53 protein-coding genes (1 of these 53 running past the window's edge) are annotated in these 57,671 nt (G+C 69.1%); 28 read left to right on the top strand and 25 right to left on the bottom strand.

The annotated features are described in order from the left end of the window. Positions 1-809 carry the 3' portion of an acyl-CoA synthetase gene (locus tag IJ15_RS0119160; protein WP_031939958.1) on the top strand. The gene continues 598 nt to the left of window position 1, outside the view, so 809 of the gene's 1,407 nt are visible here — the last part of the coding sequence; its start codon lies beyond the left edge, outside the window; it ends in the stop codon at positions 807-809. A 4-nt stretch (positions 810-813) separates the two neighbouring features. On the opposite strand, the gene IJ15_RS0119155 is transcribed toward IJ15_RS0119160, so the two are convergent. After that, positions 814-1,473, bottom strand: a complete 660-nt coding sequence (locus IJ15_RS0119155) for a TetR/AcrR family transcriptional regulator (RefSeq protein ID WP_156112159.1) — start codon at positions 1,471-1,473, stop codon at positions 814-816. A 169-nt stretch (positions 1,474-1,642) separates the two neighbouring features. Here IJ15_RS0119155 and IJ15_RS0119150 point away from each other — a divergent pair, with 169 nt between their 5' ends. Next, the gene (locus tag IJ15_RS0119150) at positions 1,643-3,751 is read left to right on the top strand and encodes an ABC transporter permease (RefSeq protein ID WP_031939956.1); all 2,109 of its coding nucleotides are present in this window, start codon (positions 1,643-1,645) and stop codon (positions 3,749-3,751) included. A 65-nt stretch (positions 3,752-3,816) separates the two neighbouring features. Here IJ15_RS0119150 and IJ15_RS0119145 read toward each other — a convergent pair whose 3' ends face one another. After that, complete coding sequence (locus IJ15_RS0119145; RefSeq protein ID WP_031939955.1) at positions 3,817-4,674, bottom strand: 3-hydroxyacyl-CoA dehydrogenase; 858 nt, start codon at positions 4,672-4,674, stop codon at positions 3,817-3,819. Positions 4,675-4,767: 93 nt separating this feature from the next. Between IJ15_RS0119145 and IJ15_RS0119140 the strand changes: the two genes are divergently transcribed. Continuing rightward, positions 4,768-5,802: an NADP-dependent oxidoreductase gene (locus IJ15_RS0119140; protein WP_031939954.1), complete on the top strand. Its 1,035-nt coding sequence runs from the start codon at positions 4,768-4,770 to the stop codon at positions 5,800-5,802. Positions 5,803-5,805: 3 nt separating this feature from the next. Here the strand turns inward: IJ15_RS0119140 and IJ15_RS0119135 are convergent, their stop codons facing one another. Continuing rightward, entirely contained in the window at positions 5,806-6,768 is a 963-nt protein-coding gene (locus tag IJ15_RS0119135; RefSeq protein ID WP_031939953.1) for a TauD/TfdA dioxygenase family protein, read from the bottom strand. Then, positions 6,765-7,397, bottom strand: coding sequence for a helix-turn-helix domain-containing protein (locus IJ15_RS0119130; protein ID WP_031939952.1), 633 nt, complete (start codon positions 7,395-7,397; stop codon positions 6,765-6,767). Before IJ15_RS0119130 ends, IJ15_RS0119135 begins: the two co-directional genes overlap by 4 nt. A 99-nt stretch (positions 7,398-7,496) precedes the next feature. Between IJ15_RS0119130 and IJ15_RS0119125 the strand changes: the two genes are divergently transcribed. Next, a complete protein-coding gene (locus IJ15_RS0119125; protein WP_231569594.1) occupies positions 7,497-8,102 on the top strand; it encodes a DUF4304 domain-containing protein in 606 nt (201 codons plus the stop codon). Here IJ15_RS0119125 and IJ15_RS0119120 read toward each other — a convergent pair. The 3 genes from IJ15_RS0119120 to dapD all read right to left on the bottom strand — a co-directional run bounded on the left by IJ15_RS0119120 (position 8,099) and on the right by dapD (position 11,351). After that, a complete protein-coding gene (locus tag IJ15_RS0119120; RefSeq protein WP_031939950.1) occupies positions 8,099-8,908 on the bottom strand; it encodes an enoyl-CoA hydratase in 810 nt (269 codons plus the stop codon). The genes IJ15_RS0119125 and IJ15_RS0119120 overlap by 4 nt on opposite strands. 77 nt (positions 8,909-8,985) lie before the next feature. Continuing rightward, positions 8,986-10,314 carry an amino acid permease gene (locus IJ15_RS0119115; RefSeq protein ID WP_231569596.1) on the bottom strand — a complete coding sequence of 443 codons (1,329 nt, stop codon included), beginning with the start codon at positions 10,312-10,314 and terminating at the stop codon, positions 8,986-8,988. Between the two features lie 74 nt (positions 10,315-10,388). After that, positions 10,389-11,351, bottom strand: coding sequence for a 2,3,4,5-tetrahydropyridine-2,6-dicarboxylate N-succinyltransferase (gene dapD, locus IJ15_RS0119110; RefSeq protein ID WP_031939948.1), 963 nt, complete (start codon positions 11,349-11,351; stop codon positions 10,389-10,391). A 120-nt stretch (positions 11,352-11,471) separates the two neighbouring features. Here dapD and dapE point away from each other — a divergent pair, with 120 nt between their 5' ends. The 10 genes from dapE (at position 11,472) to IJ15_RS0119060 (ending at position 19,989) form a co-directional block, all read left to right on the top strand. Beyond that, complete coding sequence (gene dapE / locus IJ15_RS0119105) at positions 11,472-12,569, top strand: succinyl-diaminopimelate desuccinylase (RefSeq protein ID WP_031939947.1); 1,098 nt, start codon at positions 11,472-11,474, stop codon at positions 12,567-12,569. Positions 12,570-12,604: 35 nt separating this feature from the next. Beyond that, the gene (locus tag IJ15_RS0119100) at positions 12,605-13,411 is read left to right on the top strand and encodes an LOG family protein (protein ID WP_031939946.1); all 807 of its coding nucleotides are present in this window, start codon (positions 12,605-12,607) and stop codon (positions 13,409-13,411) included. Continuing rightward, entirely contained in the window at positions 13,405-13,959 is a 555-nt protein-coding gene (locus IJ15_RS0119095) for an LOG family protein (RefSeq protein ID WP_031939945.1), read from the top strand. Before IJ15_RS0119100 ends, IJ15_RS0119095 begins: the two co-directional genes overlap by 7 nt. Positions 13,960-14,053: 94 nt before the next feature. After that, a complete protein-coding gene (locus tag IJ15_RS0119090) occupies positions 14,054-15,835 on the top strand; it encodes a long-chain-acyl-CoA synthetase (protein WP_031939944.1) in 1,782 nt (593 codons plus the stop codon). Between the two features lie 29 nt (positions 15,836-15,864). Then, a complete protein-coding gene (folP, locus tag IJ15_RS0119085; RefSeq protein ID WP_031939943.1) occupies positions 15,865-16,773 on the top strand; it encodes a dihydropteroate synthase in 909 nt (302 codons plus the stop codon). After that, positions 16,770-17,693, top strand: a complete 924-nt coding sequence (locus tag IJ15_RS0119080) for a glucosyl-3-phosphoglycerate synthase (RefSeq protein ID WP_031939942.1) — start codon at positions 16,770-16,772, stop codon at positions 17,691-17,693. Before folP ends, IJ15_RS0119080 begins: the two co-directional genes overlap by 4 nt. Before the next feature lie 50 nt (positions 17,694-17,743). Next, on the top strand, positions 17,744-18,106 hold the full coding sequence (locus IJ15_RS0119075; protein WP_051919221.1) for a DivIVA domain-containing protein: 363 nt from the start codon (positions 17,744-17,746) through the stop codon (positions 18,104-18,106). After that, positions 18,103-18,702, top strand: a complete 600-nt coding sequence (locus tag IJ15_RS0119070; protein ID WP_269321487.1) for a DNA-3-methyladenine glycosylase I — start codon at positions 18,103-18,105, stop codon at positions 18,700-18,702. The genes IJ15_RS0119075 and IJ15_RS0119070 overlap by 4 nt, the downstream gene beginning before the upstream one ends. A 151-nt stretch (positions 18,703-18,853) precedes the next feature. Further along, positions 18,854-19,021 carry a DUF3117 domain-containing protein gene (locus IJ15_RS25665; protein ID WP_003931055.1) on the top strand — a complete coding sequence of 56 codons (168 nt, stop codon included), beginning with the start codon at positions 18,854-18,856 and terminating at the stop codon, positions 19,019-19,021. 113 nt (positions 19,022-19,134) lie between these two features. After that, positions 19,135-19,989, top strand: coding sequence for a putative RNA methyltransferase (locus IJ15_RS0119060; RefSeq protein ID WP_031939939.1), 855 nt, complete (start codon positions 19,135-19,137; stop codon positions 19,987-19,989). Here the strand turns inward: IJ15_RS0119060 and glgA are convergent. Further along, a complete protein-coding gene (gene glgA, locus IJ15_RS0119055; protein ID WP_031939938.1) occupies positions 19,962-21,134 on the bottom strand; it encodes a glycogen synthase in 1,173 nt (390 codons plus the stop codon). The genes IJ15_RS0119060 and glgA overlap by 28 nt on opposite strands. A gap of 98 nt (positions 21,135-21,232) precedes the next feature. Here glgA and glgC point away from each other — a divergent pair, with 98 nt between their 5' ends. Next, positions 21,233-22,447 (top strand): glucose-1-phosphate adenylyltransferase, encoded by a 1,215-nt coding sequence (gene glgC / locus IJ15_RS0119050; protein ID WP_031939937.1) that lies wholly within the window; start codon positions 21,233-21,235, stop codon positions 22,445-22,447. 24 nt (positions 22,448-22,471) lie between these two features. On the opposite strand, the gene IJ15_RS0119045 is transcribed toward glgC, so the two are convergent. After that, a complete protein-coding gene (locus tag IJ15_RS0119045; RefSeq protein WP_031939936.1) occupies positions 22,472-23,104 on the bottom strand; it encodes an O-methyltransferase in 633 nt (210 codons plus the stop codon). Positions 23,105-23,399: 295 nt separating this feature from the next. Between IJ15_RS0119045 and sigE the strand changes: the two genes are divergently transcribed. The 4 genes from sigE to tatB all read left to right on the top strand — a co-directional run bounded on the left by sigE (position 23,400) and on the right by tatB (position 26,538). Further along, complete coding sequence (gene sigE / locus IJ15_RS0119040) at positions 23,400-24,071, top strand: RNA polymerase sigma factor SigE (RefSeq protein WP_031939935.1); 672 nt, start codon at positions 23,400-23,402, stop codon at positions 24,069-24,071. Between the two features lie 17 nt (positions 24,072-24,088). Then, positions 24,089-24,448 carry a cupin domain-containing protein gene (locus tag IJ15_RS0119035; protein WP_031939934.1) on the top strand — a complete coding sequence of 120 codons (360 nt, stop codon included), beginning with the start codon at positions 24,089-24,091 and terminating at the stop codon, positions 24,446-24,448. Between the two features lie 79 nt (positions 24,449-24,527). Beyond that, positions 24,528-26,048, top strand: coding sequence for a S1C family serine protease (locus IJ15_RS0119030; RefSeq protein WP_031939933.1), 1,521 nt, complete (start codon positions 24,528-24,530; stop codon positions 26,046-26,048). An 82-nt stretch (positions 26,049-26,130) separates the two neighbouring features. Further along, positions 26,131-26,538 (top strand): Sec-independent protein translocase protein TatB, encoded by a 408-nt coding sequence (gene tatB, locus IJ15_RS0119025; protein WP_031939932.1) that lies wholly within the window; start codon positions 26,131-26,133, stop codon positions 26,536-26,538. Positions 26,539-26,606: 68 nt separating this feature from the next. On the opposite strand, the gene IJ15_RS0119020 is transcribed toward tatB, so the two are convergent. The 4 genes from IJ15_RS0119020 to IJ15_RS0119005 all read right to left on the bottom strand — a co-directional run bounded on the left by IJ15_RS0119020 (position 26,607) and on the right by IJ15_RS0119005 (position 30,837). Next, positions 26,607-27,743, bottom strand: a complete 1,137-nt coding sequence (locus IJ15_RS0119020; RefSeq protein ID WP_031939931.1) for an Mrp/NBP35 family ATP-binding protein — start codon at positions 27,741-27,743, stop codon at positions 26,607-26,609. A gap of 22 nt (positions 27,744-27,765) precedes the next feature. Next, positions 27,766-28,851, bottom strand: a complete 1,086-nt coding sequence (locus IJ15_RS0119015; protein ID WP_231569593.1) for a lytic transglycosylase domain-containing protein — start codon at positions 28,849-28,851, stop codon at positions 27,766-27,768. A gap of 185 nt (positions 28,852-29,036) precedes the next feature. Next, positions 29,037-29,570 carry a DUF1003 domain-containing protein gene (locus IJ15_RS0119010; RefSeq protein ID WP_031939929.1) on the bottom strand — a complete coding sequence of 178 codons (534 nt, stop codon included), beginning with the start codon at positions 29,568-29,570 and terminating at the stop codon, positions 29,037-29,039. Then, a complete protein-coding gene (locus IJ15_RS0119005) occupies positions 29,563-30,837 on the bottom strand; it encodes a magnesium transporter MgtE N-terminal domain-containing protein (protein WP_031939928.1) in 1,275 nt (424 codons plus the stop codon). The genes IJ15_RS0119010 and IJ15_RS0119005 overlap by 8 nt, the downstream gene beginning before the upstream one ends. A 57-nt stretch (positions 30,838-30,894) precedes the next feature. Here IJ15_RS0119005 and IJ15_RS0119000 point away from each other — a divergent pair, with 57 nt between their 5' ends. Beyond that, on the top strand, positions 30,895-31,857 hold the full coding sequence (locus IJ15_RS0119000) for an HpcH/HpaI aldolase/citrate lyase family protein (protein ID WP_031939927.1): 963 nt from the start codon (positions 30,895-30,897) through the stop codon (positions 31,855-31,857). 96 nt (positions 31,858-31,953) lie between these two features. Beyond that, positions 31,954-32,442, top strand: a complete 489-nt coding sequence (locus IJ15_RS0118995) for a general stress protein (RefSeq protein ID WP_031939926.1) — start codon at positions 31,954-31,956, stop codon at positions 32,440-32,442. Here IJ15_RS0118995 and IJ15_RS0118990 read toward each other — a convergent pair. Next, positions 32,439-33,893, bottom strand: a complete 1,455-nt coding sequence (locus IJ15_RS0118990) for an MFS transporter (RefSeq protein ID WP_051919216.1) — start codon at positions 33,891-33,893, stop codon at positions 32,439-32,441. The genes IJ15_RS0118995 and IJ15_RS0118990 overlap by 4 nt on opposite strands. Positions 33,894-34,085: 192 nt before the next feature. Here IJ15_RS0118990 and IJ15_RS0118985 point away from each other — a divergent pair, with 192 nt between their 5' ends. The 4 genes from IJ15_RS0118985 to IJ15_RS0118970 all read left to right on the top strand — a co-directional run bounded on the left by IJ15_RS0118985 (position 34,086) and on the right by IJ15_RS0118970 (position 37,464). Beyond that, positions 34,086-34,673: a suppressor of fused domain protein gene (locus IJ15_RS0118985; RefSeq protein ID WP_031939924.1), complete on the top strand. Its 588-nt coding sequence runs from the start codon at positions 34,086-34,088 to the stop codon at positions 34,671-34,673. A gap of 54 nt (positions 34,674-34,727) precedes the next feature. Then, positions 34,728-35,612, top strand: a complete 885-nt coding sequence (locus IJ15_RS0118980; RefSeq protein WP_031939923.1) for a PHP domain-containing protein — start codon at positions 34,728-34,730, stop codon at positions 35,610-35,612. Continuing rightward, complete coding sequence (locus tag IJ15_RS0118975) at positions 35,609-35,926, top strand: hypothetical protein (protein ID WP_231569592.1); 318 nt, start codon at positions 35,609-35,611, stop codon at positions 35,924-35,926. The genes IJ15_RS0118980 and IJ15_RS0118975 overlap by 4 nt, the downstream gene beginning before the upstream one ends. A 347-nt stretch (positions 35,927-36,273) precedes the next feature. Then, positions 36,274-37,464, top strand: coding sequence for an NAD(P)-dependent malic enzyme (locus IJ15_RS0118970; protein ID WP_031939921.1), 1,191 nt, complete (start codon positions 36,274-36,276; stop codon positions 37,462-37,464). Positions 37,465-37,552: 88 nt separating this feature from the next. Here the strand turns inward: IJ15_RS0118970 and IJ15_RS25310 are convergent, their stop codons facing one another. After that, the gene (locus IJ15_RS25310; protein ID WP_051919213.1) at positions 37,553-38,017 is read right to left on the bottom strand and encodes a MarR family winged helix-turn-helix transcriptional regulator; all 465 of its coding nucleotides are present in this window, start codon (positions 38,015-38,017) and stop codon (positions 37,553-37,555) included. 125 nt (positions 38,018-38,142) lie between these two features. On the opposite strand from IJ15_RS25310, the gene IJ15_RS0118960 reads away from it, so the two are divergent. Further along, a complete protein-coding gene (locus IJ15_RS0118960) occupies positions 38,143-39,606 on the top strand; it encodes an MFS transporter (protein WP_051919210.1) in 1,464 nt (487 codons plus the stop codon). Here the strand turns inward: IJ15_RS0118960 and IJ15_RS0118955 are convergent. Genes IJ15_RS0118955 through IJ15_RS0118940 form a run of 4 tightly spaced genes read right to left on the bottom strand, consistent with a single transcriptional unit; the run spans position 39,533 to position 43,097 of the window. Continuing rightward, positions 39,533-40,321, bottom strand: coding sequence for an ABC transporter permease (locus IJ15_RS0118955; protein ID WP_231569591.1), 789 nt, complete (start codon positions 40,319-40,321; stop codon positions 39,533-39,535). The genes IJ15_RS0118960 and IJ15_RS0118955 overlap by 74 nt on opposite strands. A gap of 1 nt (position 40,322) precedes the next feature. Next, positions 40,323-41,009 carry an ABC transporter permease gene (locus IJ15_RS0118950; protein ID WP_031939917.1) on the bottom strand — a complete coding sequence of 229 codons (687 nt, stop codon included), beginning with the start codon at positions 41,007-41,009 and terminating at the stop codon, positions 40,323-40,325. 4 nt (positions 41,010-41,013) lie between these two features. Then, the gene (locus IJ15_RS0118945; RefSeq protein WP_031939916.1) at positions 41,014-42,135 is read right to left on the bottom strand and encodes an ABC transporter ATP-binding protein; all 1,122 of its coding nucleotides are present in this window, start codon (positions 42,133-42,135) and stop codon (positions 41,014-41,016) included. After that, positions 42,132-43,097 (bottom strand): ABC transporter substrate-binding protein, encoded by a 966-nt coding sequence (locus tag IJ15_RS0118940; protein ID WP_031939915.1) that lies wholly within the window; start codon positions 43,095-43,097, stop codon positions 42,132-42,134. The genes IJ15_RS0118945 and IJ15_RS0118940 overlap by 4 nt, the downstream gene beginning before the upstream one ends. A 172-nt stretch (positions 43,098-43,269) precedes the next feature. Here IJ15_RS0118940 and IJ15_RS0118935 point away from each other — a divergent pair, with 172 nt between their 5' ends. Beyond that, entirely contained in the window at positions 43,270-44,142 is an 873-nt protein-coding gene (locus IJ15_RS0118935; RefSeq protein WP_231569589.1) for an ABC transporter substrate-binding protein, read from the top strand. Between the two features lie 36 nt (positions 44,143-44,178). On the opposite strand, the gene IJ15_RS0118930 is transcribed toward IJ15_RS0118935, so the two are convergent. The 4 genes from IJ15_RS0118930 to IJ15_RS0118915 form a co-directional block, all read right to left on the bottom strand. Then, on the bottom strand, positions 44,179-46,524 hold the full coding sequence (locus tag IJ15_RS0118930; protein WP_031939913.1) for a tetratricopeptide repeat protein: 2,346 nt from the start codon (positions 46,522-46,524) through the stop codon (positions 44,179-44,181). Next, a complete protein-coding gene (locus IJ15_RS0118925; protein ID WP_081880817.1) occupies positions 46,514-48,373 on the bottom strand; it encodes an HSP90 family protein in 1,860 nt (619 codons plus the stop codon). Before IJ15_RS0118925 ends, IJ15_RS0118930 begins: the two co-directional genes overlap by 11 nt. 88 nt (positions 48,374-48,461) lie before the next feature. Beyond that, positions 48,462-49,289, bottom strand: coding sequence for an SDR family NAD(P)-dependent oxidoreductase (locus tag IJ15_RS0118920; protein ID WP_031939911.1), 828 nt, complete (start codon positions 49,287-49,289; stop codon positions 48,462-48,464). Next, a complete protein-coding gene (locus tag IJ15_RS0118915; RefSeq protein WP_031939910.1) occupies positions 49,286-50,884 on the bottom strand; it encodes a flavin-containing monooxygenase in 1,599 nt (532 codons plus the stop codon). The genes IJ15_RS0118920 and IJ15_RS0118915 overlap by 4 nt, the downstream gene beginning before the upstream one ends. Before the next feature lie 70 nt (positions 50,885-50,954). Between IJ15_RS0118915 and IJ15_RS0118910 the strand changes: the two genes are divergently transcribed. Further along, a complete protein-coding gene (locus IJ15_RS0118910) occupies positions 50,955-51,566 on the top strand; it encodes a TetR/AcrR family transcriptional regulator (protein WP_031939909.1) in 612 nt (203 codons plus the stop codon). A 154-nt stretch (positions 51,567-51,720) separates the two neighbouring features. On the opposite strand, the gene IJ15_RS0118905 is transcribed toward IJ15_RS0118910, so the two are convergent. Beyond that, entirely contained in the window at positions 51,721-55,470 is a 3,750-nt protein-coding gene (locus IJ15_RS0118905; RefSeq protein ID WP_081880816.1) for a multifunctional oxoglutarate decarboxylase/oxoglutarate dehydrogenase thiamine pyrophosphate-binding subunit/dihydrolipoyllysine-residue succinyltransferase subunit, read from the bottom strand. 112 nt (positions 55,471-55,582) lie between these two features. Further along, a partial coding sequence (locus tag IJ15_RS0118900; protein ID WP_156112157.1) for an ABC transporter ATP-binding protein occupies positions 55,583-57,671 on the bottom strand: 2,089 nt, incomplete at its 5' end.

Raw genomic sequence — 57,671 nt, 5'->3', positions numbered from 1 at the left:
TCCACACCGTCAAGCCCACGCCGCAGGCGTACGCGGACGCCGCCCGGGCCGGTGGCTCGCTGTTCTTCGGTGTGCCGACCGTGTGGTCGCGGATCGCCGAGGACGAGGAATCGGCGCGGGCGCTCAGCGGTGCCCGACTGCTGGTGTCGGGCAGTGCGCCGCTACCGGTGCCGGTGTTCGAACGACTGCGCGAGCTCACCGGGCTCACGCCGATCGAGCGCTACGGCATGAGCGAGACCATGCTGACGATCAGCACCCGCGTGGACGGCGAACGCCGCCCCGGCTGGGTGGGACTGCCGGTCCGCGGCGTCGAGACCCGCCTGCGCGACGAGCGCGGGGGCGAGGTGCCACACGACGGCGAGAGCATCGGCGGCCTGCAAGTCCGCGGTCCCATGCTGTTCGACGGCTACCTGAACCGGCCCGAGGCCACCGCCGAGTCGTGGGCCGAGGACGGCTGGTTCAAGACCGGCGACGTCGCGGTGATCGACGCGGGCGGCTTCCACCGCATCGTCGGCCGCGAGTCCACCGACCTCATCAAGTCGGGCGGGTACCGGATCGGTGCCGGCGAGGTCGAGACGGCGCTGCTCGGGCATCCGGGGGTGAAGGAAGCCGCCGTCGTCGGGCTGCCCGACGCCGACCTGGGTCAGCGGATCGTCGCGTTCGTCGTAGGTGACGGGCTCGACGAGCAGGCGCTGATCGACCACGTCGCATCGCAGCTCTCGGTGCACAAGCGGCCGCGCGAGGTCCGGCTGGTCGAGTCGCTGCCGCGTAACGCCATGGGGAAGGTGCAGAAGAAGCTGCTCGCCTGAGCGGCTACAGCAGATCCGACAGTTTCGACTGCCCCAGGAAGTCGCCCGGGTGTGTCACCGGCGCCGCCAGCATGCCGGCGTACGAGTCGATGAGGAAATACGCGAACTCGGTCCAGTTGGGGGTGGCGCCGTCCTGGATGTGCGCCTCGTACTGGGCCGACGCGTCGATCGTCATGCGGCCGATCATCCAGGACCGGCCGCGCAGGACCGGTTCCGGAATCGTCGCGAGGATCCCGCGGATCTGCTGGACCAGGTCGTCGATCAGCGGATCGGCGGTGATCGACTCGGCCACCGTGGCCGCGGCCGACGGGACCGTGCGCAGTTGCTGTAGGAAACGGGCCCGCCAACTGGGAACCGGCGCCGACGCCAGGTAGTCGGTGAACGGAACGATCAGGCTCGCAAGCAGGTCGGCGAGTCCGGGGTCGTCGCCGAGTTCGCCGACCAGCTCGGCCCGGCGCGCCCGCATGCGTTCGGACTGGCGCAAGAGCAGGGCATGGACGAGTTCGTCGTGCCCTCCGAAGTGATACGACACGGCGGAGTGATTGGCGTTGCCGGCGTGCTCGGCGATACGCCGGTTCGACACGGCGTCGATGCCGTGTGTCGCGAACAGTTCCTCGGCCGCATCCATCAGTGAGTGGCGAACGCGGTCACTGTGCTGTCCCAATTGTCTCCCTCTCGACATGGCCGGATGCGACGGTCGTCGGTTCCGCGGATCCGGATGCGATCTATCTCACCGCCCTTCGACATTGTCCTATTTAAGTCAGGTGGCGTAAATTTTGGGTGGTCGGTGGTTCACCGGCGGGTTTCACGCATGGCAACGAGGAGCGCAATCGATGACAGAAACGTCCACGGCGACCGAGGGGCCTCCCGACAGCACCGAGGCTTCCGCGGCAGAACTGGCCCGGGCCAAGAAGGAGCGGATCGGCCGGTACGTCGCGATCGTGCTCATGCCGTTCCTGATGGTCGGCATGATGGTCACGGGCTATCTCGCGTCGATGCACGCCCCGACCCCGCACGACATGCCGATCGCCGTCGCGGGTCCGGCGCAGCAGGCCCAGGAGTTCGCCGACGCGCTTACCGCCGCCGATCCGTCGGCCGTGGACGTCCGGGTGGTCGGCTCCGACGCCGATGCGCGCCAGGCGGTGCTGGACCGCGAGGTCGCCGGCGCCGTCGTGCTGTCCGGCACCGGCGACGGCACCGCCACGATGTACACCGCCGGCGCTGCGGGCGCATCCCAGGCCTCCACGGTCACCGGGCTCGTGGCGCCGCAGGCGTTCGAGCAGGCGATCGCTCTGCAGAACCAGGACCTGGCACCGCTCCCCGAACGCGACTCGGCCGGTCTGGCCGCGATGTTCATGACCACGGCGTTGATGCTCGCCGGCTACATGCCGCTGAGCATCATGCTGTCGAACTCGCCGGAGCTGCTGCGGGTGCGCCGATTCGTTCCGCTGCTCGCGGGCTGGGCTGCGCTGGTGGCCGGGCTGGTGTGGCTGATCGCCGGACCGATCCTCGGGGCGCTCGACGGCAATACCACTGCGATCCTGGGTATTTCGTGGCTCGCCGTCTTCGCTGTCGGCCTGGTGCAACTGTTCCTCACCCGCATCCTCGGTCCGATGGCGGTGCTGGCGGGCATGCTCTTCCTGATGGTCCTCGGCGTACCCGCGTCGAACATGGGTATGTCCGTGCACACGATGCCGTCGCTGTACGCGACGCTGCACAACTTCCTGCCGACGCCGGCGACCGGTGAGGCCCTGCGGTCGGTCATCTACTTCGGTGGAAACGGAGTTGGCACCCACGTGGCCGTGCTCGTCGTCGGAGGACTCGTCGCGCTCGCGGCGACGCTCGGCATCGACGCGCTGAAGCGGCGCCGCAACCCCGAGGCCGGAGATCCCGAAGTGACGATGCCGTCCATCACCGCCGGACCCCGCCCGACCAGCAACCGGGTCCGCTACGCCCTCCTCGGGTTCTTCCCCGTCGCGATGGTCGTGATGATGCTGTCGCTGATGCTGGGGGCGATGTACCAGCCCGCGCCGAAGGACATGCCCGTCGCGGTGGTCGCCGCGAGCACCGAGCAGGCCCAGCAGATGGCGGACGGGCTCGAGCGGAGCGTGCCGGGGCTGTTCGACCTCACCGTGTCCGGTTCGATCGACGACGCCCGGCAACAGATCGAGGACCGCACCCTGGTGGCGGCATACGTCCTACCGTCGGCCGAGAACCCGTCGGCCACCCTCGTCACCAACGAGGCCGCGGGGATGAGCCAGCAGCAGGTGGTGCAGCAGGTGTTCGGTCAGGTGTCCGCGGGGCAGGGCATGCCGCTCGAGACGGAGACCGTGGCATCGCTCGGGGACGGCGACACGATGGGAACCGTCAGCCTGTACCTCGCGATGGGCTGGATCATGTCCGGCTTCATGGTGGTCGTCGTCGCCTTCGGTGCCGCTCCGATGGTGATGCCGCTACGCAAGCTGGTGCCCGTCGTGGCCGGATTCGCGGTGTTCATGTCCACGGTGTTGTGGGTGATCGCGGATCCGATCGTCGGCGCGGTGGACGGCCATTTCCTGCCGCTGGTCGGGACCGGCATCGTCGCGATCGTCTCGGTCGCGCTGTTCACCACCGTCTTCGTGCGCCTGCTCGGTGTGCTGGCCGTACTCCCGGCCGTTGCGGTCCTCATGTTCCTGGGGGTCCCGGCGTCCGGCGGCGCGCTCTCGATCTACATGGAACCCACGATCTTCCGGTTCCTGCACGACGTCCTGCCGATGCCGGCGGCGGTCGAGTCGGTGCGGTCGATCCTGTACTTCGGTGGTGACACCGTCGGGGGCCACCTGCTCACGTTCGTGATCTGGGGAGCCGTCTCCCTGCTCTGCGTCGTGATCATCGACCGGTTCCGGCCCGTCCGGACGCAGCCGCTCGAGGTCGAGCCGGAACGGGTGCCGGTCTCGGTCTGACGGGATGTCGGGGGACAGGTGCCGACAAGCGGTGCCTGTCCCTCGATCCGTGTCAGATCAGGTGGTCAGTCCTTGTAGCGGTAGAAGCCCTCGCCCGACGCGACACCGAGCTTGCCCTTGTCGATGTAGTTCTCCTTGAGCCACACCGCCAGCTTCTGCGCGTTCTCGTCCCCGTGCGCCATGATGTTGTACGGCGTGGTGAGGCCGATGATGTCGAAGATCTGGAACGGTCCCATCGGTGCGCCGGTGGCGATCTTCCAGGTCTTGTCGACATCCTCCGGTTCGGCGTAGCCACCGGCGGCGAGGGCCGCCGCCGAGTTCAGGAACGGCACGAGCAGTGAGTTCAGCACGTAACCCGCCTTCTCCTTGTGCAGTTCGATCGGGACCATGCCGATCTCGGTCGCGAACTCGACGACGGTGCGGAACACCTCGGGGTCGGTCTGCTCGGTGCCCATCACCTCGGCGGTGTTGAACCGCCACACCCGGTTCGCGAAGTGCAGCGCGAGGAAACGGTCGGGGCGGCCAGTGGCCTCGGCGAGGTCACTCGGCAGCAGCGTCGACGAGTTCGTCGCGAAGATCGTCCGCTCCGGCGCGGCAGCGCCGATCCGGCGGTACGTGTCCTGCTTGAGCGACAGGATCTCCGGAATTGCCTCGATGACGAGATCCGCGTCGGCCACCGCGGCGTCGAGATCGGACGTCAGCGCGAGACGGTCCAGGGTGGCGGCGGCGCTGCCGTCGTCGGCACCGGGAACGTCCTGGCGATACGTGTCGACCAGGCCGGCGAAGCGACCGCGCGCGGCGTCGAGAGCTTTGTCGTCGATGTCGTACGAGGTGACCTCGAATCCCTTGAAAGCCGTCTGAAAGGCGATCTGGGAGCCGAGCACTCCCGCGCCCAGCACGGTGACCTTCCGAATGTCCGTCATGAACCCTCCAGGTTTCCGTTCGGCCGAATCGGGCGACGGCCGACTCTTCTCGACGATATCCCCGGCCGACCGGGCGGGCGTACCGTCGGGAGCATGAGCGTCGTCACGAGCACCCGCATCGTTCTCGCTTCGCGACCGCACGGTGAGCCCACTGCGGACAATTTCCGCACGGAGACAGTCGAATTGCCGGACCTGTCCGACGGCCAGGTGCTGCTGCGCACCGTCTACCTGTCGCTCGATCCGTACATGCGCGGCAGGATGAGCGCCGCCGAATCGTACGCCGACCCGGTGGAGGTGGGCGACGTCATGGTCGGCGGGACGGTGTCGCGGGTGGTGGAGTCGCGCAACCCGCGCATCGCGGCGGGCTCGTACGTCCTCGGATACACGGGGTGGCAGACGCACGCCGTGGTCGACGGCAATACTGTGCGCCCACTCGACCCGGACCGTGCCCCATTGTCGACCGCCCTCGGCGTGCTCGGGATGCCCGGCTTCACCGCATACTCGGGTCTGCTGAAGATCGGCCGCCCGCAGGCCGGGGAGACCGTCGTGGTGGCGGCGGCGTCCGGTCCGGTGGGGTCTGCCGTCGGGCAGATCGCGAGGATCGAGGGCGCGCGCGCCGTCGGGATCGCCGGCGGGCCCGACAAGTGTGCGTACGTGCGCGACGAACTCGGATTCGACGCCGCGATCGACCACCGCGCACCGGATTTCGCGGAGCAGTTACGGGCAGCCGCCCCGGACGGCATCGACGTCTACTTCGAGAACGTCGGCGGACCGGTCACCGCGGCCGTGCTGCCGCTGCTCAACCTCTACGCCCGGATCCCGGTGTGCGGGTTGGTGTCCCAGTACAACGCGGCCACGACGCCGGAGGGACCGGATCGGCTGCCCGGATTCATGGGCCTCGTCCTCACCAAGAGCCTGACCGTGCGTGGATTCATCCAGTCCGAGTTCGTCGCGGAGATGTACGCGGACTTCGAACGCGACGCCTCCCGGTGGATCGCCGAGGGACGGCTGAAGTACCGGGAGGACGTCGTGCACGGACTGGACAACGCGCCATCCGCGTTCCTGGGGATGCTGCACGGCAAGAACTTCGGCAAACTCGTCGTCCGGGTCGGCCCCGAGGACGGCTGACGGTCAGGGCTGGACGCCGACGGGCTTGTCGCCGACGATCGAGATGCGGTCCATCACCCGGCGGGCCGGGAAGTAGTCGCTGGACGCGTAGTGCTGGCAGGTGCGGTTGTCCCAGAAGGCGATGGTGTCGGGCTGCCACTGCAGTCGCACCTGGAATTCGGGACGCTGGACGTGCCGGTAGAGCGCGCGCAGGATCTCGTTCGACTCCTCCTCGGAGACACCGAGAATGCGCTGCGTGAAGACGGAATTCACGAACAGCACGCGGCGTCCGGTCTCCGGGATCACCCGCACCACCGGATGCGTCACCGCGGGGAATGCGGGGCGGAGCATCTCGACGGTCTCGGCCGGCATGCCGCGGCCGAACGAGTTGATCCAGTCGTGCTCGGCCTCGAGGTGGTCGATGCGCGCGCGGAGGTCCTCCGGGAGCAGGTCGTAGGCCGCGCCGGTGTCAGCCCACAGGGTGTCGCCGCCCACTGCCGGCACCTCGACCCCGCGCAGAATCGCTGCGAAGGAGGGGAATTCGTGCCATGTGACGTCGTTGTGCCACATGTTCTCGACCCCGACCGCCATCGCGTCCTTCGCGAGCGTCGCGACGTCCGCGTCGCTCTGCCCGGGCTGGGTGTACTTGAAGAACGGGTGCTGCTCCAGTTCGCCCCAGCGGGAGGCGAACGCGCGATGGTCGGCGCGGTCGATGTCCTGGTCGCGGAAGAACAGCACCTTCCACTCGAGCAGGGCGCGACGGAGCTCGGCGAGCACGTCGTCGGACAGGTCGCCGGTCAGCCGGATGCCGGAGATCTCGGCGCCGATGGTGGGGGTCTTCGGCGTAAGTGAGAACAGTTCGTAGGGACGGACATCGGCGCTCTCGGTGGTGCGTCGCGCGACGAGAGGGCCGACGGCATAGAGCGGATCCGTCGGACGCGGTTCGATGAAGGTCCGGAAGATGTCGGGATTGGCGGAAGCGGTCATAGCGAAACTCCTTGGGGATCGGTGTGTTCCGTCGGATCTGGAGTGCTGTGTCGAACGGATGTGGGCGCCTCGAGTATGGCGACGCACGTGTCGACGAGGTCCGCGACGATCGCGGCGGTCTGTCGCTGGGTGCGGTCGCGGCCCTCGTGCGCTGCCAGGGTGGTCATGCCGAGTGTCGCCACCTTGTCGGCGCGCCATTTCGCGACGTCGCCCGGGACCGGGCAGAGGCCGACCAGCATGTGATGCACGCTCCGGTAGGTCTCCGCCCGCAGGTGCTTCTGGATCGTGTCTGCAAGCGCGGGGTCGAACAGTCCCTGGACGAGGAAACGCGCGTATCGGCTGCCGGGTCGACCGAGCGTTTCGGCCGCCAGTGGGCGGACGAGTGCCTCCACAACCTGTCGAACCGTCGGCGGGGCGCCGAGCCGCTCGATCTCGTCCAACAGTTCCTGTCGCCGTGCGTTGACGGGCGACATGCGGAGTTCGACGAGCGCTTCGATAAGTCCCTCTCGGGACCCGAAGTGGTACTTGGCCGCCGACTTGTTGGACTGGTTGGCCGCGATCTGGACGTCTTTGAGCGTGAGCGCGGGCATTCCCCGCTCGGCGATGATCTGCTCGGCTGCTTCGATCATCGCCACTCGGGACGTGTTCTGGGTCACATCATGGACTTTAAGGCTGCAACCTTAAAGGTGTCAATGGGTAGGGGGAATCGCGTCTGGAACGATGACGCCGTGAAATCCGAATCAGCCGAGCATGCGTTCTCGTCCGTTGTCGGCACCGGTATCGCACCGCTCCTGAAGGAGTTCGGATTCCGGAAGCAGAAGCTGACGTTCACACGTCGACGCGACGGGCTGGTCGACGTCGTCAACCTCCAACGGTCGGCCGGGAACAGCTACGAGTCGATCCGGTTCTATGTGAACTGCGGCGTCTACTCGGCGGAGTTCGACCGCGTCATCGGTCGGGTTCCGGAGGAACGCCCGAAGGAGGTCGACTGCCAGTACCGGCGCAGGATCGAACACATCGCGCCCGGGATCGGACCGCACGTCACGGTGACGGCGGGCACCGATGTCCCCGCCGTCGCGGAGCAGATGCGGGCCGCGCTCGTCGCAGCGCTCGACGTGATGGGGCGGCTCGGCGGCCCCGACGACGTCGCCGGGGCCGTGGACTCGGACATTGATTTCGACGTATTCCGATACCGGCTGGCGTCGGGCGACGACGTCGGCGCGCGCGAACAGTTCGCGCGGGCGCGCACCGAGTTCGGGTCGGAAGAGCGCTGGCCCCGCCTCGAGGTGCAGTTCCGGAAGGCGGAGGCCGAGTACGAGGTCCCCGCGACCTAGCGGCCGTCGCGGAAGACCGGCTCGCGCTTCTCGCGCCGGGCGAGCGTCGCCTCCTCGAAGTTGTCGGTCATCAGCCGGATGAGCAGCTGCCCGAGCCCCTCCTGGTTCATGTGCTGGGCCATCGACGACGCGTCCAGACCCGACCACAGGGTGCGCTTGGTCAGTTCGACGCCCGGACGGGAGAACTGCGCGATCCGCTGCGCCAGGTCGAAGGCGTCGTCGAGCAGATCCTCCGGCGCGACCACGCGCGACACCAGACCGATGCGCGCGGCCTCGTCGGCGTCGACGTCCCGACCGGTGAGCATGATCTCGAACGCGCGGGACGAACCGATCGCCCGCGGCAGCAGATAGCTCAGGCCCAACTCGCTCGCGGTGAGACCGTTGTTGATGCCGGCCGCCCGGAAGTACGCCTCCGGGGCAGCGAGGCGGATGTCCGCGGCCAGCGACAGGCAGAAGCCGCCGCCGATCGCGGCGCCGTTGACCGCCGCGATGACCGGCTGGTGCATGCGACGCAGCGTCAGCACGACGTCGTCGAGCATCTCCATCGACCGCAGCGCGATCGATGGGCGGGTGAGCCCGTCGATGTGCGGGGGCTTGCCCGCCGACGTCTGGTCGGCGCCGGAGCAGAAGCCGTGGCCGGCCCCGGTGATCACGACGGCGCGGACGGTGTTGTCGTTGCTGATCGCCTCGAGCGACTCCCGGAACGGGACCATGACGTCGAACGCCATCGCGTTCATGCGTTCCGGGCGGTTGAGGGTCACCAGCGCCACGTGCTCGCGTGGCCGTTCGACGAGGATGAAGCTCACGGTTCTCCTACGGTCCCAGGGGCGATCGTGCGCCGACCCTACGCCGCGGGAGCGTCCGGTGTGCCCGTTCCCGCGACCTAGACCGTGGGGTGTTCGCCGGCCGTGGCCGTCCGCGCCTTGCGACGCGAATTGATCACCGACAGCAGCAGAATGAGGAGGAACAGGCCGGCGGTGGCGATCAACTGGTCGCGGGCGGCGTCGTCGAACATCATCAGCACCGCGAAGGCGGTGAGCATCGCCAGCGTGAGATAGCTCAGGTACGGGAACAGCCACATCTTCACCGTCAGCTTGCCCTCACGCTCGAGTTGCCGCCGCAGGCGCAGGTGCGAGATGACGATGAATACCCAGATCACCAGCAGCGCGGCGCCGACGGCGTTGAGCAGGATGCCGAGCAGCGAGTCGGGCAGCAGCCAGTTCAGCAGCACGCTGACGAAGCCGAACAACACCGACAGCAGGACCGCGTTGGTCGGCACTCCCGTCGTGGACAGCTTCGCGAGGGCCTTCGGGCCGTCGTTGCGCCGGGCGAGGGAGAACGCCATCCGCGACGTGCCGTAGACGTTCGCGTTGAACGCCGACAGCAGCGCGATGACGACGACCAGTTCCATCAGCCCGGAGACGTAGGGGAGGTTCGCCCTCTCCAGGACCGACACGAACGGGCCGTCCTGCAGTCCGGGATCGTTCCACGGCACCACCAGCACCATGATGGCGATCGCACCGATGTAGAAGACGCTGATCCGCCACATGACGGTGCGGACGGCGGTGGCGATCGAGCGCTCGGGGTCCTCGGACTCGGCCGCGGCGATGGTGACGATCTCGATGCCGCCGAAGGCGAACGCCACGACCAGCAGGCCCGCCGCGATCCCGCTGAACCCGTTCGGCATGAAGCCGCCCTCGCCGAGCAGGTTCGTCAGCCCGACCGGATCGGTGTCCGGGAGCAGACCGAACACGAGCAGGACACCGACGACGAGGAAGCCGATGATCGCCGCGACCTTGAGGGCCGCGAACCAGAACTCGAACTCGCCGAAGTTGCTGACCTTCGCGAGATTGACCACGGCGAAGAAGGAGACGAACACCAGCGCGATCACCCATTGGGGGACGCCCGGCAGCCAGTCGTTGACGATCGCCGAGGCGCCCGTGATCTCGGCGCCCAGCACCATGATCAGCATGAACCAGTACAGCCAGCCCATCACGAAGCCGGCCCATTCGCCGATGCCGATCCGCGCGTAGTGCGAGAAGGATCCGCTGGCGGGCAGCGCGGCGCCCATCTCGCCGAGCATGCGCATCACGCACACCACGACGAAACCGGCGATCACGTAGGAGACGAGGACTGCGGGGCCGGCCTTCGCGATCCCGACGCCGGTCCCGAGGAACAGTCCGGCGCCGATGGCCGACCCCAGGCCCATCATCGTCAGATGACGGACCTTGAGGCCGTGCCCTAATCGGGCGGGGGTTTCGGAGGAACTCACGAGCTACGAATCGATCAGTCGTTGGCGTGCAGAGCCGCGTTCAGTTCGACGCCCGTGCCCTTCCACGGCACCACCTCGACGGCGCCGGAGACGGAGTTGCGGCGGAACAGGATGTTCGAACGGCCGCTCAGATCCGCGGCCTTGACGACGGTGCCGTTCGGGCCGGTGACCTTGGTGCCGGCGGTGATGTAGAGACCCGCCTCGACGACACAGTCGTCGCCGAGCGAGATACCGAGACCGGCGTTGGCACCGAGGAGGCAGCGCTCGCCCACGGAGATGACCTGCTTGCCGCCGCCGGACAGGGTGCCCATGATCGAGGCTCCGCCGCCGACGTCCGTGCCGTCGCCCACGACGACGCCCGCGGAGATGCGGCCCTCGACCATCGAGTTGCCGAGGGTGCCGGCGTTGAAGTTCACGAAGCCCTCGTGCATGACCGTGGTGCCGCTCGCCAGGTGGGCGCCGAGGCGGACACGGTCGGCGTCGGCGATCCGCACGCCGGCCGGAACCACGTAGTCGACCATGCGCGGGAACTTGTCGACACCGAACACGGTGACCGGGCCGCGGATCCGCAGCCGCGAGCGAACCAGTTCGAAGCCGTCCACCGCGCACGGGCCGTAGTTGGTCCACACGACGTTCGCGAGGAGACCGAACACGCCGTCGAGATTGACGCCGTGGGGCTGCACCAGGCGGTGCGACAGCAGGTGCAGGCGCAGGTAGGCGTCGTGCGCGTCGACCGGCGCGGCGGCCAGGTCAGTGATCGTGGTGCGCACCACGATCTGCTTGACCTCGCGGGCCTCGTCGTTGCCGGCGAGCAGCGCGAGGTCCGACGGGATGGCGGTGCCCTCGAGTTCGACGGTGCCGGCAACGGTGCCGTCCTCGAACTCGCCCAGTTCGGGGGCCGGGTACCAGGTGTCGAGAACCGTGCCCGACTCGGTCACGTTGGCGACGCCTACAGCTGATGCTCCGTGTGCATTCACGGGTGCACAGATTACGCGAGTCGCGCGAGGCCGTGCGGGTCGGTGAGCCGATCGTGGACCCGCCCACACGTTCCGACCGGTCGGGTGCCGTGCTGGACAGGGCGCCTAATCTTAGAAGCCGTGAGCACCCTCGATCTGCACGCCGACCCCATCGATCTCACCGCTGCGCTCGTGGACATTCCCAGCGTGTCGCAGGACGAGGGCGTCATCGCCGACGTCGTCGAGGCCGCGCTGCGGGAACAGACGTCCGGGTTCGAGGTGATCCGCAGCGGCAACGCGGTGCTCGCCCGCACCGACCGTGGCCTGCCGAGCCGGGTCATGCTCGCCGGTCACCTCGACACCGTGCCGATCGCCGACAACGTGCCGAGTCGGCGCACGACCGACGAGCGGGGCGACCTGCTGCACGGCTGCGGCACCGTCGACATGAAGTCCGGCGACGCGGTCTTCCTGCACCTGGCCGCGACGATCTCCGACCTCGCGCACGATCTGACGCTCGTGTTCTACGACTGCGAGGAGATCGCCGCGCAGTACAACGGTCTGGGCCGCATCGAGCGCGACCTTCCGGAATGGCTCGCCGCCGACGTCGCGATCCTGGGCGAACCCACGGCGGGCTTCATCGAGGCGGGATGCCAGGGCACCCTGCGGGTGCGTCTGACGACGTCGGGGGTGCGCGCGCACTCGGCACGTTCGTGGCTCGGCGACAACGCGATCCACAAGTTCGCCCCCGTGCTCGAGCGGTTGTCCGCCTACCGGGCGCGGTCCGTCGACATCGACGGCTGCATCTACCGGGAGGGCCTGTCCGCGGTGCGGATCTCGGGCGGGGTTGCCGGCAACGTGGTCCCGGACGCCGCGGAGATGGACGTCAACTTCCGCTTCGCGCCGGACCGCAGCGTCGAGCAGGCGATCGCGCATGTACGCGAGGTGTTCGACGCGGCGGCACTCGGCGGTCTCGAACTCGGCTTCGAGGTCACCGACAGCTCGCCCGGCGCGCTGCCGGGGCTGGCGAACCCCGCGGCCGCGGCGTTGATCGACGCGGCCGGTGGACAGTTCCGTGCCAAGTACGGCTGGACCGACGTCTCCCGTTTCTCGGCGCTCGGGATCCCCGCGGTCAACTACGGCCCCGGTGATCCCAACCTCGCGCACAAGCGGGACGAGCACGTGCCGGTGGAACAGATCACCGACGTCACACGGGTGCTGCGCGGCTACCTCGCCGTGTAGGCGGGCGCCGCGGGGGAACGGTTAGCCTTTCCCGCATGGCACCTGACAGGAAGACCGGAGCCGCTCGGCGCGGCAGTTCATCGGTGAAGCATCGCGGGCCGGTCATGTTGCGGCGCGATCGCAAGGCCGAGTCGACCAACGCCGACCGGCGCCTGCTCGATCAGCGTGGGCCCACCGACTGGGTGCACACCGACCCGTGGCGGGTACTGCGGATCCAGAGCGAGTTCATCGAGGGTTTCGGGGCCCTCGCCGAGGTGCCGCGCGCCGTGACCGTGTTCGGGTCGGCCCGCACGGGCGAGGACACGAGCGAGTACGCGCTGGCCCGGGAACTCGGCACCGCTCTCGCGCAGGCCGGGTACGCCGTCATCACGGGCGGCGGTCCGGGCGTCATGGAGGGCGCCAACCGCGGCGCGAGCGAGTCTGGCGGGTACTCGATCGGCCTCGGCATCGAGTTGCCGTTCGAGCAGGGTCTCAACGAGTGGGTCGATCTCGGGATCAACTTCCGGTACTTCTTCGCGCGCAAGACGATGTTCGTGAAGTACTCGCAGGCGTTCATCTGCCTGCCCGGCGGCTTCGGCACACTCGACGAGCTGTTCGAGGCGCTCACCCTCGTCCAGACCCGCAAGATCACGCGGTTCCCGATCGTCCTGATCGGCACCGAGTTCTGGGGCGGCCTGGTCCACTGGCTGCGCGACACCCTCGAGCGCGCCGGCAAGATCTCGCCCGGTGACGTCGACCTCATCCACGTCACCGACAGTGTCGAGGAGGCCGTGCGGATCGTGGCCGAGTCGCAGCAGGGTGTGGACGAGGCAGCGCTGCTGGGCGACGAGGACGAGTGGTGAGCGTGGGCGACAAGAAGTTCAGCGTCTGCGTGTACTGCGCGTCGGGGCCGGTGGATCAGCAGTTCCTGCAGTTGGCATCCGAGGTGGGCACCGCGATCGGCCGACGCGGCTGGCAGTTGGTTTCCGGTGGCGGCAACGTCTCGATGATGGGCGCCGTCGCGACCGCGGCCCGCGAGGCCGGCGCGTGGACCGTCGGCGTCATCCCGAAGGCGCTGGTGCACAAGGAGGTTGCGGACGTCGATGCCGACGAGCTGATCGTCACCGACACGATGCGTGAGCGTAAGCGCATCATGGAGGACCGCGCCGACGCGTTCATCACGCTGCCGGGCGGGATCGGCACCCTCGAGGAACTGTTCGAGACCTGGACGGCGGGATACCTCGGCATGCACGAGAAGCCGGTGGTGATGCTCGATCCCGTCGACCACTTCCGCGGCCTGCTGCACTGGCTCGAGGGGCTGCGTGGTCAGGGATTCGTCGCCCAGCGGGCGTTGGACGGGCTGATCGTCACGGGTGACGTCGAGTCCGCGCTGGACGCCTGCGCGCGCTGAAAACGGTTCTTGTCGAGGGGTTCCGGGGGTGGGCCGTAAAGGTTACTCTGAAGTAAGGAGTGTCCTTCCCGGTCCTCCCGCCCTCCCGACAAGGATGCCGATGAGCTCAGACGCCACCGCTTCGACGATCAGTCTCGTGCAGCTCGCGCTGCAACTGCCGCGGATGGCGACCGAGCTGCCCAGTCTGGCACGCGGGGCGTTGGGTATGACGCGCAAGCCGCAGGCTCGTGAGTCGATCGGCCGGGTGTTCCAGGAACTGGCCCGACGTCAGCCGGACCGGCCCTTCATTCGCTTCGAGGGTGCGTCGATCAGCTACGGGGAAGCCAACACTCGGGTCAACCGCTACGCCGACGTGCTCGCCCGTCGTGGCGTCCGGCGCGGCGACGTGGTGGGGATTCTCATGAAGAACCGGCCCGAGACGCTGCTGCTCACGCTCGCGGTCGTCAAGCTCGGTGCGGTCGCGGGCATGCTCAACCACAATCAGCGCGCAGATGTGCTGGCGCACAGCCTGTCCGTGCTGGACAGTCGGGTCCTGGTGGTGGGGGAGGAGTGCGGCGAGGCGATCGCCTCGCTGGACGGCGAGGTTCGCGCCGAGACCGTGCTCGCCGCGGAGGATCTGGATCGGCTCGCGCAGGATGCGGACTCGTCGAACCCCGCTGTGTGCGAGAGGATCCGGGGATCGGAGCGTGCCTTCTACATCTTCACGTCGGGAACGACGGGTTTGCCCAAGGCCAGCCTGATGAGTCACTTCCGGTGGCTCAAGAGCATGTCGGGGCTCGGTGCCATGGGAGTTCGCCTGCGCCGCAGCGACACCCTGTACTGTGCGTTGCCGCTCTACCACAACAACGCCCTCACGGTGTCGCTGTCGTCGGTGCTCTCCTCCGGGGCCGCCATCGCGATCGGACGCAGCTTCTCCGCGTCCCGCTTCTGGGACGACGCGAAGGCCAACCACGCCACGGCCTTCGTCTACATCGGCGAGGTCTGCCGGTACCTCCTCAACCAGCCTCCCCGAGCAGGCGACCGCGACAACGGAATCCGTCTGATGGTCGGCAACGGCCTCCGGCCGGAGATCTGGGCCGAGTTCACCGAGCGGTTCGGCATCGACCGGGTCGCCGAGTTCTACGGTGCGAGCGAATGCAACATCGCGTTCGTCAACGCGCTGGGTGTCGACCGCACCGCCGGGGTGTGCCCGCTGCCGTACGCGGTGGTGGAGTTCGACCCCGAGACCGGGCGCGCCCGCCGCGGTCCGACCGGGCGGTTGCGCCGCGTCGGCACCGGCGAGGTGGGTCTGCTGCTGTCGAAGGTGACCGACCGGGCGCCGTTCGACGGCTACACCGACCCGGAGGCCAGCGAGAAGAAACTGGTCCGGAACGGGTTCAAGGACGGCGACTGCTGGTTCGACACCGGCGATCTCGTGCGCAGCCAGGGATTCATGCACGTCGCGTTCGTCGACCGCCTGGGCGACACGTTCCGGTGGAAGGGGGAGAACGTCGCGACCACCGAGGTGGAGGGGGCGCTGTCCACGCACCCCGCGATCGAGCAGTCGGTGGTATACGGCGTCGCGGTGCCCGGCACCGACGGCAAGGCCGGCATGGCGGCGGTGACGGTGCGCCCGGGCCACGAGTTCGACGGCGTCCGGCTCGCCCAGGAGATGTACACCCGGCTGCCCGCGTACGCGATCCCGCTGTTCGTGCGCGTCGTCGACTCGTTCGAGACGACGTCGACGTTCAAGAGCCGCAAGGTGGAACTGCGCGAGGAGGCCTACGCGCCGACCGTCGACGAGCTGTACGTGCTCGCCGGTCGCGGCGAGGGCTACCGGCCGGTCTACGACGGATACGCGCGCGACGTCGCCGAGGGGACCGCTCCCCGGGAGTAGTGAGACGTCGGTCATGCGAACATGGGGGCATGGCACCGCGCCCCGTCGCCGACGACGTCTCGGCCCCCGGACACGTCCTGCCCACCCTGTGTGGCAGGCCGGTCGCGACTGATCGTGCTCTCGTGATGGCGATCGTCAACCGCACCCCGGACTCGTTCTACGACCGTGGTGCGACGTTCTCGGACGAGGCGGCGATGGCCGCCGTCGACCGCGCGGTCGCCGAGGGCGCCGATATCGTCGACATCGGCGGCGTCAAGGCCGGACCCGGCGCGCTCGTCGACGCCACCGAGGAGACGCGTCGCGTCGTGCCGTTCGTCGAGGCGATCCGGGCGCGCTACCCGGACGTGATCATCAGCGTCGACACGTGGCGCAGCGAGGTCGCCCGTCTCGCGGTCGCCGAGGGTGCCGATCTGATCAACGACACGTGGGCGGGGGCCGATCCCGCGCTGGTGGAGGTCGCGGCCGAACTCGGGGCCGGGATCGTCTGCTCGCACACCGGCGGAGCGGTGCCGCGCACCCGCCCGCACCGCGTCCGGTACGCGGACGTGGTCGCGGACGTGGTCGCCGAGGTGGTCGGCGCGGCCGAGCACGCGTCGCGGTTGGGGGTGCGGGCGGACTCGATCCTCATCGACCCCACCCACGATTTCGGGAAGAACACCTTCCACGGGCTCGAATTGTTACGGCGCGTGGAAGATCTCGTCAACACCGGATGGCCCGTGCTGATGGCGCTCAGCAACAAGGACTTCATCGGGGAGACTCTGGGTGTGGAACTGGCCGAGAGGTTGGAGGGAACCCTGGCGGCGACCGCGCTGGCGGCCGCCGGCGGGGCCCGGGTGTTCCGCGTCCACGAGGTTGCCTCGACCCGACGTGTGGTCGACATGGTCGCCGCGATCATGGGAACCAGGCAGCCCGTCCGCACCGTACGGGGGTTGACATGAGCATCACCGAAGCGTCGCGCACCTGGACGGACGCCAACAGCTGGGACCATCCCGTCTGGAGCATCGCGGAACTCGAGCGGGCCAAGGCCGGGCGCACCGTGTCGGTCGTGCTGCCGGCACTCAACGAGGAGAAGACGGTCGCCGGTGTCGTCGACACCATCCACCCGCTGCTGGGCGGGCTCGTCGACGAACTGATCGTCCTCGATTCGGGTTCGTGCGATGCGACGGCCGAGCGGGCCGCGGCAGCCGGGGCGACGGTCATCAGCCGCGAGGCGGCGGTCCCCGGACTGCCGCCGGTACCGGGCAAGGGCGAGGTGCTGTGGCGCTCCATCGCCGCGAGCACCGGTGACCTCATCGCGTTCGTCGACTCCGACCTGGTCGAGCCGGACCCCGCGTTCGTCCCCAAGCTGCTCGGCCCGCTGCTGACCGTCGACGGCATCCATCTGGTCAAGGGCTACTACCGGCGCCCGCTGCGGGTCAGCGGCACCGAGGACGCCAACGGCGGCGGGCGCGTCACCGAACTGGTGGCCCGGCCGATGCTGGCGGCGCTGCGGCCCGAACTGACGTGCGTCCTGCAGCCGCTCGGCGGCGAGTACGCGGGCACCCGCGAACTGCTGTCGTCGGTGCCGTTCGCGCCCGGCTACGGCGTCGAGATCGGGCTGCTGCTCGACACCTACGACCGGCTCGGCCTCGGTGCGATCGGCCAGGTCAATCTGGGGGTGCGCAAGCACCGGAACCGGCCGTTGTCCGAACTCGGGGTGATGAGCCGGCAGATCATCGGCACGATGCTGCGGCGCTGCGGCGTCGAGGACACCGGGGCCGGGCTCACCCAGTTCCTCGCGGACGGCGACTCGTTCGTCACCGCCCGGACCGACGTCGCGCTGACCGATCGCCCGCCGATGAACACGATCCGTCCCTGATCGCTGCGCGCGGCGACGTTCCTGTCGGCGGTTCGTGACAGTATCTGGGCATGCTGACGGTCCTTCTGTACCTGTTGATCATGGTGCTGGTCGGTGGCCTGCTGTACTTCGCTGCGAGCATGGTGTTCGGCCGTTCCGAGGAACTGCCGCCGCTGCCGGCGGGCACCACCGCCACCGTTCTCCCCGCCGAGGGAGTCACCGGCTCCGACGTGCGTGCGCTCAGATTCCAGCAGACGCTGCGCGGGTACAAGGCGAGCGAGGTGGATTGGGCACTCGACCGTCTGGGGCGGGAGATCGATTCCCTCAGAGCGCAATTGGAGACCCGGGCGGCGGCCGTACCGGCAGACCGCGAGCCGGCTGTGGACGGCGCAGACGGCGCGGACAGCACAGGCAGTGCGGAGTCGGAGCGGTGAACGCCACCGGGATCGACATCGGTGCGCGTGTGGACGAGCGGACGCGGTGCCCCTGGGCCGCCGACCGCGACGGCTCCCGGATCTACAGCGACTACCACGATTTCGAGTGGGGGCAGCCGCTGCACGGCCGCGACGAGTTGTTCGAGCGGCTGTGCCTCGAGGCGTTCCAGTCGGGGCTGTCCTGGATCACCATCCTGCGCAAGAGGCCGGCCTTCCGGGACGTCTTCGCGGGCTTCGACCCCGAGATCGTCGCGGCCTACACGGAGTCCGACGTCGCCCGGTTGCTCGACGACGCGCGGATCGTCCGGAACCGAGCGAAGATCGAGGCCGTGATCGGCAATGCCAGGGCGGTCCTGGAGTTGGCCGACACCGACCTCGACACGTTGCTGTGGTCGTTCGCACCGGCGCGGCGCGCGCGGAGGTTCGAACGAGTCGACGAGGTTCCGGCGGTCACTCCGGAGTCCACCGCGATGGCCCGGGAACTGAAACGTCGAGGCTTCCGTTTCGTGGGCCCTACCACGGCATATGCACTCATGCAGGCGACCGGGATGGTCGATGACCACATCGCCGCATGCTGGGTCCGACCCCATGCCTGAAGCTGTCTGATTCGGGCGGTTTCGTGCCTCAGCTTCCCGGCAACCCGCTCGATAGGGAAGAATGGGCGACGAGCCTCGCCAACTGCTGACGAGGCATCCACGGTAACCCAGGCGCTGGAAAAGTCCAGCGCAGATTTGGAGGGAGCAGAGGATGGCGGCCATGAAGCCCCGGACCGGGGACGGTCCCCTCGAAGCAACCAAAGAGGGACGAGGAATCGTCATGAGGGTTCCACTCGAGGGCGGTGGACGTCTGGTCGTCGAACTCACCCCGGAGGAAGCAGCAGCGCTGGGGGACGAACTCAAGGGTGTCACCAGCTAGCGGATCACACCTCTTCGGCACTTCCGGCCGGGTCGGCAACACGACCCGGCCGGAAGTGTTGACGGGGGGGATCGGTTCGACGGGTGGTCTCGGGAAAGGGCACGGCGGTACAGGTGCTGGCAGATGTGTGTGAACTGTTGGCGTGCCCGCAGTGCGGCGACGAGTTGGATCCGGCCGATCGGGCACTGGTGTGCGCCCGCGGCCACAGCTTCGACATCGCGCGGCAGGGCTACGTCACGCTGCTGACCGGCGCCGCGACCAAGTTCACCGGGGACAGCCCCGAGATGATCGCCGCCCGCTGCGATTTCCTCGACGCAGGCCACTTCGACCCGCTCATGTCCGCGGTCGCCGAGGCCGTTGTCGAGTCCACCGGCGCCGGGGTCGATCCCCGCATTCTCGAGATCGGGGCCGGCACCGGGCACTACCTCGCCCGCGTACTGGAGGCATCGCCGTCCGCGCGGGGGATCGGTCTCGACGTCTCCAAGCCCGCAGCGCGGCGCCTGGCCCGCGCACATCCGCGTGCCGCGGCCGTCGTCGCCGACGTGTGGCGCCAACTGCCGGTACGGGACGCCGTCCTCACCCACGTCCTGTCGATCTTCGCCCCGCGCAATGCCGCCGAGATCGACCGGGTGCTGGCCGAGCGCGGCACCCTCGTCGTACTCACCCCCACCGACCGACACCTCGTGGAACTCGTGGAGTTGCTCGGCATGGTCCGCGTCGACGACCGCAAGGTCGAACGGCTCGGGGAGACCGTCGCCGGACATTTCGAACGGGTCCACCGCACACCCGTCGAGACGCGGATGCTGCTGTCACACCGGGATCTGGAGAACCTCGTGGGAATGGGGCCGTCGGCGCGCCATCTCCCGCCCGAACGCCGAGCCGAGGCGATCGCCGCGCTGCCGCAGCCGTTCCCGGTGACCGCATCGGTCGTCGTCTCGACCTACCGTCGGCCGAGCACCTCGGTGTAGACGTCCAGGGTCTGCTGCGCGATCCGGGCCCAGGAGAACTCCGCCGTCGCCCGCGCACGGCCCGCGCGGCCCATCGCCGCGGCCCGCTCCGGATCCGTCGCCACGTCGTTCACGGCCGCTGCCAGCGCCTGCTCGAACGCCTCCGGTTCGTACGAGTTGTAGTGGACCAGCAGGCCGGTGACGCCCTCCTGCACCACCTCGGGGATTCCGCCGACGTCGGAGGCGACGACGGCGGTTTCGCAGGCCATCGCCTCGAGATTCACGATGCCCAGCGGTTCGTACACCGACGGACACACGAATACCGTTGCAGCGGACAGCACCTCCCGCACCTGTGTGGTGGGGAGCATGTCCCGGATCCAGACCACCCCACCGCGGCGCGCGGTCAGGCGCGCGACGGCAGCCTCGGTCTCGGTGGCCAACTCGGCGGTGTCCGGCGCGCCGGCGCACAGGACCAGCTGGATCGACGGATCGAAATGGTGCGCGGCCGCGACCAGGTGACCGAGCCCCTTCTGCCGGGTGATCCGTCCGACGAACACCACGATGGGCCGCGCGGGATCGATGCCGTGCGCCGCCAGCACCGACACGGCGTCGGTGTCCGCCGGACCGGGATACCACGCCGCGGCGTCGATGCCGTTGTGCACCACGTGCACCCGGCCCGGATCGATCGCCGGGTACGTGTCGAGGACATCGGCGCGCATTCCGGCGCTGACCGCGATCACCGCGTCGGCGTGCTCCATCGCATTGCGCTCGGACCACGACGACACCCGATAACCGCCACCGAGTTGCTCCGCCTTCCACGGTCGTCGCGGCTCGAGGGAGTGCGCGGTGACGATGTGCGGGATGTCGTACAGTTCGCCGGCGAGATGCCCGGCCAGGCCGGTGTACCAGGTGTGCGAGTGCGCGACGTCGGCGCCGCCCGCGGCGTACGCCATCCGCAGTTCGGCCGACAGGGTGCTCAGGGCGGGATTCGCGCCCGCCAGGGCGGGATCGGGGCTGTGGACGAACGCGCCGTCGCGGGGCCCGCCCATGCAGTGCACGTCCACGCTGCACAATCGCTGCAGGTGGGTGACCAGTTCGGTGACGTGGACGCCGGCGCCACCGTAGATCTCCGGGGGGTACTCCTTCGTCATCATCGCGACCCGCACCGGCTAAACGTAACCGGCGGAACCCGTTCCGGCCAGCAAGACCCCGCCGGTCCGGGGCGATGCTGGCGGCAGTCGGGGCGGGCCGATAGGTTGACGGTGTGAGGAGTCAGCCCCATGTGCTCGGGATCGTGCTCGCCGGCGGCGAGGGTAAGCGTTTGTACCCGCTCACCGCTGACCGCGCCAAGCCCGCAGTTCCCTTCGGTGGCGCCTACCGCCTCATCGACTTCGTGCTCAGCAACCTGGTGAATGCGGGGTACCTGCGGATCTGCGTGCTCACCCAGTACAAGTCGCATTCACTCGACCGGCACATCTCGCAGACGTGGCGGCTGTCCGGATTCGCCGGCGAGTACATCACCCCTGTTCCGGCGCAGCAGCGGTTGGGTCCGCGCTGGTACACGGGCAGCGCCGACGCGATCTTCCAGTCCCTGAACCTCGTCTACGACGAGGATCCCGAGTACATCGTCGTCTTCGGCGCCGACCACGTGTACCGCATGGATCCCGAGCAGATGGTGCAGCACCACATCGACTCCGGTGCCGGCGTCACCGTCGCCGGGATCCGGGTGCCGCGCAGCGAGGCGTTCGCGTTCGGGTGCATCGACAGCGACGAATCCGGCCGGATCACCCAGTTCCTGGAGAAGCCGGCGCACCCGCCGGGCACCCCCGACGACCCCAATGTGACATTCGCCTCGATGGGCAACTACGTCTTCACCACCAAGGTGCTCGTCGACGCGATCCGCGCCGACTCCGAGAACTCCGACTCCGACCACGACATGGGCGGCGACATCATCCCCGCGCTCGTCGGCGCCGGCGTCGCGTCGGTCTACGACTTCAAGAACAACGTGGTGCCCGGCGCGACGGACCGCGACCGCGGGTACTGGCGGGACGTCGGCACCATCGACGCGTTCTACGACGCCCACATGGACCTCGTGTCCGTCCACCCGGTGTTCAACCTCTACAACCGGCGCTGGCCCATCCGCGGCGGCGCCGAGAACCTCGCGCCCGCCAAGTTCGTCAAGGGCGGACTCGCGCAGGAGTCCGTCGTCGGCGCCGGATCGATCCTGTCCGCAGCCACCGTCCGCAACTCGGTGCTCAGCTCCAACGTCATGGTCGAGGACGGCGCGACCGTCGAGGGCAGCGTCCTGATGCCCGGCGTCCGGGTCGGCAAGGGCGCCGTGGTGCGCCGCGCCATCCTCGACAAGAACGTCGTGGTCGGGGAGGGCGAGATCATCGGCGTCGACCTCGCACGGGACCGTCAGCGCTTCGCCGTCAGCAACGGCGGCGTCGTCACCATCGGCAAGGGCGTCTGGATCTAGCGTTCTCCGAGGACAGATCCCAGGTCAGTGCCGGGCCGCGCAGAGCAGACCGTCGCCCACCGGGAACAGCACACGGGTGAGGCGGTCGTCCTCGGCGATGGTCCGCGTGGCCTCCCGGACCGCGACCGTCGTCGCGTCACGCTGCCCGGGATCGGCCACCCGCCCGCCCAGCAGCGCATTGTGGAGCACGATCACCCCACCCGGGCGCAGCAACCGCACCCCCTCCCGCACGAAGTGCGGGTGATCGGCGGGGGCGTTGTCGACGAACACCAGGTCGTAGGCCGAATCGGCGAGGCGCGGCAGGACCTCGAGGGCGCGACCGTTGATCAGTCGGGTCCGCGACGGCGCGATGCCCGCCATCCGGAAGGCGTACTTCGCGGCACGCTGGTGTTCGGGTTCGCTGTCGATCGTGGTGAGGACGCCGTCCTCGCGCATGCCGCGGAGCAGCCACAACCCGCTGACGCCGGCACCGGTACCGACCTCGACAACGGTCTTCGCGTCGAGCATCCTGGTGAAGAGTGCGAGTGCGGCACCGACGGGTGCGGGCACCGGCGCGGCGCCGAGTTCCGTGGCCCGGTCGCGGGCGGCGGTCAACGTCTCGTCCTCGAGGATCGAGTCCTCGGTGTGGGTGAGAATCCGTTCGGCGTTCGTGTGCACGTCCTAGAGGCTAGCCGCGCCGCGTTCCCGATTCCTCGAGGCTCGCCCCTGCCACCTGCCGTGGCCCGCCCCGGAAACACTTCGAGGTCAGATTCTCAGGCCCCACTCAGCTTGCTCATAGTGCGCACATATCGGGATCCGACAGGCTGAGTGCAACGCCGGACGACTAGACCGCACGGCGTGAAGATCACGACGAACGCGGATGTGGGAACAATTCCTGGTTCTCGGGAGTTGAACCTCCACAATCCCGTGTCTCGAGATCAGCGGTCCTGAGTAGGAGGATCCACCCATCCTGATGATCAATGCCGAACGCACACTCACCGATACCGCCGCCGACAACACGGCGGGCACAGATTCAGGTGTGTCCGCAGGAGGCATCGACGTCGCATGCTCCGAACCGACCGGCACGGCCGCGTTCGACGCCACGGGTGACCGGGCCGCGATGCCGTCGTGGGACGAGTTGGTCCGCGAACACGGCGACCGCGTCTACCGCCTGGCCTACCGGCTGTCCGGCAACGCCCAGGACGCCGAGGACCTGACGCAGGACACGTTCATCCGTGTCTTCCGATCGCTGCAGAACTACCAGCCCGGCACGTTCGAGGGCTGGCTGCACCGGATCACCACGAACCTGTTCCTGGACATGGTGCGTCGGCGCAACCGCATCCGGATGGAGGCGCTGCCCGAGGACTACGACCGGGTCCCGTCCGATTCGCCGAACCCCGAACAGATCTACCACGACGCGCGACTGGCTCCCGACCTGCAGTCGGCGTTGGATTCGCTGGCGCCGGAGTTCCGCGCCGCGGTGGTCCTGTGTGACATCGAGGGACTGTCGTACGAGGAGATCGGTGCGACACTCGGTGTGAAGCTGGGTACTGTTCGCAGCAGGATCCACCGCGGACGGCAGGCACTGCGTGACCATTTGGCCGCGAATGGGAAGGTCGACTCCGAGCAGATCGGTGTCCGGTAGTGGCTCAGGAGGGTGTGATGACGCAGGCTCGCAGACCTCGTCAGTTCGGCTCGACCGAACACCTGGCGAGTGAGGCGATCGCCTCGTACGTCGACGGTGAACTTCGGATGAACGCGTACCTCCGCGCGTCCCAGCACCTGGCCCTGTGCCCCGAGTGTGCCGCGGAGGTCGACGCTCAGCAGCAGGCGCGGATCGCCCTGCGGCATGCCGGCGAGGTCGCGATGCCCAGTTCGCTGTTCGGCGTGCTCAGCCAGATTCCGCGCTGCCACGTGCCCGAACCCGAGAACACGCCACCACCGGCGTCCGCACCGGGCATCATCTCCTTCGACCCGAACGGTGACATCGCCCGTCGCTGGCCGTTCCGTCGGCGCCGCTGACGGTGCCTCCCGGCACACCCCTGTCCTGATCGGTGATACTGGCATGCGTGACTGACGCACACGAGGGGGACATGCGCGCGTGACGGCTGATTCGAGGACATCGGGGACGGCCGACGGCGACACCCCGGATACCGGCGGACTGTCCGATGCCGACCGTCGGGACGGCCCGCGACTGGCTCCCCGCCCGGTGTACCGCCCGCACGTCGATCCGACGGCGCAGCACGCCTTCGGTCGTCCGGGCGGTGTGACCGGCTCCTTCGTTCCCGAGACCGCGCGCCGCGCATCGGACGCGCCCACGATCCGTCTCGGTGCGCCCGACGCCGTCATGGCCGAGGCGTTCGGTCGCCCCGCCGGTGAACAGCATTCGCTCCAACGTGGCCCCGAGGGGGCCCCGGACGTCCCCGAGGACTCACCGCACGGCGACCCGTGGCGCGATCCCGGCGCCCCGGTCCGGCTCGGCCCTCCCGCCGAGGACACGACCGGTCCGGCACCGATGCCGCCGGCCCCCAAGCTCGGCATCCGGGACGTGCTGCTGGGCGAACGCATCGAACGGAAAGCGCTCGTGGCGTTGGCCGGCACCGCGCTCGCGATCGGCCTGGTCGGTGGCCTGGTCGCGACCGTGGTCACCTCCGACCGCGGGGCGCTCACGAGTGATCGGGTGACGCTGGCGCAGTCCGGCGGCGACGACGACGCCCCGCAGGGACAGATCGCTGCCGTCGCCGACGCGGTCCTGCCGTCGGTGGTGTCGATCCAGGTGGCGCAGGGGGAGCAGTCCGGAACCGGTTCGGGCGTCGTCGTCGACGGTGCGGGCTACGTCGTCACCAACAATCACGTCATCTCGATGGCCGCGGCCGACCCGGGGGCCTCGACCATCCGCGTCACGTTCTCGGACGGCACCAAGGTGCCGGCGCAGATCGTCGGCCGCGACATCAAGACCGACCTCGCGGTCCTCAAGACCGAGGCGGAGAACCTCACCGTCGCCGAACTCGGCAGGTCCGAGGACGTGCGGGTGGGACAGGACGTCGTGGCGGTCGGCTCGCCGCTGGGCCTGAACAAGACCGTGACCCGCGGCATCGTGAGCGCCCTGCAGCGGCCGGTGCGGCTCAGCGGCGAGGGCACCGACACCGACGCCGTGATCGACGCCGTTCAGACCGACGCCGCGATCAACCCCGGCAACTCCGGTGGCCCGCTGGTCGACATGGAGGGCCGCGTCATCGGCATCAATTCGGCGATCCGATCCGAGAGCGGTGGTTCGGTGGGGCTGGGCTTCGCCATCCCGATCGACGACGTCACCGCGGTCGCGCAGGAACTGATCCGCAACGGCGTGATGCACCACCCGGAGATCGGCGTCAACGCTCGCACCGTCATCAACGACGCGACCAGCGGCGCGCAGGTGGCCAACGTCCAGTCCGGCAGCCCGGCGGAGGAGGCCGGCATCGTCGAGGGCGACGTGATCGTCAAGGTCGGTGACCGGACCGTGGCGAGCGCCGACGAGTTGGTCGTGGCCGTGCACGACCAGGCGGTGGGCCGGCAGGTTCCCGTGCAACTGGTCCGCTCCGGGCGACTCGTGGACGTCCAGGTGACACCCACATCGGACTGACTGGGATGTCCAGCTCGTGACAGGTTTGTGACATTTGCGGATCATGCGAGCGATTCCGGCGTCGGGCACGTACTCTGGGTCCGTGTTTGGCAACATCGGTTGGGGCGAGTTCATGGTGCTCCTCATCGCAGCGCTCGTGATCCTCGGACCCGAGCGGCTGCCTAGCGCCGTCAGCTGGGTGACCAAGACGATGCGGCAGGTCCGGGACTATGCGAGCGGCGCGAGCCAGCAGCTCAAGGACGAGTTGGGCCCGGAGTTCGACGATCTCCGCAAGCCGCTGTCCGACCTCAACGAGCTGCGCGGGATGACACCGCGCGCGGTCATCACCAAGCATCTGCTCGACGGCGACGATTCGATCCTCGGCAACACGTTCGACGGCAAGCCGTTCGAGAACGGGTCCACCGGCCCGTCGTTGTCGAAGCAGACACCCGCGTCGCCGCCGCCCCTCACGGCCAACGAGCGCCCGCCGGTCGACCCCGACGCCACGTAGCCGGCACACAGACACGAAGAAGGGCCCGTCCGCGCACTCGCTGCGCTGACGGGCCCTTCTCGTCGGTCCTACAGGTGCCGGGTGGTGTCGATGCCGAGCGACATCCCGGCGAGGCCACGGGCGCGCACGGACAGCTTGTCGGCGATGTCGCGCAGTGCGGTGCCGGCGGGGGAATCGGGGTCACCGAGCACGATCGGCATGCCGGCGTCACCGCCCTCACGGACGGCCTGCTCGAGCGGGATCTGACCCAGCAGCGGAACCTTCGCGCCGACGGCCTTGGTGAGCCGGTCCGCGACGGCCTGTCCGCCGCCCGAGCCGAACACCTCCATCCGGGTGCCGTCGGGCAGTTCCATCCACGACATGTTCTCCACGACGCCGGCGATGCGCTGGCGGGTCTGCAGCGCGATCGCGCCGGCCCGCTCGGCCACCTCGGCGGCCGCCTGCTGCGGCGTCGTGACGACGAGGATCTCCGCGCCCGGGATGAGCTGGGCGACCGAGATCGCGACGTCACCGGTGCCCGGCGGCAGGTCCAGCAGCAGCACGTCGAGATCGCCCCAGAACACGTCGGCGAGGAACTGCTGCAGCGCGCGGTGCAGCATCGGCCCGCGCCACACGACCGGGGTGTTGCCCTGGGTGAACTGGGCGATCGAGATGAGCTTCACGTCGTACGACTGGGGCGGCATGATCATCCGCTCCACCTGGGTGGGCTTGGCGTCGGTGCCGAGCATGCGCGGCACGGAGTGGCCGTAGATGTCGGCGTCGAGGACGCCCACCGACAGGCCCTTCGCGGCCATCGCTGCGGCGAGATTGACTGTGACACTGGATTTTCCGACTCCGCCCTTGCCGGATGCGACCGCGTAGACGCGGGTGAGCGAGCCGGGCTGGGCGAAGGGGATCACCGGTTCGGTGGAATCGCCGCGGAGCGAACGGCGCAACTCGGTCCGCTGCTCGTCGTTCATCACGTCGAGTTCGACGCGGATCGCGCCCGCGCCTTCGACGTCGGCGACGGCCTTGGTCACTCGTTCGGTGATCTCGGTGCGCAGCGGGCAACCCGCGGTGGTGAGGTAGATGCCGATGTCGACACTGCCGTCGTCGCCGATCTCGATGCTCTTTACCATCCCGAGTTCCGTGATGGGTTTGCGGATCTCGGGGTCCTGCACCCGCGACAGGGCGGTGCGGACGGCGGTCTCGCTCAGGGCTGCCATGCCCCCATGGTAGGCGGCGCCGTTATGCGACCGGCCCCGGTGGGGGTGCCGGTGCCTCCACCGGCGCGGCGGGCGGGCAGAAGACCAGGCACGGCAGCGGCGGCAGTCCGGGGATGAGCGGCAGCGGCATGGGTGCGGGCGCCGGTGCGGGGACCTGCTCGGCGGGGAGCGGTGGGGCCGACGCGGACTCGGGTGCCGCGGGCGCCGCGGGTGCCGCCTCGGCCACCGCCACCGCCTCGGAATCGGGGGACCGTTGGGGCGGCGCGGGAGCGACGGGCACCGACGGGGCAGCGGTACCGCCGGTCCGATAGGCGGCCGACCAGCCGAGGACGTTCGCCATGTACGTCGTCGAATTGTTGTAGCGCAGCACAGCGCGCGACTCCTGGGCCGGGTCGCTCAGATTCAGTCCACCCGAACACAGGTACCGCGCCGCCGCGAGGGTGGCGTCGAAGACATTGTTGGGGTCGGCGACGCCGTCCCCGTTGCCGTCCGACGCGTACCGCACCCAGGTGCTCGGAATGAACTGCATCGGACCGACGGCGCGGTCGTGTGCCGGATCGCCGTCGAGCAGGCCACGATCGGTGTCGGTGATGATCTCGTTGCCCGCCAGGTGCCCGTTGAGGGTGGGGCCGAGGATCGGGGTGACGGTGGTGCCGGCCGCGTCGGTCTGTCCGCCGCCGGCGTGGCCGGACTCGATCTTCCCGATGCCGGCGAGCAGGTTCCACTGCAGTCCGCAGCCCGGCTGGGCGCTGGCGGTCGTGAGCTCGGCGGACCGGTAGGCGTTGAGGACGATCTCGGGGATGCCGAGCGGGCCGACCACGACCGGGACCGGCACCGAGCGCGGCGCGGCGCCGGGCAACAGGGTCGCCGGGTCGGGGACGGTCGGGGTGGGGGCCGGCTTCGCCGTGCGCAACTGGCGCTCGGGCCGGGGCGCGGCGGGCACCAGCCCGACGGTCGGGATGAGTGCCGACTGCGCGGCCGGGGGTTCGGTGGTGGGATCCAGGTCGTGGGTGGCGGCAGCCGACGTCGCCTCGGTGGGAGGAGCCTCGAACACACCGCCCACGGACGACGCTGCGGTCACGAACCCGGCCAGGACGAGGGCTGACACACCGACTGTTCCACGCACACGCACTCTCTCAACCCCTCCTTGCAGGAACCTGCATCCACGCCCGCCTACCCGGTGCGGAGCGTTTCCGCCCGATACATCTCGGACGATGTGACACACGTTACATATCGGTGACGGGTCGTGTCGGGGAACTACGGCACCGGTGAGGATCGTCGGCGGTGTCCGGGCTACTTGCGGGCCGGACGAGCCTTCGGGGATTTACCGGGTTCGCCGTCGTCGTCCTGCCGGGCGTCGCGTTCGGCGAGGATCTGCTTGAGGTCGTCGAGTTCGCGGCGCAGGTAGTCGCGGGTCGCGACCTCGCCCACCGCCAGTCGCAGCGCGGCCAGCTCGCGGGCGAGGAACTCGGTGTCCGCCTTGGTCTGTTCGGCGCGCGCCCGGTCCTCCTCGAGCGACACTCGGTCGCGATTCTCCTGCCGGTTCTGGGCCAGCAGGATCAACGGCGCGGCGTACGCGGCCTGCGTCGAGAAGGCGAGGTTCAGCAGGATGAACGGGTAGGGGTCCCACTGCAGGCTCACCGCGAAGACGTTGAGCGCGACCCACACGATCACGATCACGGTTTGGATCAGCAGGTAACGGCCGGTGCCGAGGAACCGCGCGATGCTCTCGCTGACCCGGCCCACGGCCTCGACGTCGAAGTGCACGCGCAGGCCGCGGGTGCCGCGGGGGGTCTCGAGACGCTGACGTCCGGTCGGTTCACTCATCGCCGGCCTCCTCCTCACGCCAGTCGGTCGGTAGCAGATGGTCGAGCACGTCGTCGACGGTCACCGCACCGAGCAGGTGGTGCTCGTCGTCGACGACGGGCGCGCACACCAGGTTGTAGGTCGCGAAGTAACGCGTCACGGTGGCGAGCGAGTCCTCGGGGTCGAGCCGGGGCAGGTCGTCGTCGAGCACGCCGCCGACGAGGCTCGCGGGCGGTTCGCGGAGCAGCCGTTGCAGGTGGACGCACCCCAGATAGCGTCCGGTCGGTGTCGCCGTCGGCGGCCGCACCACGAACACCATGCTCGCGAGCGCGGGCGTGAGGTCGGCGTTGCGGGCGCGGGCCAGCGCCTCGGCGACCGTCGTGGACGGTGTCAGCACCACCGGTTCGGGCGTCATGAGACCGCCCGCGGTGTCGGGGGAGTGCTCGAGCAGGCGTCGGACCGGCTCGGAGTCCTCGGGGTCCATCAGCTGCAGCAGCGACTCGGCGTCCGTCTCGGGGAGTTCGCCGAGGAGGTCGGCGGCGTCGTCGGGGTCCATCGCCTCGAGCACGTCCGCGGCGCGCTCGACCTCGAGGTGGAGCAGCAGGTCGGTCTGGTCGTCGGCGGGCAGTTCCTGCACGACGTCGGCGAGGCGCTCGTCGTCGAGCGCCAACGCCACCTCGCGCCGGCGCTTCTCGGGGAGCTCGCGCATCGCGTGCGCGACGTCGGCAGCGCGCATGCCGTCGAACTGCATCAGCAGCTGGGAGACGCCCTGCCCCGGCATCGACAGCGCGGTCGGGGTCAGCCCGTGCACGTGCGGCCAGTCGACGACGTGGATCGCCGAGCGCCGGCCGAGCCGCCCGCGGGGTGCGCGGACCGCGACCCGCGACACCACCCAGTCGCGGGTCCGGGTGAGTTCGATGCCGAGGTCGACGACGACGACGTCGGCACCGATCGCCTCGGTGACCTCCGAATCGTCGATCCGGACCCGGGAATCGAGGACCTGGGCGAGCGCCAGGATCTCGGTGGGGCGCTGGTCGAACCGGCGCAGACTGACGTTGCCCGTCTTGAGGGTGACCGATGCCGGCTCGATCGCGGTGACCCGGAGCATCGGCACGAAAATTCTCTTGCGGGTGAACATCTCGATGACCAGGCCCAGCACGCGGGGCGGCTGTCTGCCTATTCGGATCGTCAGGACCACGTCCCGTACCCGGCCGATCGACTCGCCGTCCGGTCCGAGAACCACCAGGCCGGCGAGCCTGGCTGCGAATACCTTGTTCACAGCTGCCATGATGAAAAGGCTAGATCCTTGCTCGCAGATCCACTGAATTCGGAGGGCCGTTCGGTCATGACTTCTCGCATCAGGCCGCGTCGGTCCGTCCTGGCGGTGCCGGGTTCGAGTCGCAAGATGATCGACAAGGCGAAGGGCCTACCGGCCGACGAGATCTTCCTCGATCTCGAGGACGCGGTCGCGCCGATCGCGAAGGCCGAGGCGCGGGCGCGGATCGTCGACGCTCTCAACGAGGACGGCTGGGGCCAGCAGATCAAGGTGGTGCGGGTCAACGACTGGACCACCGAGTGGACGCATGCGGACATCGCGACCGTCGTCGGCGGTGCGGGCGCCAACCTCGACGCCGTGCTGCTGCCGAAGGTGCCCGACGCCAGTCACGTCCAGGCCCTCGACCTGCTGCTGACCCAGATCGAGAAGGCCAACGGCCTCGAGGTGGGGCGGATCGGTATCGAACCGCAGATCGAGAATGCGATCGGTCTGACGAACATCAACGCGATCGCGACGGCGAGTCCGCGGGTGCAGACTCTGGTGTTCGGTCCGGCGGACTTCATGGCCAGCATCAACATGCGCACCCTGGTGGTCGGCGAGCAGCCCGACGGCTACGACCGTGGCGACGCCTACCACCACATCCTGATGACGATCCTGATGGCCGCGCGGGCACACGACCTGCAGGCCATCGACGGCCCCTACCTGCAGATTCGGGACGTCGACGCGTTCCGCCGCTCGGCGCAGCGGACGGCCGCGCTGGGCTTCGACGGCAAGTGGGTGCTGCATCCCACCCAGATCGACGCCGCGAACGAGGTCTTCAGTCCCCGTCAGGAGGATTTCGATCAGGCGGAGATGATCCTCGACGCGTACGAGTTCCACACGTCCGCGGCGGGCGGCGGGCGCGGCGCGGTGATGCTCGGCGACGAGATGATCGACGAGGCGAGCCGCAAGATGGCGCTGGTGATCTCGGCGAAGGGCCGGGCGGCCGGGATGACGCGCACGTCGGCGTTCACGCCACCGGCGAACGGGTAGGCGATCGTCGCTCGGTGCGGGCACAATTGATATCAAGAACCGGACATCGGTAGAACCGGACATATCGCACGCCCCCGAGCAGGAGAGACGAAGACGATGACGAATCCACTCTCGCAGCCAAACCGACAGGGCCGCGGGCTGCCGACTCCGCCCACCGGCTGGCCCATCGGCTCGTATCCGACGTACGCCGAGGCGCAGCGCGCCGTGGACTACCTGTCCGATCAGGAGTTCTCCGTCGAGGACGTCACGATCGTCGGCGTCGACCTGATGCAGGTCGAGCGGGTGCTCGGCAGGCTCACCTGGGCCAAAGTCATTGGCGGCGGCATCGTTTCGGGTGCCTGGTTGGGCGTGTTCCTGGGCCTGCTGCTCGGCATCTTCACCGGTGGGGTCCTCGCGCCGCTGCTCGTCGGCATCGTCGGTGGCGTCATCTTCGGGCTGATCTCCACCACGATCCCGTACGCGGCGGCCCGTGGCACGCGCGACTTCTCGTCGACGATGCAGTTGGTGGCCGGACGCTACGACGTCCTGTGCGATCCGAAGACGGCGGAGTCTGCGCGCGACATGCTGGCGAAGCTGGCGATCTAGCCGACCGGCACCGCGTCCGAGTCCGTGGCGGAGTCGGACTGGGCTCCGGCCGGTCGGCGTCGGTGCGACGACGAGGTCGCGACGAACACCAGAAGCGCCGCGGCCACCGCGCATCCGGCGCCGATCGCGAAGGCGGTCCGATAGGCGTCCACCGTGGCACCACCACCCGCCGTGGCGTGGGTGGTCAGCAGTGTCGCCAGTAGCGCGCTCGCGACACTGCTGCCGACGGTTCGGGCGATGGAGTTGACGCTGTTGGCGACGCCCGTCAGGTTCGGCTCCACCTCCGCGACCAGCAGGGCCGGCAGGGATGCGTACGACAGACTCGTGAACGCGCACATCAGCATCGACGCGCCCACCACCTGCCAGGGGTGCTCGTGCGCGACGATCATCGAACCGAACCCGAGCACTCCGAGCGCGGACGCCGCCGCCATCACGCCGCGCGGACCGAACCGGGTGATCAGCATGCCGCTGCAGATCGATGCGATCACGCCCACGGTCGCGCCGGGAAGGATGAACATCAAGCTGGCGCGCATCGGATCGGCGTCGAATCCGTAGCCGACGATCCCCGGGGAACTCTGTACGAAATACATCATCCCCGTGACGTTGACGAACATTCCGGCGCCGACCAGCAGTCCGGCCAGGTGCGTGAACAGCACCGGCCGGCGGGTGAGCATTGCCGGCGGCACCAGCGGCTGGCGGATCCGGTGCTCGACGGCGAACCAGACGCCCAGCACGGCGACGCCGGCGGCGGCACAGCCGATCGTCGTGGGCGAGGTCCATCCCCACCGGACGCCCTCGGCCAGGGGCATCAGCAGCAGGACCAGACCCGCGCCGAGCAGGACGGTGCCGGCCCAGTCGACCCGGCCGGGTGTGGGGTTCGGACGGGACGGCACCGTCGCGACGACGCCGACGAGCGCGATGAGGGTCATCCCGATCGCGAGCCAGAACACCCGCCGGTAGTCGCCGCCCTCCGAGACGAGCAGTCCGGTCAGCACCATGCCGATGGCGCCGCCGAATCCGAGCGTGCCGGACAGCAGTCCCATCGCGGACGTCAGTCGTTTCGGCGTGAACTCGTCACGCAGAATCGCGATGCTCACCGGGAACGCCGCGAACGACAGGCCCTGCAGCACGCGTGCGACCAGCAGCCACGGCAGCGACTCGGTGACAGCACCGACAACCGACCCCGCCAGCACGATCACCAGGACGCTCAGCAGGACGGTCCGCTTGCGGCGCAGATCCGCCATCCGGCCCGCCACCGGTGTGGTGACCGCGGCGGCGAGGAAGCTCGCGGTGAGCGTCCAGCCGATCGCGGTGGTGCCGACGTCGAGTTGGTGACCGATCACACCGGACAGGGGGATGACGATGGTCTGCTGGACCGATGCGACGAGGATGACGAAGCAGAGGGTTGCGGTCAGTGCGGTGTCCGGTGATCGGGTTGCGTTGCGGGGCAAGGTGACTCCTGAGCAAATCTGTACGAGAGGTGGAGCAAGCGGGGTCGCGCAAGGTGGTGCGTGGGGAAACGGGCCGAGCAAATTGGTTAATTCATCTAACTAGTGGCTCGGGCCGGGTGATGTCCAATCGGCCTCCCTGTGGTCGGGAGAGGGCCGAAGTAGGTTCGCGCGCACGGGTGTTAGATGGGGTGTGTGACTGACAGTGTTGTCTCGGCCGTACGCGCCCATCTCGACCGGTCCATCGGCGGGCCCGAGCCGACCGCGGCGTCGGTGACCTTCCTCGGGGTCGAACCCGTCGACATCCTCCGCTACCCGGGCGACGGCGACACGCCCGTCCGCTACGTCAGTCTCGGGTGCTCGCGGCACCCGATGGGCGATCCGAGCGCCATGATCGCCGATCCGACGCGCGGTCCGCGCGCCGAACTGATCCTGAGCCTCGTCGGCGGCGCGGGCGTCGCTTCGGGGGTGCACCGCACGATGGCCGTCCTCGCTGCCGCCCCGTCCGTCGAAGGCGTCGTACTCGAGGCGGACGGGCTGATCGACCTGGGCGAGCCGCTGTGGAAGGGGGCACCGTTCACCGCGGTTCTGCTGGGTCCCAGCGAGATCCCCGACCTCGTTCTGCCCGAGCCGCTCGATCCCGTCCGATTCCTCGCAGTGGTGCCGTTGACCGGCACCGAGGCGGCGTGGGTGCGCTTGCGTGGAGCGGCTGCTCTGCGCGAGGCGTGGGCGGAGGCCGGGATCGACGTGCGCGACCCCGACCGGGGCGCCGCCACGCTGTGAACCACCGGTAAAGCGGACTCGGCGCACACTTTTCGGACCTGACACACTGGACCCGTGCGCATCGATCTCCACACCCACTCGACCGCCTCCGACGGCACGGACACGCCGGCGGAACTTGTGCAGGCCGCGGCCCGGGCCGGCATCGACGTACTCGCGATCACCGACCACGACACGACCGCGGGATGGAGCGAGGCGGCAGCCGCCCTGCCCTCCGGCATGCAACTGGTGCGAGGCATGGAGATGTCGTGCGAGGGGCGGGGCGAGGACGGCCGGCCGGTGGCCGTGCATCTGCTGGCCTACCTGTTCGATCCGACTGCGCGCGAGTTCGCCGTCGAGCGCGAGCGACTGCGGGGAGAACGGGTGGCGCGCTTGCGTGCGATGGCGACCCGGATGGCCGACGACGGGCTGCCGATCGACCCCGACGAGCTGATGGCCGAGGCCGGTCCCGCCGTCGGGCGTCCGCACCTGGCGCGCGCACTGGTCCGTGCCGGCGTCGTCGACAGTGTCGGCGAGGCGTTCACCGACCTGCTGTCCACTCGCAGCCCGTACTACGTGCACAAGGTCGACACCCCGCTCGAGCACGCCGTCCGGATGGTCTCCGGCGCCGGTGGGGTGAGCGTGATCGCGCACGCCCGTGCCCGCACCCGCGGACGGCTGCTGTCGCTCGACCACGTCCGGGAACTCGCCGGGCAGGGTCTCGGCGGACTCGAGATCGATCATCCGGACCATGACGACCACGACGTCGAGGTGCTGCGTTCGCTGGCCTCCGAACTGGACCTGATCACCACCGGGTCGTCGGACTACCACGGATCGAACAAGACCATCGAACTCGGTCGGCACACCACCGACCCCGCCGACTTCGACGTCCTGGTGGCGCGCGCGAGCGGTGTGCCGGTGCTCTCCGGCAGCGACACCGCGATCGGGGGATCCGGCCGGTGACGTGGGACGGATTCGACGGCGTCCGCCGGCAGCGGGACTCGTGGGCGGTGCGCGGGTTGCGTGCGCTGTCGGGCGTCGTGGCGGGCGGCGTCGTCGTCCTCACGCTCGTCGTGATCGGTGCCGCCTACCTCGCGTCGGACCGTGGATTCCCCGGTCCGGGTGGCCAATCCATCACCGCCCACATCCTGGCGAGTATCGCCGTCGTGGGGTTGCAGGTGTTCGCGGATCGGCGCCGCGGAGCGGTTGCCGCGGTGTCGGCGCTGGCGGTGATGGCGGTTACCGGGCTGTTGCTGTGGAGTCAGTGGTGGTCGTGATCACCCGTCGTCGACGGCGCCGAGTCCTCACAGGTAGAACGAGCTTTCGGTGAGGTTCCGACCGATCCGACGGATTTGATTCCTGCCTCCCGATGGTGCAAAATTACTGCACTTCGCGTGGGTGCTACCGCCCTTCGTCGAAGGTCTCCACGGTGGCAGAACTCGAGCCAGGGCCCACCCCGCCCGGCGCCATCACGCTCCGGCAGTAGTGCAGCGATCGCGCGCCCCGGTAGCTGCAACCGATCAAATCCTGTGTTTCCAGAGTGCTGTCTCGACTCATCTCTCCGAGGCGGTTACTTCTCAGTAACCAGGACCCGAGTGAGTCTGGCCCCAAGAGGAGTGTCATCGTGTCACCTGTGTCTGAAGCTTCCGTAACGCCAAAGGTCGAAATCACCGACGAGGATATTTTCGCGGGCCACATCGGTGGCAAGCTCTCAGTCGAGACAACCGCGCCCCTCGATTCCCAGCGCGCGCTGTCGATCGCGTACACCCCCGGTGTTGCGCAGGTCAGCCGGGCGATCCACGCCGACGAGACGCTCGCCGACCGCTACACGTGGACCAACCGCCTCGTGGTCGTCGTCAGTGACGGCACCGCGGTTCTGGGCCTCGGCGACATCGGCCCGCGCGCCTCGCTGCCCGTCATGGAAGGCAAGTCGGCGCTGTTCAAGACCTTCGCCGGCCTCAACTCGATCCCGCTGGTGCTCGACACCAAGGACCCCGACGAGATCGTCGAGACCCTCGTCCGCCTGCGCCCGAGTTTCGGCGCAGTGAACCTCGAGGACATCTCGGCGCCGCGCTGCTTCGAGATCGAGCGCCGCGTCATCGAGGCTCTCGACTGCCCCGTGATGCACGACGATCAGCACGGCACGGCCATCGTGGCGCTCGCCGCGCTGCGCGGTGCCGCGAAGGTGCAGGGCCGCGGTATCGAGGGTCTGCGTGTGGTGATCTCCGGTGCCGGGGCCGCCGGTGTCGCGTGCGCCAACATCCTGCTCGCTGCGGGGATCGCCGACGTCACCGTGCTCGATTCGAAGGGCATCGTCTCCTCCGATCGTGGTGACCTCAACGAGATCAAGGCTGATCTCGCGGCGCGCACCAACCCGGTCGGACGCATCGGCGGCATCGTCGAGGCGCTCGACGGCGCCGACGTGTTCCTGGGTGTCTCGGCGGGCACGGTGCCCGAGGAGATCATCGCGACGATGGCTCCTGAATCGATCATCTTCGCGATGTCGAACCCGGATCCCGAGGTCCACCCCGACATCGCGAGCAAGTACGCCGCGATCGTCGCGACGGGTCGCAGCGACTTCCCGAACCAGATCAACAACGTGCTCGCCTTCCCGGGTGTCTTCAAGGGTGCCCTGGATGCGGGTGCGCGCCGGATCACCGAGAACATGAAGCTCGCTGCCGCGGACGCGATCCTGTCGGTGCTCGGCGACGAGCTCGCGGTCGACAAGATCGTCCCCAGCCCACTGGACCCGCGGGTCGCCCCGGCTGTCGCCGCGGCGGTCGCGCAGGCGGCCAAGGACGAGGGCGTCGCGTAGGACCTTCAGGGCGCAGCGCGCCCGAATAGACACAACGCTCGGCTGGGTCTTCCCGGCCGGGCGTTGTGTCGTTCCGGCTCGGCGTCGGTCAACGGCGTTGCGTGAGCAGAACCGCAGCGAACGCGTCGAGGTCGGCATTGAGGCGCCGCACGCGTTCGGAGCCGAGTCCCTCGACGAGCCGACCGTGGAAGTCGTCGAGGATGTCACGACCTTCGGCGGTGGCCGTCTCGCCCGCTTCGGTGAGGGAGTGGCCGATGATCCTTCCCTTGCCCGGGCTGCGGAGGATCAGGCCTTCGCGTTCCAGGATCCCGGCCATGCTTGTCAGGGACTGCGGTGTCTGCAGCGTCATGCTCGCCAGCGCGGCACCCGAAACACCCGGATGGCGCTTGATCGCCGAGAGCACCGTGAATCTCGCGATCGTGAGATCGATGGTCGCCAGTTCGTCGTCGACGACGCGTAGCGCGAGTTGGGAGACGTACCTGAGTCGGTGATGCAGGTTGTCGAGTCCCGTCGGATCCGGTTGCGACAGAAGGTCGGACAGATAGTCCGTCACGGTGGTCTCCTCGATTTCGTCCTACCCTTGCGGGCAGCCTATATCAGGTGCCTTATCAGGAACCTGATATAAAGTCTCCGGCTCACCTTCCGGTTCAGCCGAAGGCACAGCGAAGGGATGGACCGTTGCGGGCGAAGCAACTGACCGATACGGACCGAGACGTCCTCGAGCCGGCTCGCGTCGGCGACGGCGCAGGCAAGCGCTCGGGAATGACCGTGCCCGTCATCGCCTTCTCCGCACTGCTGGGCACGATGATGCAGGCTCTCGTCGTCCCGATGCTGCCGGAGCTCCCCGAGCTGTTGAACGCGTCGTCCGGTGCCACTTCGTGGATGGTGACGGCGATGCTCCTGTCCGGCGCGATCAGCAGTGTGCTGTTCGGCAGTCTCGGCGATCTCTACGGCCAGCGGCGGATGATGGTCATCGCCATGTCCTGCATGGTCGTCGGGTCCGTGATCGGGGCTGTGGCCACGACGGTCGGTCCGATGATCGTCGCCCGGGTCCTGCAGGGGGTGACGATGGCGATGATCCCGCTGGGCATCAGCGCATTGCGTTCGTTCGTGCCCGGCGACCGTGTGTTCAAGTCCGTCAGCCTGGTCAGCGCGATGGTGGGTGTGGGAGGTGCTCTCGGCTTCACGGTCAGCGCTGTGGCCGCCGAATACGTCGGGTTGCGCGGGTTGTTCGGTGCCTGTGTGGTTCTCGGCCTCATCGCCCTCGCCTGCATCCTCGCCGCCGTGCCGAGAACGGACGGTCGGCCGGGTGCGCGAGTCGATGTCGTGGGGGCTGTGGGACTGAGCGTCGGTGTGACCGGCCTCCTGATCGCCCTCAGCAACGGAAACACGTGGGGCTGGGGTTCGGCCGCCACGATCGGCACCGTCGTCGGATCCGTGCTCGTGCTCGTGGTGTGGGGCTGGTACGAGTTGCGCATCAGTGCCCCGCTACTGGATCTGCGCACCACCGCGACCCGCCCGATCCTGTTCACCAACCTGGCCACGATCGCGGTCGGAATCGGTATGTACGTGATCTTGCTCGGCCAGCCTCAGCTGATGCAGCTACCGACCGAGACCGGATTCGGGCTGGGTAAGTCCCTCGTCTTCACGGGTCTGTGCGTCGCTCCGAGCGGTTTGGTGTCGCTGACGATGCCGGGCATCGCCGCGCGGATATCGGCGCGGTTCGGCCCGAAGGTCACGATGGTCGTCGGGGCGAGCGGGTTCGCCGCCGGATACGTGTTTCTCGTACCGTTCCACCATCAGCTCTGGCAGGTGGTCGGAGCGAGCATGGTCATCATGGGCGGCGTCGCGTTCTGCTTCTCCGCGGCTCCCGCCCTGATTCTTCTCCATGTCGACCGGTCCCAATCCGGTCAGGCGAACGGCATCAACACCCTCGGACGGTCGCTGGGAACGTCGATATCGAGTGCGGTCACGACGGCCGTCCTGACGACGACGCTCATCACCACCGGCTTCGGCGCGGGGCAACTCCCGAGCGAGCGCGGCTTCACGACGGTGTTCGTCATCGCCGTCATCGCCGGCGCGTCGGCGGTTGCGTTCGCCGCGGCCATCCCCCGTGAGGGGCCGGCCGCGGACCGAGCGTGACGGGACGTTCGGGATCGGTGGCGGCGGCGGCCGGCGCGGCCGGTGCGGTGTAGGCCCGCCGCAGCCGCCCGGTGCCCGGCACGGACGCCCACACCGCCGCGGCCAGCAGACCGTCGACGATCAGGGCCAACGCCGCCACCAGGATCGCCCCGACCAGGACACGGTCGTAGCTGCGCAGCGCCAGCCCGTCGAAGATGTAGCGGCCCAGTCCGCCCAGGTTGACGTACGCCGCGACGGTCGCCGTCGCGATCACTTGCAGCGTCGCGCTGCGCATTCCGCCGAGGATCAACGGCAGCGCATTGGGGATCTCGACGCGGACCAGCACCTGCAGCGGCGTCATCCCCATCGCCTCGGCGGCGTCCACCACGGTCCGGTCCACGTTCGCGACGCCCGCATACGTGCCGGCCAGCAGCGGCGGGATGCCCAGCAGGACCAGCGCGACGATCGGGGGCACCAGGCCGAGCCCCAGCAGCAGCACCAGCAACGTGAGCACACCGAGGGTGGGCAGCGAGCGCAGGGCGTTCACCACACCCACGACGACAATCTCGCCTCGGCGGAAGTGACCGATCGCGAGACCGGCCGGCACCGCGATCACCGCCGCGAACGCGACCGCCAGCAGGCTGTACCAGAGATGCTGCAGGATCCGGGCGCCGATTCCCGTCGGCCCCTGCCAGTTGGCGGGATCGACGATGAAGTCCCATGCGCTGGTGAACATGTCAGGCCGGCCCCTCCGACAATTCCAGGGTCTCGCGCCGGGTACGCGTGGGGCGCGGTCCGCGCTCCCACGGCGTGAGCCGCCGGCCCAGGAGGTACAGCGCGGCGTCGAAGATCAGGGCCAGCGTGACGATCGCGATGATGCCGGCCACGATCTGGTCCGGGTAGTCGCGCTGATAGCCCTTCGTGAACAGCTCGCCCAGGCCGCCCACGCCGATCAGCGCACCCACCGACACCAGCGAGATGTTGGTGACGGCGACGACCCGGACGTTCGCGATCAGGACGGGCAGCGCCAGCGGTAGTTCGACGGTGAGGGCGCGGCGCAGTGGCGTGAACCCGATCGCGGTCGCGGCGTCCACCACGTCGTCGGGCACCGCGTCCAGTGCCTCCGGCACCGCCCTGATCAGCAGGGCGGTGGAGTACACGCTCAGTGCGATCACGACGTTGTTCGGGTCGAGGATGCTCAGTCCGAACACGCTCGGGACGGTCACGAACAGTGCCAGCGACGGGATCGTGAACGCGACACTCGCGGCGACGACGGTGGTGCGGCGCAGCCACCGGACACGCCGGACCGCGGTGCCCATCGGCACCGCCACGACCAGGCCGATCAGCAGCGGCAGCAACGCCAGGTAGAGGTGCGTGCGGGTGAGTTCCGCGACCTGCGGGAAGTTGTCGATCAACCAACGCACACGATCACCGGCCGTTCCGCAGTCGGTCCTCGTCGCGCCGTTGCTCGGCCAGTCGGGCGATCACGTCGGCCGCGTCGATGCCGCCGGCCACGACACCGTCCGCATCCACCGCGACACCGATCCCGGACGGCGACGAGATGGCCGCGTCGAGGGCCCGGCGCAGGTCCGCGCCCACCGTGAACAGTGAGCCGCCGGCGGCGGTGGCGTCCGCGACGGTGCGTCCGGCGCGGACGGCGTCGACCCCGGCCGCGTCGATCCAGCCCCGGGGACGGCCGTCGGCGGTGACGATCAACGCCCATTCGTCGGGGGCGAGTGTGGTTGTCGCGGCGTCGGACTCGCGCACCCGACGGATCTCGCGCAACTCCACCGCGTCGGCGCTCCGGAAGGACAGCCCCCGGTAGCCCCGATCGTGCCCGACGAAACCTGCGACGAAATCGGTTGCAGGCGATGAGAGTACGTTCCGTGGCGTGTCGAACTGCTGCAGGCGGCCGTGCGGGCCGAACACCGCGAGTCGGTCGCCGAGCCGGACCGCCTCGTCGATGTCGTGGGTGACGAACACGACGGTCTTGCGGAGCTCGGACTGCAGCCGCAGCATCTCGGCCTGCAGATCCGCCCGCACCACCGGATCCACCGCACTGAACGGCTCGTCCATCAGCAGGATCGGGGGATCGGCGGCCAACGCCCGGGCCACCCCCACCCGCTGCTGCTGACCGCCCGACAACTGCGCCGGATACCGCCCCGCCAGAACCGGATCGAGCCCGACCCGGGAGAGCACGTCGAGGGCGTCACGCCGGGCCGCGCGACGGGACCGTCCCTGCAGCACGGGCACGGTCGCGACGTTGTCGACGACGGTCCGGTGCGGTAGCAGGCCGCCGCCCTGGATGACATAGCCGATGCTGCGGCGCAGGTCGACGGCGTCCGTGCCCGCCACGTCCCGGCCGTCGACGGTGACGGTCCCCGCCGTCGGCAGCACCATCCGGTTGATCATCCGCATCGACGTGGTCTTGCCGCACCCCGACGGTCCGACGAACACCGTGAACGACCCCTCGTCGATCTTCAGGTCGAGATCGTCGACGGCGACCGTACCGTCCGGAAAGCGTTTGGTGACACCGCAGAACGAGATCACGAGACGGGCGCGTCCAGACCGTGCCGCGAGACCCACTGCTTGGCCGCGGCCTCCGGTTCGGTCTTGCTGTCCCCGGACACGGCGTCGTTGAGCCCCACCAGCTCCGCGGTGGTGAGCTTCGCCGAGACCGCGTCCAGGACACGCGCCATCTGCTCGGTCCTCGCGGTCGCACGCAGCAGCGGCACCACGTTCTGCGCCGGGAAGTTGCTCTTCGGATCGGCCAGCACCACCAGGTCGTTCGCCGCGATCGCAGGTGACGTCGTGAAGATGTTGGCGGCGGTCACCTGTCCCGACGTCAGTGCCTTCACCGTCGCGGGGCCACCGCCGTCGCCGATCGGCACGAAGTTGGACGGCGAGATGTCGAGTCCGTAGTTCTCCCGCAGACCGGGCAGGCCCACCGAGCGTTCCTGGAACTCGGCCGGAGCCGCGAACGTGATCTCCGCCGAATGCGCGGCGAGATCCGCGATCGACGTCAGGTTCCACTTCTCGGCCGTCTCGCGCGTCACCACCACCGCGTCCTTGTCCTCAGCCGGTGCGGGCGTGGTGATCGCGAGATCCGGTGCGAGTGCCGCGGGCAGCGCGGCGTCGATTTCCGCCGCAGTCGTCGCCGTCGACGCCGGATCGAGGTACTCGAGCAGATTCCCGGTGTAGTCCGGAATGAGCGTGAGCGAGCCGTCGCGCAGCGCCGGGACGTAGATCTCCCGGGTCCCGATGTTCATCCTGGTCTGCACGTCGAAACCATTGGCCCGCAGGGCCTCCGCGTAGACGAAGCCGACCGTCTCCGACTCGGGGAAGTTGGCGGAGCCGACGACGACGGAGTCGGTGCCGGCATCGCCCGCGCCTCCGGCCGAACCGTCACTTCCGAGCGGGTCACTGCTACCGCACGCCGTGAGGAGAATCAGTGACGCGGCGACCGCGACACCCGCGAGTCGGTGAAGTCGGTGGAGCCGGGAACTCAACATGTCGTCCTTCCATCGGGATCTCTCGACCGCTCGTGATGGTGCGCGACGTCAGTGTAACGATAGGTTCGACAAGTGCGCGGTATCGACAGGTGCCGGTTCGCACCGCAGCAGAGCGGAGAGGGACGCGGTGTCACCGAACGGAAATGGACGCGTGGGCAGGTTCTCGGCGCGAGTGGCGATCGCTGCACTGCTCGCAGTCGTGACCGCCTGCGGCGTGGACACCGGCAGTAGCGTCGGAGGGCCCGCCGCACCCGAACCGATCGCCGTCGGCGCCGGGACCACCGTCGAGAGCGAACTCGTCGCACGACTCTACGCGGGCGCGCTCGAAGCTGCCGGGCGCAGAACCGAACTCGTGCTGGGGCTGGGCGACCGCGCCGACCGCATCGCGGCCCTCGACGCGAACCGGGTGGCACTGGTGCCGGACCACACCGGGCGTCTGCTGCACTGGTTCGATCCCGACGCCGACGTCACCGATGCCGACGAGGTGTTCGACGCGCTCAACAGGTCTCTGCCCGAGGGGCTTACGGTGTCCGAGTACGCGCCCGCCGACGACCGTTCGGTGCTGGTCCTGTCCGCCGCACAGGCCGACGGTCTCGGTGCCCGGTCCATCGAGGACATCGCGTCCGGCTGCGGAGCCATGACGCTGTACGCCTCCGACACGTTCCGCGAGGACGCGCAGGCGATCTCGCGTCTGCAGTCCACGTACGGATGCACGTTCGGCACCGTCGCCCCGGTCGGCGGGGCCGACGGGGCCGCCCGCGAACTGGCCATCGGGGCAGCATCACCGGTCGGCGGCGCCACCGCCGCCGCGCCCGTCGTCGCGCAGGACGAACTGGTCGTCCTCGCCGACGAGAAGGAGGCCTTCACCGCGCAGAACGTGGTGCCGCTCTCCCGCAGTGGTGTGCTGCGCGCCGACGACATCCGGGGACTGAGCGTGGTCCTGCAGCTCACCACCGCGGACCTCACGGACATGGCCGTGCGGGTCCGCGGTGGCGAGATCACTGCGGCCGACGCGGCGGGGGAGTGGCTCGCCGAGCACATCTGACCGCCCCCGCCGACGTCAGCCGTCAGCCGTCAGCCGTCAGCTGTCGACTCGCGCCCGCGCTGCCGCGGCGGCATCGTGCCGGCCGAGGGCCTCGTGGGCGTCGCCCTCCAGCAGAGCCACCCGGATCGCCAGCGGCGGAACCTCGGTCACCCGTGGTGCGGCGTCGGCGAGCACGGCGAGGGCCTCCTCGTGGCGGTCCGCCGTGGACAACGCCTGCGCAACCACGATCAGGGCACTGCCGGAGCCGACGACGTCCTCGGCCGCGGCATAGGCTTCGGCGGCCGCGAGCCCCGTCCGTACCGCCTCGTCGAACCGGCCCAGCTGGGACAGTGCCCGCGCCGTCGAGTCCCCGACGTCCGCGCGGGTCCACGGGTCGGCGTGCTCGGAAGCGGCCTGCAGGTCCTCGAGCCCACCCTCGTCGTCGAACTGGCACCGCGCCCGTCCCCGCACGTGCAGGAGGTCGGCGAGCACGTCGGGCTGATCGGTGAGCTTCCGGGCGTCCTCGACGGCGTCGTCGAGGGCCGCGACGGCGTCCTCGTCGTCGAACCGCATCATCAGCAGCCCCAGTTCCTTGCCGATCCGCGCCGAGACCCCGTAGTCCTCGCCGGCCTGTGCCAGCTGCCGGCCCTCGGCCCACGTGCCGACCGCGGCCCCCGGCTCGCCTGCATCGCGTCGGGCGTAGCCGAGCCACAGCAGGGTGAGGGCGCGCGATACGGGCTCGGTGCCGCCGGCCTTCTCGGCCTCGGCCACCGTGACGAGTTCGTCCACCGCCTCGTCCGGGTGTCCGGCCCGCACGAGGGTGACGCCCAGCCGGTAGCGGTGGCCGATGGACTCGGTGCCGGCCAGTTCCGCCTCGCGCGTCGCCAGCCGCAGGCGGGCGATCGCCTCGTCCAGCTGACCGCAGTCGTCGCAGATCTGAGCGCTCAGCGACGCGAGCGGGGCGGTCACGGTCCGGGCCATGTGGGCGACGGACAGATCGAGTGCGGCGTCGACAGCGGTCAGTGCCTCCTCGAGCCGACCTCCGCCGGCCAGCAGTTGGGCCAGCATCCGCAACAGCACCGCGCGGCGACCCGGTGCGTCCGCGGCGGCCAGTTCGGCCTCGATCCAGGTCAGGGCAGCGTCCCCGCCGTCGGCGTCCAGGATCGCGTCGAGCTGCTCGTCCAGCGGACGCGAGGCGACCACGTCGTCGACGAAGGCGGCAGCCGCGAGCGGGTCCGCGGTAACGGGAGCGGACGGCACGGTGTGCGCGGCGCCGATCGGGAGATCCCAGCGCTGACCCGCGAGAGTTCTTGCATCGGTGAGCTTCTCGCTGCGGTATGTGGTGCCGTTCCGCTCGTCGAAGCGAGCGGCGAGGTCGTCGGCGGACCGCCAACAGGCCTGCGCCAGTTCGGCGACCGTCCACGGCCCCACGTGTGCACCCAGGAATCGCTGCAGGGGCGCGGCGTCGGCTCCGCGGACGTGCTCGTGGCCGAGCCCGGCCTGCTCGGCCGCGGTACACGTCACCGCGAACGCCGTGAGGGCGGACAGGTGCGCGGTCGCATTGAGGTTGTCGTGTGCCAGCCAGCCGATGTGCCGCTCGAGCATCTCGAGGGCGCGCTGAGCATTGCCGGTCACCGAGAGGAAGATCAGGTGCTGCCCGATCATGTCGATGTTGTCGACGTCGCCGCGGGCGAGGCGGTAACCCCGCACGTGCATCCGCTCGGCCTCCTCGAGACGGCCCACCTGGAGCAGCGGCACCAGAGTGTGGGCCATCGCCCGCTCCGGTTCGTCACCGCACCCCATGTCGCGCTCGAGCATCTCCTCGACGATGGCCAACCCGTCCTCGAGCTCCCCGGTGGCAAGCCGGAACTGGGCCTCCTCGGACCGCACGCACGCATCGCAATGGCTGTACTCGTCGCGCGGGGTCCGGCCCAGCTCCTCGAGGTGGCGGGTGGCCTCCTCGATCCGGCCCGCCTCGAACGCCTGCCAGAACCGGGTCTGCACCACCCCGGACACGCCCACCCCCGCCTGCCGGTAGGTGGTCTCCATCTGCTCGATCGACTCGGCGATCGTGGCGCGCGGGAACATCGGGTTCGAGGAGAGCGCATCGGCGATCCACTTGTGGAACCACAGCAGGTCGTAGTCGTCGACCTCCGCGGGGAAGGTGACCGGGTCGGCGGCGTTCCGCCCGACGCACCACGCGAACGTGGTGAGCAGGGCGTCGGTGTCCCCGGTCATGGAGGCGGACTGGATCAGACGCATCCGCACGGTGTAGGCGGCGACCTCGTCACCGGACTCCTCGGCGAGCGTGATCGCGCGCTCGATGAGGTCACGTTCGGCCGGTCCGTACGGCGTCCGGTCGATCTCGCTGATCAGCGCGTCGACGGTGGTCTCACTCGGCATGGTCGTCCTTGTCGGTGGTGGAGGGGGAGTGCGGTGCGGGATCGGTGGTGACAGCAGCGTCGAGCCCGACGGACAGGTGAACGATGTCGGTCATGGCGTCGGTCAGGGCCTCGCGGTCGGCCGGACGCAGCGGCCGGTGCCCGGCAAGCAGCGCCTGGACATAGAGGATGCGCACCGCCCGCGACAGCACGGCGTCGTCGTCGACGGTTGCGAGGGTGCGCACCAGGCGGTTTCGCCAGTTCAGAGCGAGCCGACCCGCGGCATCCACGCCGGACGCCGCCGCGGCCTCGTCCACCCGGCCCAGGACATCGGCCCAGAACCCGCCGGCCGACTCACCGGCCTGGTCGCGGCGCAGGCTGCGCAGTACCGCCTCGTCCGCGACGTAGAGGGCGGGGACGGTGTCCGGGGCGAACGCGCGAACCGCGGTGGCGCAGTCGAGGTCGGCCAGGGCCGCGTCCGCGCGCTCCTGCAGACGGCGCGTCGCCGCCCGATCGGCCAGCGGCGGCACGTCCAGGTGGTCGATCTCGTCGGCCACGGTGACGACCTCGACCTCGGCGCCGGGCACGAACTCCGGCAGCCGGGCCGCGATGTCGGCGTCGTAGACGTAACCGCCGTTGACGATCGGGACACCGGGACGCGCGAGTCCGGCCAGCTGGCGGAACTCGTCCACCGTCCGGGTGTACCGCACGGTGCCGCGGCGGGCCGCCTCGCCGAAGGTCGTCGGACCCTCGGTGGTCTCGATCGGCAGGTGCGGGACGATGAACCGGGCCAGCTCGTCGTCGTGGAGGACGAGCGCCCGCAGCGCCAGATGGTGCACGGACAGGAACGCCGCCAGCCGGTGCGGCGACTCCGCGGCCAGACCGATGATCCAGCGGCGGACCGCCGATCCCAGCTCGGCACGGGTCTCCTCGAGCGCGGTGTCCTCGATCAGCGACTCGCGGGACGCGGTCGGGTGCAGCCCCGTGGTGTCCACGACGGACCGCACGAAGAACGCCCAGTCCGGCAGGAGGTCGTCCATCCGCTCGGACAGCAGCATTCCGCCCAGGTAGACGCGGTTGGACTGCCGCTGACCGGGGGACAGCGGGAACGGCAGCACGAAGGCGGTACCGCGGGTACCGGTCGACGGCACGTGCAGGGGAATCGTGGCGAAGGGCTCGGCGCCGACGATCTCCCGGCCCAACTCGCGCAGCTCGGGTGACGGGACTGCCGCGCGTTCGAGGAACGGTGCCGGGCGGGTGACCGTCTCGCCGGCCACGGTCACCCGGATCGGCAGGTGCCGCCCGAATCGATCCGCCAGTTCCCGCACCCCCGAATGCGACACGAGTGCAGTGGCATCCTGGCGGGGGATCAGCTCGACCCGGGTTCCGACCGGCACGTCGTCGGCGAGCTCGGTCACCGTGAACGTGCCGTCGGCGCGACCGACCCATTCGACGGCGGCCGCACCCGTCGCCGACCGGGACCGCACCCGGATCTCGTCGCTCACCATGAAGCAACTGAGCAGACCGATCCCGAACTGGCCGAGGCGGTCGGTGCGGGGCAGATCGAGGATGTCGCGCTTGGAGCTGCGGCCGACCGTCGCGAGCAACTCGCCGACCTCGGACGCGGTCAGTCCGACGCCGTCGTCCTCCACCGCGAACACGGACCCGGCTCCGTCGAAGGGCAGCACCCGGATGGTGCCGACGTGGCCGGGTTCGTGCTCGCGGCGGGCCGAGATCGCGTCGCACCCGTTCTGCAGCAGCTCACGGACGAACACCTGCGGGCCGGTGTAGATGCTCGCGCTGAGCAACTCGATGATTCCGCCGAGATGTACCTGGAATGGACGGCTGACGCCGTCGGCTCTTGTTGTCATCGAGGAGCCAGCTTATCGATCGGGTACGACATTTCGGCCGGCCGGGCTTCGCGGCCCGGCCGACCGAGGAGTCGAGTGACCTCCGCTACTACGACTTCGGCAGCATGCGGGAGGTGACCGTCGCGACCACCCGCTGGTAGCTCGGGCCGACGAGCCGAACCCAGGCGTCGAGGAGCTTGGCGTCCGCACCGATCAGTACGCGCGCCTTGCCCTTTCGCACGCCGTTCACGATGGTCTTCGCCGCGTCCTCGGCGGTGGTGCGGGCCAGGCGCTTGTCGAAGAACTGGGCGAAGGTCACCTGGTCGTCTCCGTCGGGCACCGCCGCGTTGCGGGCGATCGCGGTCTTGATGCCGCCGGGATGCACGCACGTCACCTTCACCGGGTGCTTGGCGATCAGCATCTCCTGACGCAGCGACTCGGTGAACCCGCGAACCGCGAACTTTGCTGCGTTGTAAGCACTCTGGCCCGGAATCGACAACAGTCCGAACAGGCTCGAGATGTTGACGATGTGACCGTCGCCGGACGCGATGACATGCGGCAGGAACGCCTTGGTGCCGTTCACGACGCCCCAGAAGTCCACGTCCATGATGCGCTCGATGTCCTTGAACTCCGAACGTTCCACCTCGCCGTGGAAGGCGATGCCGGCGTTGTTGTAGACCTGGTTGACCTTGCCGAAGTGCGTCACGACGGCGTCCGCATACGCGAGGACGGCCTGCCGTTGGGTGACGTCGAGCTGATCGGACTTCACGTCCGCCCCGAGCGCCTCGACCTGCCGCACCGTCTCCGCCAGTCCCGCCGAATCCATGTCCGAGAGAGCCAGTTTGGCGCCCCGACCGGCGAGGTTCAGTGCGACGGCCCGGCCGATGCCGGACCCCGCGCCCGTGATGACACACACCTTGCCCGCGAATTCACTCACTGTGCTGCCACCTTGTCGTCGTCGAGGTCGGTCAATTCTGTATCGATGCCTGCCCCGGCGACCGCAGCCACGGGGGCGGGAGCCGGGAGGTCGCCGGCCGTCACGCTGCGGTACGCGCCGAGGTCGAACTGCTTGGTGAGGCGGCGGAACTCGAACGTGAACCCGGGCCACAGCGTCGTGTTGTTCCCGTGCTTGTCGAGATACCAACTGGCGCAACCACCGTTGTTCCACACGCTCCGGGACAGCTTGTCCTGCAACTCCCGGTTGTACCGGTCCTGCGCGTCCTTGCGGACCTCGATCGTGCCGATGTCGTACCGCTCGATCGCGTCGATCGCGTCCACCACATAGTTGAGCTGAGACTCGATCATGAAGACCATCGAGCTGTGCCCCAGGCCGGTGTTGGGGCCGACGAGGAAGAACATGTTGGGGAAGTTCGCGATGGCCGCACCCTTGTAGCCCTGCTGGCCGCCCTCGTCGAACGTCTCGGCGAGCGAACGCCCGTTCTTTCCGAAAATTCCTGCGAACGTGGGGGAATCGGTGACGTGGAAGCCGGTGGCGACCACGATCGCGTCGACCTCGCGTTCGACACCGCTCCGGTCGACGATCGAGTTCTTGCGCACCTCGGCGATGCCGTCGGTGACGACATCGACGTTCGACTGCGCGAGCGCCGGATAGTAGTTGTTCGAGATCAGCATGCGCTTGCAGCCGATCCGGAAGTTCGGGGTGACCTTGCGGCGCAACGCCTTGTCCTTGATCTGCCGGCGCAGGTGGCGCTCGGCCGTGAACTGCAGCGGCTTCATGAAGATCGGGGCCTTGGCCAGTCCCACGACCTGTGTCTCCCGCATCCAGTAGATCCCGGTGCGGCACAACTTCTGGAAGCCGGGGACGTACTTGAACGCGAGGTGCTCGGCCTTGGTGTACTCGCGGTCGGCCCGCGGCAGGATCCACGGCGCGGTGCGCTGGTAGACGTCGAGCTGGGCGGCCTTCGCGGCGAGCTGCGGCACGATCTGGATCGCCGACGCGCCGGTGCCGATCACCGCGACCCGCTTGCCGGTGAGGTCGGCGTCGTGGTTCCACTGGGCCGAGTGGAAGATCTCGCCCCCGAAGTCCTCGATGCCGTCGATGTCGGGCAGCGACGGCTCGCACAGCGCGCCGACGGCCGAGACGACGATCTTGGCCTCGAAATCGCCCTTGGTCGTGGAGACCTCCCAGTGCGCGGCGGCATCGTTCCAGTGCGCGGAGAGCACATCGCACCCGAACAGGTGCTTGTCGAGCACGTTGTACTTACGGGCCACCGACGAGATGTAACTCTGGATCTCGGGTTGCGGTGAGAACGAGCGGGTCCACTCCGGGTTGAGCGCGAACGAGTACGAGTACAGGTGCGACGGCACGTCGCACGCCGCACCCGGATACGTGTTGTCGCGCCACGTCCCGCCGACCTCGGCGCCGCGCTCGAGGACGAGGAAGTTGTGCTTGCCTGCCTGCGTCAGCTTGATAGCCGCGCCGAGGCCGGCGAAGCCGCTGCCGATGATCAGTGTGTCGACCTGGCGCGGAGATGCCGCCCGGGCGGAAGTATCTGTGACGGGAAGACTCATGTAAGCGAGCGTAGGGAGTTGTCGATGGTGAGTCAATAGCTATTGAACACGATTCAGTAAGGTGGGTGGCATGGAAGGCGTCAAACGCACGCGGCTCAATCCCCAGGAACGGCGCGCCCAGCTCATCGATCTGGGGGTGCGCATGCTCACGGAGCGTCCGCTCGAACAGATCTCGGTCGAGGACATCGCCGACCAGGCCGGGGTGTCCCGCGGTCTGCTGTTCCACTACTTCGCGTCCAAGCACGACTTCCACGTCGAGATCGTCCGCCACACCAGCGCCGACATGCTCGCCCGCACCGCGCCGAACCCCGACCTCGAACCGATCGACACACTCCGGGACGTCATGGCGTCGTACGTGGACTACGTCTCGGAGAACCGCGACACCTATGTCTCGCTGCTGCGGGGGACCGCGAGCGGCGACCCGGCGATGCGCGAGGTGTTCGAGCAGACCCGGGCGGAGATGGCCCGCCGCGTCGTCGAGCAGCTCCCGACCCTGGGCATCGAACCGGACGCCCGGATCGCGCTCTCCGTGCGGGGCTGGATCGCGTTCGTCGAAGAGGCCACCATCACGTGGCTGCGGGCCCCCGAACTCTCCCGCGACGAACTGATCGAACTACTGGTGACCGCACTGCCGGCGGTCGCACTCAGCGCCGGCATGGCGGCGGCCCTGCTCGGCGGCTGACCCACCTCTTGCGTTTTGCGCACTTGTCGCGGTGTCGGGGCGTCCCTACTCGCGTTTTGCGCACTTGTCGCGGGTGTCCGGGAAGAACGAAACCGGCCCGTCCACTCGTGACGAGTGGACGGGCCGGTTTCGGTAGATCAGCCGATCAGGGGGATCACTTCGTGGGCGCGAACGCCGCGTCGATGATCTCCTGCTGCTCGACGGCGTGGACCTTGCTCGAGCCCGACGACGGTGCCGACATCGCACGACGCGAGACGCGCTTGATGCCTGCGAGCTTCTCGGGGAGCAGTTCCGGCAGGGCCAGACCCAGGAACGGCCACGCACCCTGGTTCGCCGGCTCCTCCTGCACCCAGTTGAACTCGGTGACGTTCGGGTAGCGGTCGAGGGTCTCCGCGATGCGGCGGCGCGGGATCGGGTACAGCTGCTCGATCCGGACGATCGCGACGTCGTCGCGGTTGTCCTTCTGCTTCTTCGCGAGCAGTTCCCAGTAGATCTTGCCCGACGTCAGCAGCACACGCTTGACCTTGGTACGGTCGCTGTCCTGCGTCTCGTACGACGGCTCCTCGAACACCGAACGGAACTTGCCGGTCGTGAAGTCCTCGAGGTTGCTGACCGCGGCCTTGTTGCGCAGCATCGACTTCGGCGTGAACACCACGAGCGGGCGGCGGATGCCGTCCAGGTGGTGACGGCGCAGCAGGTGGAAGTAGCTGGCCGGGGTCGACGGCATCGCAACCGTCATCGAGCCCTCGGCGCACAGCTGCAGGAACCGCTCGATGCGGCCCGACGTGTGGTCCGGGCCCTGGCCCTCGTGGCCGTGCGGCAGCAGCAGCACGACGTCGGACAGCTGGCCCCACTTGGCCTCACCGGACGAGATGAACTCGTCGATGATGGTCTGCGCGCCGTTGACGAAGTCGCCGAACTGCGCCTCCCACAGCACCAGGGCGTCGGGGTTGCCGACCGAGTAGCCGTACTCGAAGCCCACGCCCGCGAACTCGGTGAGCGCCGAGTCGTAGACCATGAACTTGCCGCCGTTGTCGGCGTTCGCCGCGAGCTCGGCGATCGGGTTGTACTCGCCGCCGTCCTTGCGGTCGATGAGCACCGCGTGACGCTGCGTGAACGTGCCACGACGCGAGTCCTGACCGGCCAGGCGCACCAGGGCACCCTGCTCGGCGAGCGAACCGAACGCGAGCAGTTCGGCGAACGCCCAGTCGATGTTGCCCTCGCGGGACATCTCGCGACGCTTCTCGACGACCGGCTTGACGCGCGGGTGCACCGTGAAGCCGTCGGGGACGTTGACGAACGCGTCGCCGATGCGGGCGAGCGTGGCCGCGTCCACCGCGGTGGTCAGGCGGGCCGGCGGGGTCTGGTCCAGCTCGACCGACTCGGACGGCTCCGGCTTGAACTTCTCGAGCTCGCGCACCTCGTTGAAGACCCGCTCGAGCTGACCCTGGTAGTCGCGCAGGGCGTCTTCGGCTTCCTTCATCGAGATGTCGCCGCGGCCGATCAGCGACTCGGTGTAGCTCTTGCGGACGCTGCGCTTGGTGTCGATCAGGTCGTACATCGCCGGCTGCGTCATCGACGGGTCGTCGCCCTCGTTGTGACCGCGACGGCGGTAGCAGATCATGTCGATGACGACGTCCTTGCCGAACTTCTCACGGAAGTCGACAGCGAGCTGAGCGACCCAGACGCAGGCCTCGGGGTCGTCGCCGTTCACGTGGAAGATCGGTGCGCCGATCATCTTCGCGACGTCGGTGCAGTACTCGGACGAACGCGAGTGCTCCGGGGCGGTGGTGAAGCCGACCTGGTTGTTGACGACGATGTGCACGGTGCCGCCGGTGCGGTAGCCGCGCAGCAGCGCCAGGTTCAGCGTCTCGGCCACGACACCCTGGCCGGCGAAGGCTGCGTCGCCGTGCAGCATCAGCGGCAGGACCGTGAAGCCCTCCTGGCCCTTGTCCAGCAGGTCCTGCTTGGCGCGGACCAGGCCCTCGAGGACCGGGTCGACCGCTTCGAGATGCGACGGGTTCGCGGTGAGCGAGACCTTGATGTCGTTCTCGCCGAACATCTGGATGTAGGTGCCCTCGGCGCCCAGGTGGTACTTCACGTCGCCGGAGCCGTGTGCGGCCGCCGGGTTCATGTTGCCCTCGAACTCGGTGAAGATCTTCGAGTACGGCTTGCCGACGATGTTCGCGAGCACGTTCAGGCGACCGCGGTGCGGCATACCGATGACGACCTCGTCGAGGCTGTGCTCGGCGCTCTGATCGATGACGGCATCCATCATCGGGATGACGGACTCGGCGCCCTCGAGCGAGAAGCGCTTCTGGCCGACGTACTTGGTCTGCAGGAACGTCTCGAACGCCTCGGCGGCGTTGAGCTTGCTCAGGATGTACTTCTGCTGCGCGACCGTGGGCTTGACGTGCTTGGCCTCGACGCGCTCCTGCAGCCATGCCTGCTGCTCGGGCTCGAGGATGTGCGTGTACTCGACGCCGATGTGGCGGCAGTACGCGTCCCGCAGGATGCTCAGGACGTCGCGGAGCTTCATCCGGGCCTTGCCGTGGAAGCCGCCGACGTTGAACTCGCGGTCCAGATCCCACAGGGTCAGGCCGTGCGTCGTGACGTCGAGGTCCGGGTGGCTGCGGAACTTGTCCTTGACGAACTGCAACGGGTCCGTGTCGGCCATGAGGTGGCCGCGGTTGCGGTACGCCGCGATGAGCTCGAGCACGCGGGTGCTCTTGTCGATGGCGCCCTCGGACACATCCTTGCGCCAGCGGACCGGCTCGTAGGGAATGTGCAGCGAGTGGAAGACCTCGTCGTAGAACTCGTCGGAGATCAGCAGGTTGTGGATCGTGCGCAGGAAGTCGCCGGACTCGGCGCCCTGGATGATCCGGTGGTCGTAGGTGGAGGTCAGCGTCATCAGCTTGCCGACGCCCATCTCCGCGATGCGCTCGTCGCTCGCACCCTGGAACTCGGCCGGGTACTCCATCGCGCCGGCACCGATGATGGCGCCCTGGCCCTGCATCAGGCGCGGAACGGAGTGGACCGTGCCGATACCACCGGGGTTGGTCAGCGAGATCGTGACACCGGAGAAGTCCTCGGCGGTGAGCTTGCCGTCACGCGCGCGGCGGACGATGTCCTCGTACGCGGCGTAGAACTGCACGAAGTTCATCGAGTCGGTGCCCTTGATGGCAGCGACGACGAGCGAGCGGCTGCCGTTCTTGCCGGGCAGGTCGATGGCCAGACCGAGGTTGGTGTGCGCCGGGGTGACAACGTTCGGCTTGCCGTCGATCTCGGCGAAGTGGCGGTTCATGTTCGGGAACGCCTTGACCGCCTGCACGATCGCGTAACCGAGGATGTGGGTGAACGACACCTTGCCGCCCCGGGTACGGGCGAGGTGGTTGTTGATGACGATCCGGTTGTCGAACATCAGCTTCGCCGGGATGGCGCGAACGCTGGTGGCGGTCGGGATGCTCAACGACGCGTTCATGTTGCGGGCGACGGTTGCTGCTGCACCACGCAGGACCTGGTTGGTGTCCTGAGCGGGAGCTTCCGAGGCGGGAGCAGCCTGCGGGGCGGCTGCCTTCGCTGCCGCGGGCTTGGGGGCGGCTGCCTGAGGCGCAGCTGCGGGCTTGGGCGTCGGCTGTGGGGCGGCCTTCGGGGCTGCCGGAGGGGCAGCGGGCGCCGGCGCGGCAGGTGCTGCCGAGGAAGCACCGTTGGCCGACTTCGTGGCGACATCACCGCCGTTCAGTGCCTCACCGTTCCCGCCCGCATTCGCCGCATCGGGCGAGTAATCCGTCAGAAACTCGTGCCAACTAGCGTCCACGGATGAGGGATCATCCTGGAAGCGTTGGTACATCTCGTCAACCAACCACTGGTTCTGTCCGAACTGGGAAGTAGAGCTGCTGCTCACGGCAGGTGTTCGCCTCGTTTCTTTCTTCGGTACCCGATCAGAGCGCCTATACACATGAGGCTAGCCTCCGCGCGTCGAGCTCGGGCATCCGGTCCGGCGCGTGTCGGCAGTCTCACAGTGTTGCGATGCGGTCACCATCGATGACGGTTCTCGACGTCGAATTATTCCCCTGTTGACTGGCAGACGCATCACAGAGCTTCGAATAGTGTCCGCCCGAATGGCGAAGGGCGTCGTGAGCACCGGTTTCGACGATACGGCCACCGTCGACGACCACGATCAGATCGGCGCGCGCGGCCGTCGCCAGACGATGCGCGACCACCACCGACGTGCGCTTTCGAGTGACCATTCGGTTCGATTCGAGGACGATCTGCTCGGTCGCCGGATCGAGCGTCGCGGTCGCCTCGTCGAGCAGCAGCAGGTCCGGATCGACCATCTCGGCGCGCGCGAGCGCGATCAGCTGACGTTGCCCCGCGGACAGCCCCTGACCGCGTTCGCCGATCGGCTGGTTCATGCCGCCGCGCAGCGCCGCGATGGTCGGCAGTGCGCCCACGGCCCGCGCGGCCGCTTCGATCTCCGCGCGGCTCGCGTCCGGCCGGCCGTACGCGATGTTGCTCGCCACCGTGCCCGTGAACAGGTGCGCCTCCTGCGGGACGACACCGAGGCGGCCCCGGTAGGCGTGCAACGGGTAGCGGCGCAGGTCCTCCGCGTCGACCCGGACCGATCCGGACGTCGGATCGTAGAACCGGGCGAGCAACTTGACGACCGTCGACTTGCCGGCACCCGTGCGGCCGACCAGCGCGACCGTCGTGCCGGCCGGGATGTGCAGGTCGATGTTGCTGAGGGCGTCGGACTCGGCGCCCTGATAGCGGAAGGTGACGTCGTCGAACGCCACGTCGCCGCGCAGACGGCCCTCGATGGGGACGGTGTCGCCGGCGTCGGCCGTCTCGATCGAACTCGGGGTGGCGAGCAGCTCGCCGATCCGCCGCAGGCCGACGGCGGCCTGCTGGTAGCCGTCGAACACCTGGGACAGCTGCTGGATCGGCCCGAACAGCAGGCCCAGGTACAGCACGAACGCGACCAGGGTGCCGGCCGTCGCGGAGCCGTCCGCCACCCGCTGTGCGCCGACGAGGACGACCGCGGCGAGTGCCAGGTCCGACAGCAGCGTGATGAACGGGAAGTAGATCGAGATCGCCCGCTGCGAGCGCATGCGGCTGCGGCGGTAGCTGTCCGCGCGTTCGGCGAAGCGCCGGGCCGCGAACTCCTCGCGCCGGTAGGCCTGCGCCGCGCGCAGTCCCGCGATGTTCTCCTGGAAGTCGGCGTTGACTATCGAGATCCGTTCCCGGGAGACCGAGTACGCGGTCCCCGACACGCGCCGGAACACGACCGTCGCGACCGCGAGGGGGAGCAGTGCGGCGAGGGCGACCAGCGCGAGCGTCACATCGGTGACCAGGAGCGCGACGGCGATGCCGCCGAGCGTGAGCAACGCGACCACCGCGGTCGACAGGCCCGTCTGGATGAACGACGACAGAGCATCGACGTCGGTGGTCATCCGGGTCATGATCCGGCCGGACAGTTCCCGCTCGTAGTAGTCGAGGCCGAGTCGCTGCAGGTGCGCGTAGCTGCGCACCCGCAGCCCGAACAGGACGCGTTCCCCGGCTCGGGAGGTGATCACCGTGAGTACCGCGACGACGAGCCAGCCGACCAGCGCGAGCACCGTGCCGACGGCGGCCGCGGTCCACAGTGGCCCGGAGTCGCCGGCCGACACACCGTGGTCGAGCGCGAACCGGACTATCGAGGGGAACGCGATGCCGATCAGCGAGTCCAGGGCCAGGCACACCACGACGCCGGCCAGGATCCAGCGCACCGGACGCAGTAGTCGGCCCAGCCGGAACTCGGAGTCGTCGCGGCGCAGCGCGGTGGTGTCGGTGTGCGGGTCCTCCGTGGCTGGCGGCAACGCGTCGACGGCCCGGATCAGGTCCGGGGTGGCGGCGACGCCGCCGAGAGCGCCCGCCATGTGCCCGCCGCCGCCGTGACCACCACCGCCGTGCCCGCCGCCGGGCGCAGCCTGCGCGGACACGGTTCCGGGGGCCGTCGCGTCGTCGGCCGCGGTGGCCGGCCACAGTTGCGCCTCGGTGGGCTCGAGGACCGGCAGCGGGCCCGTGCCGTCGCCATCGCCGTCCGGCCCGGTGGGTGCGGCGGGG

Origin of the sequence: Prescottella defluvii (assembly GCF_000738775.1) — a bacterium.
In the GTDB taxonomy this organism is placed as follows: domain Bacteria; phylum Actinomycetota; class Actinomycetes; order Mycobacteriales; family Mycobacteriaceae; genus Prescottella; species Prescottella defluvii.
Note: the sequence above shows the minus strand (reverse complement) of the source record. Positions and strands in the feature narration are given on the sequence as shown.

Excerpts from the sequence above, each read along its gene's own strand:
- IJ15_RS0118910 (WP_031939909.1), top strand. The coding sequence starts at position 50,955 with ATGGAAGGCGTCAAACGCACGCGGCTCAATCCCCAGGAACGGCGCGCC.
- IJ15_RS0119020 (WP_031939931.1), bottom strand. The coding sequence starts at position 27,743 with ATGGCAGCCCTGAGCGAGACCGCCGTCCGCACCGCCCTGTCGCGGGTG.
- IJ15_RS0119115 (WP_231569596.1), bottom strand. The coding sequence starts at position 10,314 with ATGATGGGCCTGGGGTCGGCCATCGGCGCCGGACTGTTCCTCGGGACC.
- IJ15_RS0118955 (WP_231569591.1), bottom strand. The coding sequence starts at position 40,321 with ATGTTCACCAGCGCATGGGACTTCATCGTCGATCCCGCCAACTGGCAG.
- IJ15_RS0118915 (WP_031939910.1), bottom strand. The coding sequence starts at position 50,884 with ATGAGTCTTCCCGTCACAGATACTTCCGCCCGGGCGGCATCTCCGCGC.
- IJ15_RS0119135 (WP_031939953.1), bottom strand. The coding sequence starts at position 6,768 with ATGACCGCTTCCGCCAATCCCGACATCTTCCGGACCTTCATCGAACCG.
- IJ15_RS0118940 (WP_031939915.1), bottom strand. The coding sequence starts at position 43,097 with ATGTTGAGTTCCCGGCTCCACCGACTTCACCGACTCGCGGGTGTCGCG.
- IJ15_RS0119100 (WP_031939946.1), top strand. The coding sequence starts at position 12,605 with ATGGCACCTGACAGGAAGACCGGAGCCGCTCGGCGCGGCAGTTCATCG.
- IJ15_RS0118925 (WP_081880817.1), bottom strand. The coding sequence starts at position 48,373 with ATGACAACAAGAGCCGACGGCGTCAGCCGTCCATTCCAGGTACATCTC.
- IJ15_RS0119005 (WP_031939928.1), bottom strand. The coding sequence starts at position 30,837 with ATGGCAGCTGTGAACAAGGTATTCGCAGCCAGGCTCGCCGGCCTGGTG.
- IJ15_RS0119090 (WP_031939944.1), top strand. The coding sequence starts at position 14,054 with ATGCCGATGAGCTCAGACGCCACCGCTTCGACGATCAGTCTCGTGCAG.
- IJ15_RS0119075 (WP_051919221.1), top strand. The coding sequence starts at position 17,744 with ATGCTGACGGTCCTTCTGTACCTGTTGATCATGGTGCTGGTCGGTGGC.
- IJ15_RS0118930 (WP_031939913.1), bottom strand. The coding sequence starts at position 46,524 with ATGCCGAGTGAGACCACCGTCGACGCGCTGATCAGCGAGATCGACCGG.
- IJ15_RS0119035 (WP_031939934.1), top strand. The coding sequence starts at position 24,089 with ATGACGCAGGCTCGCAGACCTCGTCAGTTCGGCTCGACCGAACACCTG.
- IJ15_RS25665 (WP_003931055.1), top strand. The coding sequence starts at position 18,854 with ATGGCGGCCATGAAGCCCCGGACCGGGGACGGTCCCCTCGAAGCAACC.
- IJ15_RS0118995 (WP_031939926.1), top strand. The coding sequence starts at position 31,954 with ATGACGAATCCACTCTCGCAGCCAAACCGACAGGGCCGCGGGCTGCCG.
- IJ15_RS0119000 (WP_031939927.1), top strand. The coding sequence starts at position 30,895 with ATGACTTCTCGCATCAGGCCGCGTCGGTCCGTCCTGGCGGTGCCGGGT.
- IJ15_RS0119140 (WP_031939954.1), top strand. The coding sequence starts at position 4,768 with ATGAGCGTCGTCACGAGCACCCGCATCGTTCTCGCTTCGCGACCGCAC.
- IJ15_RS0119145 (WP_031939955.1), bottom strand. The coding sequence starts at position 4,674 with ATGACGGACATTCGGAAGGTCACCGTGCTGGGCGCGGGAGTGCTCGGC.
- sigE (WP_031939935.1), top strand. The coding sequence starts at position 23,400 with ATGATCAATGCCGAACGCACACTCACCGATACCGCCGCCGACAACACG.
- folP (WP_031939943.1), top strand. The coding sequence starts at position 15,865 with ATGGCACCGCGCCCCGTCGCCGACGACGTCTCGGCCCCCGGACACGTC.
- IJ15_RS0119150 (WP_031939956.1), top strand. The coding sequence starts at position 1,643 with ATGACAGAAACGTCCACGGCGACCGAGGGGCCTCCCGACAGCACCGAG.
- IJ15_RS0119080 (WP_031939942.1), top strand. The coding sequence starts at position 16,770 with ATGAGCATCACCGAAGCGTCGCGCACCTGGACGGACGCCAACAGCTGG.
- IJ15_RS0119010 (WP_031939929.1), bottom strand. The coding sequence starts at position 29,570 with ATGAGTGAACCGACCGGACGTCAGCGTCTCGAGACCCCCCGCGGCACC.
- IJ15_RS0119130 (WP_031939952.1), bottom strand. The coding sequence starts at position 7,397 with ATGATCGAAGCAGCCGAGCAGATCATCGCCGAGCGGGGAATGCCCGCG.